A 57,297-nucleotide genomic window follows, 5' to 3' on the forward strand; every position below is an offset into this window, starting at 1 on the left:
TGAATGACGACACGGCGCCTGACCACCTGGACCTTTCACTGGATGAGCTCCTGAACATCCGCGCGCCGGGCACTTACCTGGTGAAGGTTGAGGGCGACAGCATGGAGGGGGCGGGCATCTTCTGTGGTGACCTGCTGATTGTGGACAAGAGGATCGACGCCAAGGCCGGGCAGGTCATCATCGGCGTCGTCAATCAGCAACCGCTGGTCAAGTACCTCGCCTTTGTGAGCTGTTACACGGTGCTGCGCTCGGCAAACAGAAAATACCCTGACCTTTTCATCATGGAAGGGGACGAATTTGATATCTGGGGTGTAGTAACACACAGCGTCCGCGATCACGCGAGGAACTGAACATGGACGCCGAGGAGCGCGATATCGGAAGTGCGGCGCGGCGTGAATCCGCCCTTGAACGCTGGCATGGCCACGCCGAAGCGCTACACCGCGTAGGCCTTGTCGACGAGGAGGAGTTGCTGGAAATTCTCCTTTACGCCGATGCGGCTTACGGGCTGGTGAACGAGGAGCCGATGTGCCAGATCGCGCCTGGTGGTGCTGGAAATGAGAGGAGTGTGTGATGTCGGCAGGACGCCGTGATGGGTGTGAGGAGGTGCGCAGTGGCTTGAGAAGAGTGGTCGAGATCGACTGTGGATAACTTCGATCAGCAACCATTTATGGCGTTTTTTGTACGTGCAATTGTACGTGAGACGTAAAAACGAAGGGCCCGCATTTCTGCGAGCCCCTGTTTTGTCTGGTGCCGGCACCAGGAGTCGAACCCGGGACCTACTGATTACAAGTCAGTGGCCTTGAGTTCACCCACGTAATGGGAACAGCCGGAGCCGCTTTAGATGCGTGCGAATGTTCTTAGCTAGTGGCAGGTTACCCTGACCAAGGCTTGTGGCGGTCACCGTGACCGCTACCATGGCTGCCCATACTGTCTCAGTTAGACTCGCAATATAACTTACCGCATAATTTTTGCAATGAGACTGAAATTTTTTAAGCATATGTACCCCCTTATTGTTTTGGTTAATTTCTGACTCTGATTTTTTTTGCAATGCAACACTGATGGAACGCAAAAAACCAAGAAACAGAAGAGGGACAACCACAGTAATCAAACAACTGAGATTCGAACTCAGATCACTAGCTAAAAACACTAACGGGGAAGATCATTCCACATTTATTTTGACTTGTCAATCTTTATTCTTGACTTGTCAAGCTTTTGGTGGTTCGGGGGGGGGGCGTCACTCGACGCAGGATTGGGGCTGTCGTGCCTGGCTGTGTCAGGTCACACCTATCGGAGACAGCAGTGGAGCGACCAGCTTTCTGTGTCATGCTTAGCTGGGCATCACCCCTCGTAGTGAGATAACGGAGCGGAAACGCCTCCCAGCTCTAGGGCAAATTTAGGGCAAATCGCAGTCCTCTGGAGTCCGTCGCTGTCATTTTGACTAATGCGGTAGACCAGCAAATGCGGGACTTGAGCGGACTTGGTAGCAGACCTATAGGGTTCAAATCCCTATCTCTCCGCCATTATTTGAAAAGCCCCAGAAGTCATGCTTCTGGGGCTTTTTCGTTTCTGGCGTTTGGAAAGGGATACGGAGGGTGACCCTCATACCGCCTCGGGCTTTGCGTCACTGCTGCTACGTAAGCGGTTTGCGTTGCACTCGCCCTCGATAAAACCTTGGCCATTGTTGGTAGTCAATGATTTTGGACGCTGGCGATGACGCTAGAGATGTTTATGCCTGAGTGCGACCTGTGGGCACCGTCTGATTCGTAGGCTGGAGGCGGTCTGAAGGCTGGCATAGGAGTAATAACGAAGGTAAGGTTTCATTTCTGACGTTTTAAAAAGCAGGGAGCTTTTATGTCATTTGATGCATTTATGAAGGTTGATGGTGTCGAGGGTGAGTCGCTGGACGACGGGCACAAAGGCTGGATCGAGTTGCTTTCCTATCATTACGACGCCATGCAGTCCATCAGTCAGTCTGCCAGTTCCAACGGTGGTGCATCTGCTGGGGGCGTGTCGCTTGGTGATTTCCAGATCAGCAAATACATTGATCGAGCTACCCCAAAGCTTTTTGAGCTTTGCTGTAGAGGTTCGCACATAAAAACGGTGACCATCCGGGTTCATCGTGCAGGAACTGAAAAGTTCAAGTACCTGGATATCGTCCTTGAGGAAGTTTTAATTGCCTTGGTGAGTGGGCAGGGGGCTGAACAGTCTGGCTTCCCTGTTGAAGTCGTCACCCTAAATTACGGTCGTATAAAGTTCGAGTACTCACAACAGCGGCGTGCAGACGGTGGTAGTGCGGGCATCGTTTCTGGTGGTTGGGACAGGACTGCTAACAAGCCATTTGCGTAAGGAGCGCGCTATGTCGGACGAGGGATCGTTTCGCGTTGTACTTAATTTCGCCCAGATGGCTGCAGTGCTCACGCATGAATCCCTTACGCCTGCCGAGATCATGTCTAACCGCATATTCGGTAGTCTCAGGCTAGTCGGCGGCATTATCGAATTGGCAGGTTCGGGCGTGTTGTGCGCCCTGCCGGAGCCTACGATGATATCCAAGGTCGGATGTGTGGCGATGGGAGTTCACGCTTCTGACCAGTTAGCTGCCGCTTCGAACCAAATCGTCACAGGTCAGGAAACCAACTCCTACGCATTCAAAGCCGGCGCTACCGCTGCCGAGGCGTTGGGTGCGTCTCGCAGCACTGGGCAGGTCATTGGTTTAGCTACAGAGTTCGCAGTTCCACTGACTACTGCTTCACTTTATAACGCTTTCAGGGTTTCGTCTGTCCGTGCGGGTCGGATATCTGTCACGACAAGCGAAAAGCCACTGCAAGCCTCAAAAAAACTTGGCGGTGGACATACAATATTTAAACACGTTGGGAAAGATATAGAGTATTTAAAAACACGGTTTGCTTCTAGGAAAGTTGTAGTTTCATCTACATTTTATGATCTTGAAACAGCAGAATGGGCAGTCAGTCAAGCGATTAAGAGGAACAGGCTCAGAATTTTAATGCAATCCAAAGCTAGGCTTATTCTCAAAGAGAAACAATATGATATTTTTGCTACTCTAGAAAAGCCTATTGGTTGGGGAGTGAGGAGAGAAGCGCCTAATGTTGCGATTGAGATGTCTAAAGTGACAGTGAGAATTAAATTTATTGAATATAACCATATGCCTTATTTCATAATAACTGCTTTCCCAACGTTATGAGGTTTTAATTGTGGCATACAGATTAATAACTGAGTTCATCTACGAGGTGGGAGAAGGTGTAGGTGAATTTCTTACTGATGATGAGAAGGCACAGTTCGAACGAGTAGAATTAGATGAGATAGTTAGAAAATATATAGATGATCGAAATTTGTTGAACGTATTTTTTTTAAAAAGACAGATAAAAGGTTACATTAACAACCATATGACCCCAGACGGTCTAGAATATGTAGATCCTCCGTTTGGACAGGAGACTTCTTTCGTTGAGGATTATTTCGAAGGTGATTTGTATTTTTTTCTGAAAAATGTTTTGAGCTTGCTTGATAAAGAATCTAAAAGTCGCATGCGTAATAAGCTATTGAGGATTGCCGGAGGCTAGTGGGCTGAATGGGCAGTTAGTCAGGTCTTAAAGGCTAATAGACTAACAATCCAAATGTTGTCCAAAGTTAGATTTTTACTTAAAGAGCAGCGCCTTGTTTTGGTAATGGATTTAAACGAAATAATGGGCAGCGGTGTCCTGCGTTCAGCTCCAGAAAAATTAGTCAGCATGAGCAAAGTGAGGGTTGTTATTCAGTACGAAGAATATAACTTTATGCCTGCTTATATTGTCACTGCTTTTCTCATTCCGTGAGGATAAATGAGACAATATAATAGTCTTATCAAATTTCTGCTTGAGCTTGGTACAGCTATTCAGGATTATCTTCCTGAAGATCAGCGTACCAGCCCTATGTCGCTCACAGAGTTTCTTGAATGTTGGATGGACAAGAAGTCTTGCTACGAAGTCGCTGTATTGCGAAGTGATATTAAATCATATCTTCGTAAACATGCTCAAGGGGATTACTCGGTTGATGATTTATTCTTTTACTACGATATAGGTTTCGTAGAGGAGCGATTTGGCTGTGAGGATCCAGAATGGTTAGCTCAAATTCTGGGTATGCTCGACGTGCATATTGAATTGAGAAGAAAGAAAGCCTTAAAAAAATATTTCGGTTGGTTTGGTTTTAAATAGGAAGAGGCATGAAGATTGAGGCGTCTGCTAAAGGTTCTGACGGTAATGTCACTCTTGAGGACGGTCGACAAAAATTTTTCTTCGTCTGGCAAGTCCTTAAGATGACGCGAGAGAACCCCTTTGAGTTCAGCGCTCTGACCGTCTTGAGTACCCATTCCCCCACTGATTGCTTTGGTGATTGGGCAGGGGTCGGAACGGTCTGGCTTCCCAGTTGAAGTGGTCACCCTGAATGACTGTCGTATCAAGTTCGAGTACTCACAACAGCGGCGTGTAGACGGTGGCAGTGCGGATATCGTTTCTGGTGGTTGGGACAGGACCGCTAACAAGCCATTTGCGTAAGGAGCGCGCCCTATGTAGGACGATGGGTCGTTTTCAGGTAGCTTGAAATCCAAGAACCTCAGTCGAAGGCTCAGGCCCCCTGAATGCAGTGTCACTTCTTCGCAACCTCAAGAGGTATCCATGCGCGGCTATAGGGAACTCATCGACTTTATGAAGCATCTGGCTGACGGGGTGCTCGATTATCTGCCTGAGGATCAGAGGGTAGGACAGCTCACAGTGGATCAGGTGATAGAGGAATGGATGCAAGGGAAGTCGTATTTTGCAGCACGTTCCCTCAGGAATGATCTCAAAAGCTATATAAAGCTTCATAAGTCCGGAGACTATTCCGTAGATGAAATACTGTCGTGGTACGACCTTTCCTTCATTCCAGAGAGATTTGGCTGTGAAGAGTGGGAATTGTTCACGAGCATATTGTGTTCAATCGACGCCCATATTGAGAGAAAACGAAAGGATCTGTTGATCAAGGGCTTTGGTTGGTTAGGTTTTCGCTAGATCAAGTCAGCGCTGGGCTGGGAAGATGCTTCGTCACCTTGCCCGGACTTTACTTTCCCCAACTCCCGCCTGCTCCCGATCTCACGCCCCTCACCTGTGAAGATGACTAAGGTTAGAGTTTTCATCGAGTTCGCTGAGTTTAACTGCATGCCTGCTTACATTGTCACAGCGTTCCCTATACCTTGAGGTAATAATGCCCGGATCCATGCAGTTAATAGATTTTATGCAAGACATGGGAGATGGGATCCTCGATCACCTCCCGGAGGAGCTAAGGGTGGGAGTGCTGACTGTCGAAGAGATAGTTAATCTCTGGATGCAGCGGAAATCATATTTTCAAGCTCTTTCTTTAAGGCGGGACATAATTTCCTACGCAAAACTTTATGAGGCGGGGGACTATTCTGTTGATGAGGTTTTTGATGATTTTGATCTGTGCTTTATCCCGGAGAGGTTTGGTTGTGAAGAGCATGTTTTTCTCATGGGGCTTCTTGGATTGATAGATTTTCATATCGAAAAAAAAAGGAGGGACCTTCTTCTCAAATATTTTGGGTGGATGGGGTACAGGTGATGCACTCCCATCCCAGATTTTCCTCCCAAGGATGAACTCGGCGGTCGTGCCGACCTGAGATTATTCAGTAATTGATGGACTCCTACGACATCGGTCATGGAGCGTTAGCGATTGGGTATCTGGCACTTTACTTTTCCCAACCCCCGCCTACTCTCGATCTCACGCCATCACTGCACAAGATCGCAGCACGCCCCATCCCCAATCCCTTTATCCTTCCAGCCAGTCAGAGAAGCCATGATCACCATCCAAGAGCTCAACGATTTCATCAGCAACCCGGAACTCAACGACTCGATCGCGCAGGTCTGGACGTTGATCGGCAAGCATTTCGAGCAATCGCAAAGCACGTTGCCGGCGGAGCGGGCGATGCCGCGCAAGGAGTTGTCGTTTCACGATCATGTGCGGCTGCTGGGGTATCTGGCGCTTCTGATCGAAGGCATCCCCGGTGATGTGGTCGAGATCGGCGTCTGGAAGGGCAAGTCGCTGGTGCTGATGAATGAGGTCTGCAACCGCGAGCGCCGCATCATCGGGATTGACCCGTTTGAGCTGCCCAATCAGTTTGAAGAGTTCAGTTATTACCAGGAGAACCTGTTCTCGAACGCCTTGGTGCTGAGGGGCTATTCGGAGTTGTGTGCCGAGCGCTTCTACAACCTGTCGCCGAAGGTGGCGCTGTTGCACATTGATGGCGGCCACGCAGGGCGCAATGTGCTGCTGGATTTCCTGCTGTATTCGCCAAGCGTCGTACCAGGCGGGTTTATCGTGTTCGACGACTACGGGGACTTCCAGCATTCACCGGAGGTAGGCCCGGCGGTCGATTTGCTTCGTGCGACGGGCTATTTCAAGGGCTTCCACGTGATCGGGTGCGTCCATGGCTTTGAGGCGAGCTACGTGATTCAGCGAGTGGGATAGCGCCAACTGCCTTCTGCACAAAACGGCGGAGGCCGGATCGGCCTTGCGGGCATACGATCAAGCCCATTCCGCCCAGCGTACCGCCGTCAATCCATACCGCCGACCATGGGCGATCAGCGCGGTCAGCTCTTCCCGGGTCTTTGACAGGTTGTGCAGTACGCCGATGCCAGCGTGGAGGCAGGCGTAATACCAGGCGTCTGCTTCGTCCAGCACGGAGTCGGGTTGGAGGAATACTCGGTGCTCGCCCAGAAAGCGGTAATGGATGCGAAAGATGCGCTGGCCTGACATTGATATCTCCGATTTGATATCAATGTGACTGCAGTGGCTCATCGCCAGTTCCGTGTATAAACGATTTCAGCGTGGCGGCTGAGTGACCGGGACTCCAATACCTCCAAAGAAATGACCGGCTTGTCGCAGATTCGTTTTAGCAGTGACCGCATCGTTTTTTTTGTTCGCGTTAATAGGCTATTTCCTGACCGATACGACGGCTTCAAGCCATCATTTCGCAATCGACCGGCGACAAAATGTCGCAATCGTTTTTAGGCGAGTAAGATAGGCAGCCTGTTTTTCCCCCCTATTTTTTCAGACGGATCCTGCGTTGAGCGTCGTGTACATCGAGCTCCGGGGCATCGTTTCGACGACGTATTGATAGAGCAAACAGAGAAAAGGCGATCACTGCAAATGACCAAGAACTCGCGACCTTTATATATTTCCTATGCCGGCCCTTCTTTGCTGGAGATGCCGCTGCTCAACAAGGGCAGTGCGTTCACACCGCAAGAGCGCATCGATTTCAACCTGGTCGGCCTGCTGCCCCAGAATGTCGAAACCATCGAAGAGCAGGTCACCCGCGTCTACAACCAGTACCAGCAATGCGCGAGCGACCTGGATAAACACATCTATCTGCGTTCGATCCAGGACAACAACGAAACCCTGTTCTTCCGCCTGCTGGATTCGCACCTCGACGAGATGCTGCCGATCATCTACACCCCGACCGTGGGTCAGGCATGTCAGGAATTTTCGAAGATCTACCGCACCCACCGCGGGCTGTTCATCTCCTACCCTGAACGCGACCGCATCGACGATATCCTGCGCAGCGCGACGAAAGATCGCATCAAAATCATCGTGGTGACCGACAGCGAGCGCATCCTCGGCCTGGGCGACCAAGGCATTGGCGGCATGGGCATTCCGATCGGCAAGCTGTCGCTGTACACCGCCTGTGGCGGCATCAGCCCGGCATACACCTTGCCGATCGTGCTCGACGTGGGCACCAACAACAAAGAGCTGCTGGACGACCCGATGTACATGGGCTGGCGCCACGAGCGCGTCACCGGCAAGGAATACGACGACTTCATCGCGCTGTTCATCGAAGCGGTGCAGAGCCGCTGGCCGGACGTGCTGTTGCAGTTCGAGGATTTCGCCCAGACCAACGCCATGCCGTTGCTGGAGAAGTATCGCGATGAGTTGTGCTGCTTCAACGATGACATTCAGGGCACCGCGTCGGTTGCCGTGGGCACGTTGCTGGCGGCATGCAAGGCCAAGCACGAAACCCTGGGTCAGCAGCGCGTGGTGTTCCTGGGCGCGGGTTCGGCGGGCTGCGGGATTGCCGAGCACATCATTGCGGCCATGGTCATCGAAGGCCTCAGCGAAGCCGAAGCGCGCAAACGCGTGATGATGGTCGACCGCTTCGGGCTGCTGACCGACAGCATGGACAACCTGCTGGACTTCCAGAAGAACCTTGCGCAAAAGTCCGCCGATGTAGCGGGCTGGTCGAGCGGCGAGGCTTCGCCCGAGTTGCTGGACGTGGTCGCCAATGGCAAGCCGACTGTACTGATCGGCGTGTCCGGCCAGCGCGGTCTGTTTACCGAGCAAGTCATCCGCGAGATGCACAAACACTGTGCCAAGCCGCTGGTCATGCCGCTGTCCAACCCGACTTCGAAGGTCGAAGTCACGCCGCAGGAAGTACTGACCTGGACCAACGGCGACGCGCTGGTCGCGACCGGCAGTCCGTTTGCCCCGGTCACCGTAGGCGATCGCACGTTCCACATCGCCCAGTGCAACAACTCCTACATCTTCCCGGGCATCGGCCTGGGTGTTGTGGCGTCGAAAGCCACGCGCATTACCGACAAAATGCTGATGGCGGCTTCCAATGCGTTGGCGGAATGCTCGCCGATGGTGACCGGCAAGGGTGACGCTGTCCTGCCGCCGCTGAAAGAGATCCAACAGGTGAGCAAGAAGATTGCGCTGGCAGTGGCCAGGCAGGCTCAGGCTGAAGGCATGGCCCTGGAGACCACCGAAGAAATGCTGGTCGAAGCCATCGAGCGTAACTTCTGGATGCCGAACTACCGCAGCTACCGTCGCAGCGCGGTGTAGTCACCTCCGTCACTGACGGCAAACGCTTCAAACGGACCGCCCCATGGAAACATGCGGCGGTCTTTTATTTTGTGGCGAATAACTTCAGGATGGGCCTTGCATAAAAACAAAAATATCAGCGAGGGACGCATGCAAACGGACGTCAGTCTCCATGACTACATCATCGTCGGCGCAGGGCCGGCAGGCTGCCTGCTGGCCAATCGGCTGTCGCAAAACCCTGCTCATCGGGTCCTGCTACTGGAAGCCGGCGGCCAGGACAACTACGCCTGGATTCATGTGCCGGTGGGCTACCTCTACTGCATCGGCAATCCGCGCACCGACTGGTGCTTCAAGACCGAAGCGGAGCCCGGCCTCGGCGGACGCGCGCTCAACTACCCTCGCGGCAAAGTATTGGGCGGGTGCTCGTCTATCAACGGCATGATCTACATGCGTGGTCAGGCCCGGGATTATGACGGGTGGGCGGAGCAGGGCAACGCGGGCTGGGGCTGGAAGGACGTTCTGCCGATCTTCAAACGCTCGGAAAACCACCATGCCGGCGACTCCGAACTTCATAGTGCGAAAGGTGAATGGCGCGTCGAGCAGCAGCGTCTTTCATGGACATTGCTGGATGCGTTCCGTGAGGCGGCGGCGCAAACCGGCATTCCGTCGATCCCCGACTTCAACGGCGGCGACAATGAAGGGTGCAGCTATTTTCAGGTCAATCAGCGGCGCGGTGTGCGCTGGAACGCGTCCAAGGCATTTCTTCGGCCGGCGTTGAAACGTCCGAACCTGACGGTGATCACAGGCGCGGAAGTGTCGCGCGTGGTGTTCGAAAACAGCCGCGCCAGCGGGGTGATTGCGCGCGTCAACGGGCGGGAGCAGACGCTTCGCGCCCGGCGGGAAATCATCCTCTGCTGCGGCGCCATCGGGTCGCCCATGGTCCTGCAACGCTCTGGCATCGGGCCGCGTCCATTGCTGGAAAAGCTTGGCATTGGCGTTCTGCATGAGCTGCCCGGCGTCGGCGCGAATTTACAGGATCACCTGCAGTTGCGCCTGATCTACAAGGTCAGCAACGGCCAGACACTGAACCAGATGGCCGGCAGCCTGTGGGGCAAGATGAACATGGGCCTGCGCTATGCCTTCAATCGCAGCGGTCCGTTGGCGATGGCGCCGAGTCAGTTGGGCGCGTTTGCGCGCTCGGGGCCGGAGCAGGCAAGCGCCAATCTCGAGTACCACGTGCAGCCCTTATCCCTTGAGCGCTTCGGCGAGCCGCTTCACGGGTTCCCCGCATTCACCGCCTCAGTGTGCGATTTGCGCCCGCAGAGCCGTGGCACGGTGGAGATCCGCTCAGCGCTGGCCGACGCCGCGCCGATCATCAGGCCGAATTATCTGAGTCACGAGATCGACCTCAAGGTGGCTGCGGACGCGATTCGCCTGACCCGTCGCATCGCCGCCGCGCCCGCGCTCGCTCGCTTCGAACCGGTTGAATACCTGCCCGGCGCAAGCCTGCAAACCGAGGAAGAACTGCGCGAGGCGGCCAGCGCCGTCGGCACGACGATCTTTCACCCGGTCGGCACCTGCAAGATGGGGCAGGGCCGCGACGCTGTGGTCGACGAACGTCTGCGCGTGCACGGCATCACCGGCCTGCGCGTAGTGGATGCGTCGATCATGCCGAACATCACCTCCGGCAACACCTGCTCGCCGACCGTGATGATCGCCGAGAAGGCGGCGCAGATGATTATTGAGGATGCAGCGGCGCAGACCCGCTCGGCATAAAGCTTGTTCGGCTACTCAAGGCCCTGAATGGGTTCCTGCGGCGTGTGCTACAGGATCCTTTTTTGAAAAGCAACAATCCCACCCCACCAATCGTTCTCATCCTTTTCACAAAAAATTGATGGCCCGATGCCTAAAGTTCGCAGCATCGGCGGGGCTCCTTCCGCGTTTATATTCTCATTTCCAGCCAAGCAGACTTTTATGCTCAACGTAAAAGCAGTTCGTCCCGAGCTTGTGACATTGCTTGCCAGTGCCTTTCTGTTGATCGGGTTTAACCTGACCCTCTGGCAGCATTTATTCGCAATTACCGATTCTGACGGTAAGGGCCTGCTGTTGCGCGGTGCTTTTGCGCTCATGGTGTTCTGTGTCTTTAATATCTTCTTCACGCTGTTAGCGTTCAAGCGCGTATTAAAGCCGGTGCTGATCTGTCTCTTTTTTATCAGTGCCGGTGTGGCTTATTTCATGAGCCAGTATGGCGTGATGATTGATTCGGGCATGTTCCGAAACTTCGCTGAAACCAATGTCACCGAAGTGCGCGATCTGCTCTCGTTGAAGTTACTCGGTTATTTGTTTTTTCTGGGCGTTGTTCCTTCGTTGATTCTTTTCAAAACACCGATTGCCTATCGGCGCTGGCCTCGCGAGTTGCTCAGCAAGGCGTTGGTGTCCGTGGTGTGCGCGGTCGCCATCGGCGGTGTGGCGCTGTTGAACTACCAGGGGCTGTCTTCGCTGTTTCGCAATCATCACGAGTTGCGCCTGATGGTGGTGCCGAGCAACTACCTGGCGGCGTCCGTGGGTTACTTGAGCGAGCAGGTCAAGTCGGCGCAGCGACCGTTCGTGAGTATTGGTCAAGACGCCAAACTTGCCAGCGACTGGCAGCAGCACAAGCGCAAGTCGCTGACCGTGCTGGTTGTGGGTGAAAGTGCGCGGGCGGAGAATTTCGGCATCCTGGGCTACAACCGCGATACCACTCCTCAGCTGAGCAAGGAGCGTGGGCTGCTTACCTTTACGGATGTGCATTCGTGCGGCACAGAGACCGCGGTGTCGGTGCCGTGCATGTTTTCCAACATGGGCCGCAAGGATTACAACGCCACGACCGCGCGCAATGAAGAAGGTGTGCTCGATGTGCTGAAGCGCGCCGGGCTGGATGTGATCTGGCGCGACAATCAATCCGGCTGTAAAGGCACCTGCGATCGGGTGACGATGCAGGACGTCAGCAACCTCAAGGATCCGGCATTGTGTGCCAACAACGAGTGCCGCGATGAAATCCTGCTTCAGGGCCTGCAGCACTTCATCGACACACTGGACAAAGACACCGTGCTGGTACTTCACCAGATGGGCAGTCATGGTCCTGAGTACTTCAAGCGTTATCCAAAAGAGTTCGAGAAGTTCACCCCGGTGTGCGAAAGCAATGCGCTGAATAATTGCTCACGGGAAAGTATCGTCAACGGTTACGACAATACGTTGCTGTACACCGACCATGTACTGGCGTCGCTGATTGATATCCTGCGCAGCAATCAGGGCAAAGTGGACACGGCCATGGTGTATCTGTCCGACCACGGCGAGTCACTGGGTGAATACAACCTGTTCCTTCACGGCACGCCTTATATGCTGGCGCCCGATCAGCAGAAACATGTTCCGATGCTTGCCTGGTTCTCCGAGAGCTATCAGCAGTCGTTCGCAGTGGATACTCATTGCCTGCAAAAAGAGCGAAACGCCCCTCTCAGTCAGGACAATTTGTTCCATTCGATGCTGGGGCTGCTGCAAGTGCGGACAAGCGTCTATAACCCGGCGCTGGACATGTTCGCGGGCTGTCGGGGGATTTATACGGACGGGGTACTGGCCAATGAGTGAGCCCCTCAGCCAAAAGAGCCCAGTGGAAGAGTACGTGGGCCAGCAGGAACACACCCTTAGCCGACGTCTGAGTCTCTGGCGCGATGCACAGCTGGCGCGCAGAGCGTTGCGCGATGCGGGCGAACCCGGCCTGGTGCTGGACTTGCCGTCGGGCTCCGGGCGTTTCTGGCCGGTGCTGGCCGAACACGCCAATCGGGTGATCCTCGCGGCCGATCCGTCTACTGACAGGCTGGCGCTCGCCGAGGCGCAGTCATCCAACGAAGTGCGCAAGCGCATCCGCACGTTCCAGAGCTCGGCGTTTTCCATCGGCCTGTCCGCCAACGCCGTGGACTGCATCTTCTGCATGCGGTTGTTTCATCACCTGGACGACAGCGACAAACGCGGCGCAATTCTCGACGAGTTTCACCGAGTGACCCGCGACACGGCCATCGTCGGGCTGTGGGTAGATGGCAATGTGAAATCGTGGCGTCGTAAACGTCAGCAAGGCCGACTGGACGTTGAAATGTCCGCGCCCCGCAATCGATTCGTGGTGTGCCGCAGCGACATTGAATCCGAGTTCGCGCGGGCGGGTTTCAGGATCGTCGATCACCACGACTTTCTTCCCGGCTACGCCATGTGGCGGGTCTACGTGCTGCGCAAGGCCGACCAGTGATCGGATGGGCGGTCGTCGCCGCGGCGGCTATTTGCGCGCTTCAAAGATGAAGTTGTTCGAGACTTGCAGGACGGATGCCCGGTAACCGCTTGTAGCGATATATACTGCGCGCCATTCTTCGAGGGAGAGCCGTGTGGCCATCGATATTCACTGGATTCGCGACGACCATAGCCTCGCCGAACACTGCGCACAGTGGCAGACGCTGCCCTACGTCGCGCTCGACACCGAGTTCATGCGGGTCGATACCTTCTATCCTATCGCCGCGCTGTTGCAGATCGGCGATGGTTCACGCGCTTACCTGATCGACCCGTTGCTGATAAGCGACTGGAAACCTCTGGCCGCGCTGCTGGAAAACCCTGACGTCATCAAAGTCGTTCACGCCTGCAGCGAGGACCTTGAGGTCCTGCTGCGCCTGACCGGCAGCCTGCCGGCGCCGCTGTTCGACACGCAACTGGCTGCGGCCTACCTGAACCTCGGGTTCTCCATGGGTTATTCGCGTCTGGTCCAGGAAGTGCTGAACATCGATCTGCCGAAAGGCGAGACGCGTTCGGACTGGCTGCAGCGTCCACTGTCGGAAACCCAGATCAGCTACGCCGCCGAAGACGCCGTGCACCTGGCCGAGGTGTACAACCTGCTGCGTCCGCGTCTGTCCGATGAAAAGTACGCGTGGGTGCTGGAGGACGGTGCCGAACTGGTCGCCAATCTGCGCCGTGAAACTGATCCCTATGACGCCTACCGCGACGCCAAGCTGGCGTGGAAGCTGTCCCGCGCGCAACTCGCCGTGCTGCGTGAACTCTGCGCCTGGCGCGAGCAACAGGCGCGCCTGCGTAATCAGCCACGCAACCGCATCCTGCGCGAACATTCGCTCTGGCCGCTGGCAAAGTCCCAGCCCGATAACCTCGCTGCGCTGGCGAAAATCGATGATATGCACCCCAAGACTGTGCGTCAGGACGGCGAGTTTCTGCTCGACCTGATCAAGAAAGCCGGCAGCGTGTCACCGGATCTGTGGCCGCCTGCCTTGCCGGAGCCGCTGCCGATCGAGGCCTCTAACGTACTCAAGAGCCTGCGCGTCATTGGCCAGCAGCAAGCCGAGCGCCTCGACATGGCGCCGGAATTGATGCTGCGCAAAAAGACCCTCGAAGCCCTGCTCAAGACCGGTTACCCAGACGGTCCCTATAAACTGCCCGATTCGTTGCGTGGCTGGCGCCGCGAATTGATGGGCCAGATGCTGCTCGACAGCCTGGCCAACGCCGGAGAACAGCCTTGAAACGTATTTGCTCCATCTACCGCAGCCCGCGCAGGAACGAAATGTACCTGTATGTCCTCAAGAGCGACGCCCTGGAGCGTGTGCCCGAGGAATTGCTGACCGCGTTCGGCAAGCCGCAGCACGCCTTCAACCTGGTCCTGTCGCCGGAGCGCGCCCTGGCCCGTGAAGACATTCACGCGGTGCTCGCCAATCTGGAAAAGCAGGGTTACCACCTGCAGATGCCACCGGCCGAAGACGATTACATCGAGCACTTGCCCGAAGAACTGCTGCGCCGCAACGATCCGATGTGATCGATTTCTGACCCTGCAATCCACCGCAGGGGTACACCGGACCGTTGCATGCGTCAGACCTGACCGGCTCAACCGAGCGCGGTCCGGCACGCTGCGCGGTCGCATGCCCCGTTTATTCGAGTTTTGAATCCATGCGCGTTCTGATCGCCGAACACGATTACCCCGTTTACACCGAACTGCTCCGCCAGACTGCTCCCGAGATCGAAGTGCTGAGCAGCGGTAACTCCGCCGAACTGTCGAAAATGGCCGCCGAGGCGCCGATCTGGCTCGGTCAACCCGACCTGCTGGCGAACCTGCTGCGACAGGGCCACAAACCGAAATGGATGCAATCGACCTGGGCCGGCATCACGCCGTTACTGGCTGACGGGCTGTACCGCGATTATCAACTGACCCGCGCGGTCGGGATTTTTGGTCAGGTGATGGCCGAGTTCGTGCTGACCTACATGCTGGTACACGAGCGTGAAGTGCTGGCGCGGTTGGTCAGTCAGGTCGAGCGCAAGTGGGATAATCGCGTGGGCCGTAGTCTGTCCGGGCGCAAGGCGTTGATCGTCGGCACGGGCGACATCGGCCGGCACGTGGCGCAGTTCCTCGTGCCGTTTGGCGTCGAGCTGTATGGCATTGCGTCAAGCGCGCGGACCGAAGCGCCGTTCGTTGAAGTGGCTGCGCTGGAGGACTTGCCGCGTCTGGTGGCCGAGGTCGATTTCGTCATCAACCTGCTGCCCAACACGCCTCAGACCCACGACCTGTACAACGCCAAACTGTTTGCCTGCTTCAAGCCCTCGGCGTTGTTCATCAACGTCGGCCGGGGCACGGCGGTGGTGGATGCGGACTTGGTCGAGGCGCTGAAAGAAGGGCATCTGGCGGGTGCGGTCATTGACGTCTGCCGGCAGGAGCCATTGCCCCAGCGTCACCCGTTCTGGACGGCGTGGGGCCTGTTGCTCACCGGTCACAGCTCGGCGCCGACGTCGCCGCCGGCGATGACCCAGCTATTCGTGGACAACCTCAAGGCCTATTCGGCCGGAGAGGCGTTGCGCGGAGAAGTGGACTTCGCCAAGGGGTATTGAGTTTCCCGGCTAAAGCCAGTCCTACTGACATGATGCGTACTTAGTGGGACCGGCTTCAGCCGGGAAGAGGCCGGTGTGTACGCCATCTATTTTGTGGCGTGGCTTCTGACGCCTTCCCGGCTAAAGCCGGTCCTACAATTAGGGGCCTCGCCGGTCCCACTAAAACCCAGCATCCCGTTCTTACAAACTGAAATCCCCCTCGGCCGCCAATTCAGCCAGTGGCCGACGCGGGCTCGGCGTTTCCCGAGCCTGAAGGTATTCAGCCAAGGTCGATTTATCCCCCAGCTTGCCGATCGCCACCGCCGCATGCACCGCGTAATCCTCCGGAATCTTCAGTGTGTTGCGCGTCAGTTCCTGATCGAACCCGGCCATGCCGTGGGTGTGCCAGCCGCTGATGCTCGCCTGCAGCGCCAGATATCCCCACGCCGAGCCCGTGTCGAAGGTGTGCCACAGCGCCGGCGTTTCTTCGGTGGCGCCGGGGGCGGTGAAGGTGGTTTTGGAAATAATGATCACCAGCGCCGAGGCATGCTGCGCCCAGCCGCGATTGAATTCATTCAGCAGGCCGAGAAAGCGCTCCCAGTTGGGTGTGTCACGGCGCGCGTAGAGAAAACGCCAGGGCTGTGAGTTGTACGCAGAAGGCGCCCAGCGGGCCGCTTCAAAAAAGCTCAGCAGGGTTTCCCGCGGGATACTCTCGCCGCTGAAGGCGCGGGGCGACCAGCGCTCGATGAATTGCGGGTCGATGGCGTACTCGGCAACACGGGGATTGGCGCTCATGGATTCGATCCTGAAAGAGAGGTAAACCGTCCGCCTGCAGCGGGCGGCGTGATCATTCAGATGGGCCGTTGACGGCAGGCATCGTCGCAAAGGGCTTGGGTGGGGCGCGGGCATTGGTTGCGCTGCCCGCGAGGGCCTAAAGCTACTGCGCCGCTTCGCTGCTGACAAGCCTGCTGCGTTACCCCATCAAAGCAGGTCCGGCCTGATGCACCCGTCGTACCGACAGTCGCCCGTGCTTGGCCCAGATGACGTGTACCTCTAGACTGGCGGCCTTTCATTGCCCCACAGCTTCGCGAGAACCATGGCCGCCATCGTAGAACCCTTCTGGATACGCAAAACCCTTGAGCAGCTTGATGCAGTCGAGTGGGAGTCGCTGTGTGACGGCTGCGGTTTGTGCTGCCTGCAAAAGCTTGAGGACGAGGACGACGGCAGCGTTTATTACACGCGCATCGCCTGCAAGCTGCTGGACCTGAACACCTGCGCCTGCACCGATTACCCGAATCGCCGGGCCCAGGTCCCGGACTGCATTCAGCTGACACCCGGACAGGCTGACGAATTCAAGTGGCTGCCGCCCACCTGCGGCTATCGGCTGGTCAGCGAAGGCAAGGACCTGCCGCTCTGGCACCATCTGGTTTGTGGGGATCGGGAACAGGTGCACAAGCAGCGTATTTCTCAGTCCGGACGCATGCTCAGCGAAGGCAGCGTGCCTGAGGACGACTGGGAGGATCACCTGATTTTTCGTGCGGGCTAAAGCAAAAAAGCTCGCGAGGCTTTGGGTTCAGCCGTCACGAGCTTGCTTGCGATGCTGCGTCGATCAGACGCCTTTCGGACCTTTCAACGCGTCGACGCCGGTGTCGACAGCGTCTTCTACAGCGACTTCAGCCTTGGTCTTCAGCTTGCTCAGCTCTGCGCCGGCTTCTTCGATGCGCGAACGGGCTACGTCCATTTCGCTGCGGCTTTTATCAATCAGCGCCTTGGCCGAGCAGTGGCCAGTGATGCCACGGGCCAGAACGGCGCCGCCGATTGCCAGCTGCACCAGACCAAAGATCCCGCCGCGGCGCAGGCCCTTGCCCATCATCAGGACACCACCTGCCAGCGAGCCGATACGCTCCCAGCCCTGTACGTTCTGCTCCGGGTAGTCGTGCAAAGGTCGTTCGATGCGTTCAATGATCGGGGTGTCGCTCATGATGCGTTCTCCGTGAAGGGTGGGGTCCTTAAAACTGACTGTCACCAACGCAAACTGTTCAATGCGTTTTATCAGCGCGCGGACGTCAGGTGCGATCGGTTTCCCGTCCGAACTGCGGGCCAGAGCGGGTGTTGATGCCTTTGGCCATGCGGTCGTAAAGCACGACGTTGACCGTCGCGGCAAGGTTCATGCAGCCCGTCGTGGGGATGTACACCACGTCTTCGCACCAGTCGCGGATCTCTTTATCGAGCGAGCCGTCTTCTGGCCCGAAGATATAGATCGCCCGATCAGGGTGGGTGTACTCCGGCAGCGCCCGTGCGCCCTCGACCAGTTCCACGGCCACCGGCACGCAGCCCAGCGGGATGATCTTGCGCAGGTCATCAATGCCGATCAGCGGAATGTCCTGGTGGATCTTCTTGGTGTCAGTGACGAAATCACGGGCACGCTCATAGCGCTTGCCGGTGTAAAACACCGACGCCACGCTATAGCAGCCTGCTGCGCGCATCACCGAACCGACGTTTTCCGGGGATTTGGGATTGAACAAGCCGATGCAGGCATAGCGTTTGTTGGCCACGGGGGAGGGTGCTCATCAAAGAAAGCGCGGGAGTATACGGCACACCGAAATTTGTAGGAGCCGGCTTGCTGGCGAACGCGGGGTGTCAGTCGATACTTTGCTCGCTGAATCAACCGGCTCGCCAGCAAGCCGGCTACTACCATCCGCTGTGCATTCGCGAGTCGGCACGCGAAACGCGCAAGGGACGGCTCTACTCGTCCTTCTTCATCAACCCCGCCAGTGCAGCGAACGGGTTGTGAGTGGCCTTGGCGGTTTTCGGGCTGCTGGTCGAGCTTTCCGAGAAATATTGCTGATCGGTGTAACGCGAGTGTTCGTTGTCGTGGCAGTACAGGCACAGCAGTTCCCAGTTGGAGCCGTCCTGGGGATTGTTGTCGTGGTTGTGGTCGCGGTGGTGCACGGTCAACTCGCTGAGGCGTTTGCCGGCAAATTCCCGGGCGCAGCGGCCGCAGACGTGCGGGTACATGCGCAGGGCTTTGTCGCGGTAACCCATTTCGCGGTCACGCTGGTTGTCGGCGAGGATGCGGTCCAGTTTGGAGGTATTGGTTGGCGTGTTGGCCGAACTCATGGCGTCACCTGTTTCGTGTTCTGTTGGCGATGGAGAGCAATGCAGGCAAGTCTAGCGCTTTGCCCGTCGATCAGCCCTTGAGTTTTTCAGCGATCCAGATGGTGTGCCGTGTGCCTTTGTTGCCGTGGGCGTAGACCTTGACCTCTTCAGCTTTGAAACCGGCCTTGCGCAGCTTGTCGCTGAAGGCCGCGTCGGCGCTGGCGGACCACACGGCCAACACACCTTTTGGGCGCAGCGCGCTGGCGCAGGCCGCAAGACCACCGGCCGAGTACAACCAGCTGTTGGACTTTTGCGTCAGGCCTTCCGGGCCGTTGTCGACGTCGAGCATGATCGCGTCAAAGCCCTGGGGTTCGGCCTTGAGTACTTGAGCGACGTCTTGCACCACCACTTTGGCGCGCGGGTCCTGCAGCGGATTGCCCGATTTCTCACCCAGCGCGCCGCGGTTCCACTCGACGACGCCGGGCACCAGCTCGGCGACAACCACTTCGCCGTTCTTGCCGAGGTGTTTGAGTGCCGACGCCAGGGTGAAGCCCATGCCCAGCCCGCCGATCAGCACCCGCGGGTTAACGCGGGACGCAACCTTCTTACAGGGAATTTCGGCCAGGGCGTCTTCGGAGCCGTGCATGCGCGTGTTCATCAACTGGCCGCCGTCACCGCCCTGAATCTTGATGACAAAATCTTCGCCGTACTCGAACAGGCACAAGGCGCCGCCGTTATCGGGGATCGGAGTGGTGTCGAGCAGAACAAAACGTTTCATGGATAACTCGTCAAAAGGGCCGGGCCGCATGCAGCGCAATTTGTCAGAGCGCGATGCGTTGCGCAGGAGTAGCCTGAGCGGTAAGCGAAAGATTGGCAGGGGAGGCCAACGATGAAGTGCTCCATTCTACTGACGATTGTCATCACTGTGCTCGGCGTGTCGCAAGCGTCTGCCGAGAGCCTGCAACCTGCTCTGAATACACCCGAGCCTATCGCGGCTTCCGAGGGTTCGCCCGGCACCGCAACACCTACGCCGTATCCGCAGGTCGCACCTCCTGCCACTCCCCATTCAGGCGGGCAGGGCAACCCGCCGCTGCTGCCGAAGATTCCCCAGCCAGGTCCGCCGAAGGACGATGAGCCACTGCCGGGCTTGCAGCCGTCGGCCAAGTCCAGTCCCTGAAGGCCGTTCTGCTTAATCCTGCTGCGCCACCACCTGCCCGTCCATCATGCGCAGCCGCTTCGACATCGCCACCGCAATCGCGCGGATGATCTTTGCCGCCACTTTCGGCGCCTCGTTGAGCATCTTGTCCAGGGAGTCCTTGCCCAGGTTCAACAAATCGCACGAGGACGCGGCAACGCACGTGGCCGAGCGGCGTTCGCCATCCAGCACCGCCATTTCACCAAACGCTCTGCCGCTGCGCAGGATGGCGGTCTCCACCGGATGGCCGTCGCTGTTGAGCTTCTGCACCGACACGGTCCCCGAATGAATGATGCACATGAACGTGCCTGCGTCTCCCTCGTTGAAGATCGCGTCACCTTTGTCAATGTTGCTGATGCTGAAGTATCCGGCAGCCGCGGCAAATTCAGCCGGCGTCAGGGCGATGAACAGACCGCAGTCCATCAGCATGTCGCGGATTTCTTTATTCAGTGACGAAGAGTTGAGCAATGTAGACATGGCGAGTTCTTGTTAAGTGTTCAGGGAGATTGCGTGACGCACTGGCTGGCGCTAGAGCAGCCCCGAACTTTACAGCGTCCGGGGCTTGCCATGTGACACACCGCCCGCGCAGATTTCGTCAGGCCATTTTCAGCACTTTCAGAATAAATCCGTATTCGAGTGCTACGTCACGTAATCCCTGATAACGCCCGCTCATGCCACCGTGGCCTGCACCCAGCTCGGTCTTGAGCAACAGCAGGTTGTCATCGGTTTTGCGATCACGCAGTTTCGCCACCCACTTGGCCGCTTCCCAGTACTGCACGCGACTGTCGTTATAGCCCGCGATCACCAACATGGCCGGATAATCCTGGGCCGTGACATTTTCATAAGGCGCATAGGCCTTGATCCGCGCGTGAACATCCGGCTCTTGCGGGTTGCCCCATTCGTCGTACTCGGTGACGGTCAGCGGCAGATCAGGGTCCAGCATGGTGTTCAGCACATCGACGAACGGCACTTCAGCAATGGCCGCCTTGAACAGCTCCGGACGCTGATTGACCACCGCGCCAATCAACAGGCCGCCAGCACTGCCGCCGCTGATCACCAATTGTTCGGCAGTGGTGATGTTCTCCGCGATCAAGTGTTCGGCGCAGGCGATGAAGTCGCTGAAGGTGTTCTGCTTGTGCTCCTGCTTGCCATTGCGGTACCAGGCTTCGCCCAGCTCACCGCCGCCGCGCACATGGGCGATGGCGAAAGCGATGCCGCGATCAAGCAGACTCAGCCGCGCATGGGAAAACCACGGGTCCAGGCTTTCGCCGTACGCGCCATAGCCGTACAGATACAGCGGAACGGTCTGACCGGCCAGCTCGCGCTTGACCACCAGGCTGATCGGCACTCGCGTACCGTCGGCGGCTGTCGCCCACAACCGCTGGCTGACGTAGGCATCGGCATCGAACACACCCAGCACGGGCGTTTCCTTGAGTACGATTTTTTCCCCGGTGGCCAGTGACAATTGCCACACCTGCGGCGGACGGTTCAGCGACTGATAGCGCAGGCGAATCTTGTCGCTCTCGAATTCAAGGGTGTCCTGCACATACAGGTTGTACGCGGCATCCGGCAGTTGCACGCGATACGCCGGCAGACCTTGAGGATGCACTTCGACGATCGGCAAGCCGCCTTCGCGCAGGCTCAAGGTCAGGCCTTTGGCGTTGAGGCTGAAGCCGTCGAGCATGACCGTCTCGCTGTGGGCAATCAGGTTCTGCCAGTCGCCCCGTTCCGGGATGCCCTCGGCTTTTTCAGGCGCGTGGTACAGCGCAAAGTTGATCCCGTCCTGATTGCTGCGGATCACCCAGCTCCATTCACCGTCGATCAGCCCGTGGTCCACCGAATACTCGTGGCCTTCGCTGCGCGGTGCCATGCACACGAATGCCTGCTCGGGCGTACCGGCGTCCAGCACCCAGGCCTCGCTGGTGGTTTTGCTGTCCAGCCCCACGATCAACTGCCGCTCCGAGCTGCTGCGGTAGCAGTGCAGGAAGAAGCGCCCGTCCGGCTCGCTGAACACCAGCTCGGCGGATGCTTCGCCCAGCTTATGGCGGTACAGCTTGTGCGGACGATGGGTGTCGTCCAGTTCACCGAAGAACAGCGTCTGGCTGTCGTTGGCCCAGGTCATGCTGCCGTCGCAGTCTTCGAACGGCAGTCGACTGACCGCGCCGCTGCTCAGCTCTTTGACGTACAGCTGATAAACCTCCTCGCCGCTGGTGTCGAGGCTGTAGGCCAGGCGCTGATGGTCTGGGCTGATGCTGAACGCGCCAAGCGAGAAGAAGCCACCGCCGGCCAGTTCGTTCGGGTCGAGCAACAGCTCCTCGGCGCTTTCGTCGAGGGTCTGGGAATCATCGGCCGGACGCGGGCAGCGGTAGTGACGGGCGTATTCGTCGCCCTCGGTGGTGCGGGTGTAATAAAGATACGGTCCCCAGGGGGAGGGCAGTGACAGGTCGGTTTCGAGGATGCGGCCCTTGATCTCCTGAAACAGGGTTTCGCGCAACGGCTGCAGATCGGCGAGCTGCTGTTCCTGCCAGGCGTTCTCGGCCTTGAGGTAATCAAGCACTTCATCGGTGTCGCGGTTCTGCAGCCAGGCGTACGGGTCGGCGCCGTCAGCCTTGCGGGCGACGGGGGCGCTGGAAGTGTGCGGGGCGGAAGGCATGCTGGGCTCTCTCACGTGGGCTCATCTGAAAGGGATCGGTCGCGCTGAGCGATGCTGGACATACGGCAGACCGATAACTGAAGCCGGGGAAGCCGGGCTGGTGAAAAGTCGTTATCATAAGCGCCTCTTTACCTGCCTTACCACGGACGTCATGACCGACAACGACTATCTGATTGCCTGGGGCCTTTACGCGTTCGCTGCGTTAGGCTGTCTGTTGGTGTGGTTCAAGCTGACCGGCTGGATGTGGCGCTACCTGCGCGAACCCTTGCGCGTGATCGGCGCCGTGCTGTTGTTCTGCCCGACCATTGTTGATCCGGCCAAGGACCAATACGCCCCGGCGCTGGCGATCAGCGTGCTGGATCTGGCGCTGAAAGTCGGCAACAACGTCTGGCGGGCCGTGCTAGACCTCGCTACCTACGGCGCCATCGCCCTGGGCCTCTACCTCATCTTCGCCTTGATCCGCTTGCCGTTTCTGCGCAAGAAAAAAGCCCGTCTGGCCCACGCCGAAGCCGTCGCTGCACAGGCCGCCGCCGAGCAAAAGGACCATGACGAGCCTTACGCAGAGCCATCGGCGGGGCGCTTCGCCAGCCAGTCGCCCGTTTCTACGCCAGCGTCTGCACCGAGCGGCCGCTTTCGCGTCGAACCCAAACTGTGATCGTGACCGGCATCTTCCCAGACGCGTGCTTCAACGCACCGAGACCTGCGCATGTGTGAACTTCTGGGCATGAGTGCCAACGTACCGACGGACATCGTGTTCAGCTTTACCGGGCTGATGCAGCGCGGTGGTCGTACCGGTCCGCACCGAGACGGTTGGGGCATCGGTTTCTATGAAGGCCGTGGCCTGCGCCTGTTTCAAGACCCTGCCGCGAGCAGCGAGTCAGAAGTCGCGCAACTGGTCCAGCGTTACCCCATCAAGAGCGAAGTGGTCATCGGCCACATTCGTCAGGCCAACGTCGGCAAGGTCTGCCTGTCCAACACCCATCCTTTCATTCGTGAATTGTGGGGGCGCAACTGGTGTTTCGCCCACAACGGGCAGCTTGCGGATTTCCATCCCGGCGCGACCTTCTATCGACCAGTGGGCGACACCGACAGCGAAGCGGCGTTCTGCGATCTGCTCAACCGGGTCCGTGAAGCGTTCCCTGAGCCGGTCGAGATCGAGCAACTGCTGCCGACCCTGGTGGAGGCTTGCGACGAATACCGCAGCAAAGGCGTGTTCAATGCGCTGCTCAGTGATGGCGACTGGTTGTTTTGCTACTGTTCGACCAAGCTGGTGCACATCACCCGCCGCGCCCCGTTTGGGCCGGCGCGACTCAAAGACGTCGACGTCATCGTCGATTTCCAGGCGGAAACCACGCCCAACGATGTGGTGACGGTGATTGCCACCGAGCCGCTGACCGAAAACGAGACCTGGAATCGCTACGAGCCGGGTCACTGGAGTCTTTGGCGCCGCGGTGAATGCGTTGCCGAAGGCTCGGCCTGAAAGAGAGGGATCTATGCTGCGCAGCTATATACGACTGGTGTTGTTCACGGCAGGCCTGTTAGTAGGCGTGCAGATTCCAGGCTTCATCAGCGATTACACCAAGCGCGTCGAAGCGCACATGCTAGAAGCGCAACAAAGCCTGCGCGGCTATAACGAGACCGCCCAGCGGTTCTTCAATGGCGACGTGCAGGCGTTGATCCAGCATTACACCAGCAGCGATGACCCGGTGTTCCGCGCCGACGCCAATAACATCAGTAACCTGCTCACCCGCAATCAGACCCTTGACCGCGAATGGCTGGCACTGCAAGGCCCATGGTACTCCCGCGCCTGGCGTGTGCTGACCGCCGCCGACACCGACATCCGCAACGAAACCTGGAATGGCTACACCTGGCAGGTGCTGTTGTCGCCGGAAGTCATCGGCTGGGGCCTGCTGTGCGCGCTGCTGTTCTCGCTGGTCATCGAAAGTGTTGTGGTGTTCATTGATTGGGTGTTTGTGGGTCGGCACCACGTGCGGCCGGTGGGTCGCGACTGGCGCTAAGGCGGATTGCCCGGCTTAGCTTGCCTGGATGGTGACGCTGCCGACGCCTTCCCGGCTAAAGCCGGTCCTACTGAGCGCAATATTCCGTAGGTCCGGCTTCAGCCGGGAAGGGGTCATCTCACTCAGCAAAGATCCCCCGCACCGTTCACTTTTTCTTATCCTCCCCCCGCGCTTTAATTAGTTGGACGCTTCGGCCATTTCCGCCGAAGAATGCCCCCAACGCATAGCCCCGTGTCCCGCGCTGCCAACCTGACAACCCCGCGCGTACACTCGAGCTTCTCCCCGTTTCGTTCGCACAGGAGTCACGCCTTTGAGCCGCCTGTTATTGAATTGTGATATCGGCGAAAGCTACGGCGCCTGGACCATGGGTCTGGACGCCGAGGTCATGCCCTACATCGATTGCGCCAACATCGCCTGCGGTTTCCACGCCGGTGATCCGAGCGTCATGCGCAAGACCGTCGCGCTGGCCCTGGCCAACAACGTCACCATTGGCGCGCACCCGGCTTATCAGGATCTGGTCGGTTTCGGCCGCCGCTCGATGGCCTGTTCACCGCAAGAAATCCAAGACCTGCTGCATTACCAGATCGGCGCGCTCGACGGCGTTTGCCGCGCCCAGGGCAGCCACGTCAGCTACGTTAAACCCCACGGCGCGATGTACAACGACATGATGGCCAACCCGACGCAGCTGCGCGCCGTCATCGAAGCCATCGCCCGTTACAACCCGCAACTGCCGCTGATGCTGCTGGCCATGCGCGACAACGCGGCAGCGCAGGCCATTGCCGATGAGTTCGGCGTCACGCTGTGGTTCGAGGCCTTTGCCGATCGCGCCTACGACAGCGTGGGGCGTCTGGTCTCTCGCAACCTGCCGGGCGCGGTGCATCACGATGCCGAAGTCATCATTGCCCAAGCCATGACCTTGTCCCGAGGCGAAGCCTTGATCGCCAGCGATGGCAGCGAGCTGCGACTGCACCCCCACACCTTGTGCGTGCATGGCGACAACGCCAGCTCCATCGACGCCGTCCAGCGGATTCGTCAGGCGTTGAACAGTGCTGATGCCGGACCGTCCGCCCTGTGAACCTGCGCATCGAAGTCGTCGCCATCGATTGCCTGATGGTCCGCCTGTTCGACGTCATCGACGAGGCCAACATGCCGTGGATGCTCGCCGCGACGTTGCGGCTGCGCGAGGGTTTCGCCGCGCAGTTGATTGATCTGGTGCCGTCCTACACCACACTGATGGTGCATTACGATCTCTTGGCGCTGAGTCCGACACAGGCTCGGGCAATCATTACCGATGCGCTGACCGACCTTGCACCCGATGCCGCCCAAAGCGGTCGGCAGCATGTGTTGCCGGTCTGGTACGACCTCAGCGTCGGGCCCGAGTTAAGCCTGCTATCCAAGCGCAGCGGGTTGTCGGTCGAGGAGGTGATTCGCCGCCACAGCCAGCGCGAGTATCAAGTCTTCGCGCTGGGCTTCGCGCCGGGGTTCGCGTTCATGGGGCTGGTGGAAGAAGTCCTCGCCGCGCCGCGCATCAAGACACCCCGCAAGCGCGTGGCGGCGGGAAGCGTCGGCATCGCTGAACGGCAAACGGCGGCCTACCCACTGGAGTCGCCCGGCGGCTGGAACATACTCGGGCGCACGCCGGCCAAACTCTTTGATCGCGGAATCGACGGCTACAGCCTGATGCAGCCCGGCGATACGGTGCGTTTTGCCGCCGTTGATCACGCCGAGTTCATGGGTCTGGGCGGCGACGACACGCCGCTGGAGGGCCTGGCATGAGCGCGTTGACCGTAAAAAGCAGCACGCCGCTGTGCCTGTTGCAGGACGCAGGCCGTTTTGGCGTAAGACACCTCGGCGTTACCCAAGGCGGGGCGCTGGATTGGGTGTCGATGTCGTGGGCCAACAAGCTGCTGAATAACGCGCTGGACGCCGCTGTTGTCGAAGTGACCCTGGGGGGCCTGACGCTGCTGGCCGAGTCCGACTGCTGCCTGGCCCTGGCCGGCGCGGATCTGGGCGCGATGCTCGACGATCGCCCGATGGCGCCTTGGCGCAGCTTCTTCGTGCGCAAAGGCCAGCAGCTACGTTTTACCCGGCCTATCACCGGTGCTCGGGCCTATCTCGCTGCGCCCGGCGGATTTGCGGCGCTCGATGTGCTCGGCAGCTGCGCCACCGTCACGCGCGAAGGGCTTGGCGGGCTCGCAGGAAGCGGCAAAGCGCTGGCTGAGGGCGATCAGCTGTCTTATTCAGGTGCGTCATTTGAGCTTCACGCGCTTCCCGATCACCTCATCCCCGACTTTTCCGATCAGCGTTCGGTGGACGTGGTGCTGGGCGCGCAGATCGGGCAGTTCAGCGGCTTGAGCCTGTTCGATGCGTTCAACAGCGAGTGGACCCTCGACAGCCGCGCCGACCGCATGGGCATGCGCCTGCTGGGGCCGGAGCTGGTTTACCAGGGCAAACCGATGATCTCCGAAGGCATCCCGCTCGGCGCGATTCAGGTCCCGCCCGACGGCCAGCCGATCGTGCTGCTCAACGACCGGCAGACCATCGGTGGCTATCCGAGACTGGGCGCGCTGACGCCAATGTCACTGGCACGCCTGGCGCAGAAACTGCCGGGGAGTGTGGTGCGGATGAAAGCCGTGGTACAGGACGTGGCGCATCGGGAGCAGGTGGAATATACGAGGCGGTTTTGAAGTTAATCCTGTGTGGTCTGTTTCGTACAGGCTCATCGGAATCGTCATTCAGTATTGTCAGGTCAGTCATTTTTTATGCTGGCCGTTACATACCTCATACCCCCGCTATGAGGAGCGACAATGAACCTTGATCTAATCGTCGACCAGAACCATTCCTACCGACAAGCAGTAGCGATCGCGTACGAGAAGGCTAGCAGAAAAGGTAACGTTGATGCGGCTACGGCACAGGAGTGCGAGATGGTCCTAAGTGAGCCTGAACCTGATTATGTCTATCACGAGGCCATGCTGGATCATGATCTCCAGTCTTACGAGGATGGGTCTGTAACCTTCCGCACATTGAGTCCGCGCGACTTCTACGAGCGGGTAAAGTTGAATGCACGGATAAGCGCTGCGGAAAGTCTCGCGGATCAAATGGATAATATATGGCAGGACGTGAAAGCTACAGTGGTCGGCGTTGAAACAGAGTTGTTGAACCAATTGAAATTCTCAGTAGATGAGAAAGGTACGATTAAGCCGTTAATGGCCTCAGGTTCACTGGGTGTGAACGATGAGAAGAAACTTTTTGATCTGTTGAATAATCATTCGGGATTCAAGAATTCCGCAAAAGGGTATGTGTGGGTCCTCGCGGGAGTCGTGGGTCAGACGATAGAAGGATTATCAGCTAGATACGCACGGCATTTCGCCAGTTCCAAGTGAGGAAGCGGCTAACCGCGTTGGTCTTGCGGTTAGCCTTTTGTTCATTAGCTGACGATATTTATACCGCAGATTTGAGTAATTGAAACCGGACTGATGCCAGTTTCAGGGTTACTCCTGACGGAGACGTGCCAGTGCCCCGAGTTGTAGTTGACCCTCCATTTGTAGCGATCGGCTCCTACAAATGGAGGGGTCGCATGACGGCCGATGCAGGGTGGCATGTCTATGTACTCCACAATCCTATCCGCAGTTGAAACGCGCTGCGATATCAAGGTGCTTGAGGGGTCCAGATCGTCTTTGTTGATTACAAAGTCGACTGTCGCCCCGTCTAAGTAGTGATCAGTGGAGTCCCGAATGCTCGTTGACCACATGATTCTACTTCTGAAAGTTTTTGTCCAAAAATAGGTTCCAGTGTCACGGGCTTCGGTCTCGATTCTTATGTTATGCGCATAGGGAGCCGATCCGAAGTCGACGTTAAAATAGTTATCCGTCTGTAGGGGGACGTTCTTGGGATGTGAAATTCGGATAAGAACCTTTTGACCCTCGCTCAGAGACGGTGTGATGAACGCGTCGTAAGTTGGCATCGACTGCCATTCCCCGGTGAGGTTGTACTCAATGTTCCAGTAAGGCCTTTGAGGTCCTCGCTGGACGTCGTTAATCATTACCTTTTGTCCGCGCAGTGCGGTGAAGCTGTAGTATTTTACGTCGCTTTTATTAGCCAATTTGCCGATGAGATTATTTATCTTGTCGGGCAATTCAGTGATTTCAGTATCAATGACGTCAGCAGATTTGGTGCTGGATTCTTGAGGTGTATTGATGTTGTTGGTAGGCGCTTCTTTGTTGTTTTCCGGGTCGCACGCCGCAATCGCCAGAGTGGTTGTGCCATATAACCCTGCGAGCAGTACTAAGGTGGATGTCGCCAATATTGCTCTTTTATAAGTGTGACTGTTCATCATATGTCCTTTTTGTAATATGAATTTTGCGCAGCCGCGAGGGCCGGAGCTTCGCTCCGTTATCCGACTGGTAATTTTTTTTTCGAGCAGTCTTTGAACTGTCGGAATGACGTAATCAGCGGTCAAGCCTGCCGGTCAACAACGAAGTTGTAAGCAAAAGTAAGGACCATGGGATTGATTGTGTTTGCGGGAAGTATGGTCGGACCTGGAGTGCGGGCGCTTACAACGCGCCGGAAGTGCCTAGCTTCATGAGGGCCGACTTACTCCGTAGAGGTAACCCCGACGATGAATCGTCTGCCCTCGACTGCTACGCTTCAGAACTGATGGATCAGGTCAGCCCTAGCATCACTTCGCCAGATACCGGATCCCTTCCTCCAGCCCGCGCAAGGTCAGCGGGTACATCTGGTCTTCGATCAAGTCGCGCACGATGTTGGTGGAGGTGGTGTAGGCCCAGGCGTCTTTGGGGTAAGGATTGATCCAGATGATCTTCTTGAACTTGGCCATGAAACGCTGCATCCAGACGTAGCCCGCTTCTTCGTTCCAGTGTTCGACACTGCCGCCCGGTTGGGTGATTTCGTAGGGGGCCATGGAGGCGTCGCCGATGAAGATCACTTTGTAATCCGCGCCGTATTTATGCAGCAGGTCCTGGGTGGCGGTGCGCTCGGACGTGCGTCGCTGGTTGTTCTTCCACACTGACTCGTAAACGAAGTTATGGAAGTAGAAATACTCCATGTGCTTGAACTCGGTCTTGCAGGCCGAAAAGAGTTCTTCGCAGATCTTCACGTGGGCATCCATCGAGCCGCCGATGTCGAACAGCAGCAACAGCTTGATGGTGTTGCGGCGTTCGGGGCGCATCTGGATGTTCAGCAGGCCGGCGTCGCGAGCCGTGTGGTCGATCGTACCGTCGATGTCCAGCTCGTCCGCCGCACCCTGACGCGCGAACTTGCGCAGCCGCCGCAGCGCCACTTTGATGTTGCGCGTGCCCAGTTCAACCCCATCGTCGAGGTTCTTGTATTCGCGCTGATCCCAGACCTTTGCGGCCTTGCCCTGACGCTGGCCGGCGTCGCCCACCCGAATCCCCTCTGGGTTGTAACCGCCTGAGCCGAACGGGCTGGTGCCGCCGGTGCCGATCCATTTGTTGCCGCCGGCGTGACGCTCCTTTTGCTCTTCCAGACGCTTCTTGAATTCTTCGATCAATTTGTCCAGGCCACCCAGGGACTGGATCTGCGCCCGTTCCTCGGCCGTCAGCGAACGCTCGAACTCCTTGCGCAGCCAGTCCTCGGGGATCAGCGCCTGCAGGTGATCGTCAAGCTTTTCCAGGCCATTGAAGTAGGCGCCGAACGCCCGGTCGAACTTGTCGAAATGGCGCTCGTCCTTCACCAGAATCGTGCGCGACAGGTAATAGAACTCGTCCATGTCAGCGAACGTGACGCGCTGCTTGAGCGCGTTAATGAGGTCGAGCAGTTCACGCAACGAAACCGGCACTTTGGCGGCGCGCATTTCATTGAACAGGTTGAGCAACATAGTCGGCGTCCCGCCCTTGATCTAAATAAGCTTGACCAAAAAGGCTCAGCGATTGCCGCGACGGCTCATGAACGCCAGGCGCTCTAGCAGATGCACGTCCTGCTCGTTCTTGACCAGCGCACCGGCCAGCGGCGGAATGGCCTTGGTGGGGTCGCGCTCGCGCAGCACGGCTTCGCCGATGTTGTCGGCCATCAGCAGTTTGAGCCAGTCCACCAGTTCGGAGGTCGAGGGTTTTTTCTTCAGGCCCGGGACTTTACGCACGTCGAAGAACACGTCCAGCGCTTCGCTGACCAGGTCCTTCTTGATGTTCGGGTAATGCACGTCGACGATCTTTTGCAGGGTGCTGCGATCGGGAAAGGCGATGTAGTGGAAGAAGCAGCGGCGCAGGAAGGCGTCCGGCAGTTCTTTTTCATTGTTGGACGTAATGATGATGATCGGGCGCTTTTTGGCCTTGATCGTCTCGTCGATCTCGTAAACGTAGAACTCCATTTTGTCGAGTTCTTGCAGCAGGTCGTTGGGGAATTCGATGTCCGCCTTGTCAATCTCGTCGATCAACAGGATGACCCGTTCTTCGGATTCAAAGGCTTCCCAGAGCTTGCCCTTCTTCAGGTAGTTACGCACGTCGTGGACTTTGTCGACGCCCAGTTGCGAGTCACGCAGGCGGCTGACCGCGTCGTACTCATAGAGGCCCTGATGCGCCTTGGTGGTGGACTTGATGTGCCAGGTGATCAACCGCGCGCCGAAGGACTCGGCCAGTTGCTCGGCGAGCATGGTCTTGCCGGTGCCGGGCTCGCCCTTGACCAGCAGCGGGCGCTCCAGGGTGATGGCGGCATTGACCGCAAGCTTCAGATCGTCGGTGGCGACGTAGGCGGGGGTGCCTTCGAATTTCATCGGGAAAATCCTCGAACAAGGCGAACAGACCCGTGGCCTGAACCGCGCAAGATAGGGCGCAAAGAATGCAGCGACTATACCGCGCACCCCGCGCGACTGTGAACGCAGACGCTTTATTCAGTATCTGAATGGGGCGTCACGGTCTGACCGGGCAGAAAATTGTAACTGCCGTTGAGGTATCGCCAAAATAGCGATACCTTATTTTCCATGTCGACCAAACACAGATTCAGGGACAAATACAGGATTCAACTGCGGGAAAAGGATCACCTGCCGCCCCACGTACACCTGACCGGTGGCGGGCTGGATGTGTTGATCTGTCTGCAGTTGGTTGAACCCATGCTCGGCCACGCCCCGGCCGCCGTACTCAGGGAGGCGCTTGAATGGGTAAGGGCCCACCAAACAGAATTGCTGGAGGAATGGAAACGATGGCATCCATGAAACGTCCACGCCTCAAGACTGTAGAGGCGCTGGCTCATCAAAAATTGGCGCTGACATTCATCAACGACATGAAGTACGTCCTCGACATGAACAGCGACATTGCTGCATTTCCGGGGCTGCAACCGCTCAAGGATCCGGACATTTTCAAGCAGGCGCAGATTGGCGACGACGGCTGGACCGTCGAGTGGGACGAGGCCGACATCCAGATTGGCGCCGATACCCTTTACCTGGACGCCAAGGCCCAGGCCGCCACTGATGAGAACACGCGGATATTCATCGGCTGGCGCGCGCGCACCGGCTTGCCGCTGGCCATGGCGGCCGAAGCGCTGGGCGTCAGCACGCGCAGCATCACCCGCTACACCAACGGCAGCGAGGCGGCACCGCGCACGTTGGCGCTGGCGTGTCTGGGATGGGATGCGTTGCAGAATCAGTCAGGCAATGGCGTGTTGCTGGCCGAGAAGCGTGCGGGCTATGGAGTTGATAAAGGGAGCGGCGTCAACAACACGAACGGCGTCGACAAGGGGGCAGGCGAAGATGGCGAGTGAGCTGACTCACGAGAGAGGCGTGTCAGCGATCAAGGTCATCGCTGACTAAACGCTTCGCGAGCGAGCTCACTCCTACAGGGATGCGCCAGTCAAAACGCTGCGTTTATTTCGCCTCACTCTTGCCGCTGTCATAGCGCGTGTTGAACGCCTTCACGAAGGCATTGCGCAGGATCTGCAAGAACGCTTCGAACGCATTGACGTCCTGTTTGTGAACACTGCCGCTGAGTTCGACGCGGGTGGCGAACTGATTCTTCCCCTGGTTCTTCAGCACCGTTTCGCTGCCGCCGACCACCGCTTCCCAGATCGAGCGGAAGAAGCCTTTGTTTTGGTTCTCGACGTCCTGCTGCCAGTCAAATACATCGACATTACGCAGTAGGGGCTTGATGTAGCCACTGAGCTGGCCATTGGTGGCCTGGGCTTCGATGACCACATCGCCGTCGCCTGCGTTGAAGTCGAACTTGCCGTACGCCGACGCGAAGTCGTTCAGGCGCTTGAGCTGGATACCGGTCGCGCGCAGCTTGAAGTCGAAGTCCTCCAGGCTGAACGGGTCGAAGGTCGCGGTGCTTTCCAGTGGCGCGTGGCCCAGCAGCATGGCCTTGCCCTCGAAGCGGGCATCGCGCTTGCCCGCTTTGTCTTCGACGTTAGTCAGGTTAAAGATGCTGGCGTTGATGTTGTCGGCATCGATTTTCACCTTCGGGGTGGAGTTGAAATTACTGAAGGTGATCTTGCCGTCCTGAATACGCAGTTCGTTGAGGGTGATCGGCAGCAGTTTGTTCAACTGGGCGCGCCAGTCAGTGCCCGCACCGGTCTGGGACTGGCGCTTGTCCGGGCCACCGTCGACGAAGTTGAGTTCGGGGCTGGCGAACGCGACCTCGGCGACCACGGCATGGTCGTACCAGAGCGAGTGCCAGCTGACGGCGAGGTCGATGACCGGCGCATTCAGCAGCGGCACCGGCACCTTGCCGTCGACCTTGACGATTTTCAGGCCGTTGATCCGGTATGCCCCGCGCCACAGCGCCAGGTCCACGTCGGTGACCTGACCGCGGTAGTCGCCCATGTCGGCGAGTTTGTCATTGAGATAATTGCGCACCACGTAGGGCAGTGCGATGTGGACTGCGATCAGCAGCACCACCAAGCCAACAATTGTCCATAACGGCCAGCTGTAACGACGTTTCATGTCTCCACCCTCCAGTAACGTAGTTTTGTTGACTGCTGGCGATGTGATCGGTTCGCTTCGACTGGACGTCGCACAGGCTCAAGGCATAGGCTTTGAGCTTTTCCAAACCTGCACAAGGACCCGGTCATGAGCCGTATTTACGCAGATAACGCCCATTCCATCGGCAATACGCCACTGGTGCAGATCAACCGGATCGCGCCGCGTGGGGTCACCATCCTGGCCAAAATCGAGGGGCGTAATCCGGGGTATTCCGTCAAGTGCCGGATTGGCGCGAACATGATCTGGGATGCCGAAAGCAGCGGCAAACTCAAGCCCGGCATGACCATCGTCGAGCCCACCTCCGGTAACACCGGCATCGGCCTGGCGTTTGTCGCCGCAGCCCGTGGCTACAAGCTGACCCTGACCATGCCGGCCTCAATGAGTATAGAGCGCCGCAAGGTACTCAAGGCCCTCGGCGCAGACTTGGTACTCACCGAGCCGGCGCTGGGCATGAAAGGCTCCATCGCCAAGGCCGAGGAGCTGCTCGCCAGTGACCCCGCCACGTACTTCATGCCGGCGCAATTCGAGAACCCGGCCAATCCGGCGATTCACGAGAAGACCACCGGCCCGGAAATCTGGAACGACACCGACGGCGCCATTGACGTGCTGGTCGCGGGCGTCGGCACCGGCGGCACGATCACTGGCGTCTCGCGCTACATTAAAAACGCCATGGGCAAGCCGATTATCTCGGTGGCCGTCGAACCGTTGGGCTCGCCGATCATCACCCAGGCGATGGCCGGCGAAGAGATCAAACCCAGCCCCCACAAGATTCAGGGCATTGGCGCGGGTTTCATCCCGAAGAACCTCGACCTTTCGATTGTCGACCGCGTCGAGCTGGTGAGCGATGAAGAAGCCAAGGCCATGGCTCTGCGGCTGATGCAGGAGGAGGGGATTCTCTGCGGTATCTCCTGTGGGGCGGCCATGCACGCAGCGGTGCGCCTGGCCGAGAAGCCGGAAATGCAGGGCAAGACGATCGTGGTGGTGCTGCCGGATTCGGGCGAGCGCTACCTGTCGAGCATGCTCTTCAGCGACCTGTTTACTGAACGCGAGCTGACCCAATAGTCGTGTCCGCATCCGCTTCGGCTTTTTACCCGGCGGACTAAGGCTTATGATGGCCGCCATTCGAAACCCGCCGGATGATTGTCCCAGGTCATCCGGCGGCGGTTTCAGCAGCGTAAGCTTCGGGCCGCGCGGTTCGGCCCTGTTCCAAGGAGAGTTTCATGACCCTTTCTTTTGCTGTCAAAGCGGCGATTCTGCTGCTGTTTGTCGGCAGCACGCTGTACGTGCATCTGCGCGGCAAGGCGCGTTTGCCGGTATTGCGCCAGTTCGTGAATCACTCCGCACTGTTTGCCCCGTATAACGCCTTGATGTACCTGTTCTCCAGCGTGCCGTCCAAGCCGTACCTGGACCGCAGCAAGTTTCCCGAGCTCGATGTACTGCGTGACAACTGGGAAACCATCCGTGACGAAGCCATGCACCTGTTCGACGAAGGCTATATCCGTGCCGCCGCCAAGGACAACGACGCGGGTTTCGGTTCGTTCTTCAAGAAGGGTTGGAAGCGTTTCTACCTGAAGTGGTACGACAAACCGCTGCCGTCCGCCGAGGCGTTGTGCCCGAAGACGGTGGAACTGGTCAGCCGCATTCCCAACGTCAAAGGCGCGATGTTCGCCTTGTTGCCCGGCGGCAGCCATTTGAACCCGCACCGCGATCCGTTTGCCGGCTCGCTGCGTTATCACTTGGGCCTGTCGACGCCGAACTCCGACGATTGCCGCATCTTCGTTGACGGTCAGGTCTATGCCTGGCGCGACGGTGATGACGTGATGTTCGACGAAACCTACGTGCACTGGGTCAAGAACGAAACCGACGTCACCCGCGTCATTCTGTTCTGCGACATCGAGCGACCGCTGAGCAATCGCTTCATGACCGCGGTCAACCGCCGCGTCAGCGCGTTTCTGGGGCGAGCTACTGCGCCGCAGAACACCGATGACGAGCGCGTCGGCGGGATCAATCAGGCGTATGCCTTCAGCAAGCGGTTCAGCAACAGCTTCAGCGGCAAGGTCAAGCAGTTCAAACGCGCCAACCCCAAGGCCTACCGCATCTTGCGTCCGGTGCTGGCGGTGATCGTGCTGACGCTGCTGGGCTACTGGCTGTTCGGGTAAAAAAACGGTTTTATCGAGCGCCGTTGCACCTTGTGCAGCGGCGCTTTTTTGTTTCTGGCGGACGGCCATTCACGGCTAATAGCACGCCCATTCAATCCCGCGAACCACCCTGCGCCGACCATTGATCGCTCCTGGTTATCGTCATCACGCCTTTTTGCCAGGACCACTTTGAAGAAGGCAGATCCATGGCAAGGCGAATATCCCTGTTGTCCCTCGCGTTACTCTCGTGCTCCAGCAACCTGATGGCGGGCACTGCCGATGAGGAACATGGTTTTCTCGCCGATACCTCGCTGAATGTGCTGGCGCGCAACTTCTTTCTGGATAACGACTACCGCACAGGGCACTCCGGGCAGAGTTACCGCCAGGAGTGGGCGCAGGGGTTTATCGCCAATCTGCAATCAGGGTTCACCCAAGGCACTGTCGGGTTCGGCGTCGATGCGCATGCGTTCTACGGCCTGAAACTCGACAGCGGAAAGGGACGGGCGGGCACCGGTCTGTTGCCGCTGAGCGATGACGGGCGAGCTGCCGACGATTATTCCGATGCGGGCGGCGCGCTCAAACTGAGGATTTCAAAGACCACGCTGAAGTTTGGCGAACAGGAAGTGGAAACCCCAGTGCTCGATACCGGCGACAAGCGCCTGCAACCGGAGTACGCCACGGGCTTTTATCTCGACAGCCGCGACATCGATGGACTCAAGCTGGTGGCCGGGCACTTTACCGCCTTCAAGAACCAAAACGCTTCGACAGCCAGCGGCGATTTCGATGGCTACGGTGCCACCACCCGCGGTTCGTCGCTGAGTCTGGTGGGCGTCGAGACCGCTGGAGATTCCGCATTCGGCGGCTCTGTGTACGCCTCACAGCTCACTGACACCTGGCGGCAGTACTACACTAATCTGCATCACTTGAGCGTGCTGTCGAACAACAGTTCGTTTTTGCTGGACGGCAATCTCTACCGCACCCTGGATCAGGGCGACGCAAAGGCAGGCGCACTGAATAACACCGCTTACAGCCTGCTGGCGAAGTACAGCGTTGGCCCGCAGGGATTCTCCCTCGGTTGGCAGAAGATTGACGGAGACACGCCTTTCGACTTTGTGGGGGGCGACTCGATCTATTTGGCCAACTCGATCAAATACGCCGACTTCAACGGCGCGCATGAGCAGTCGTGGCAGGCGCGCTACGACCTTTCGTTCGCCCACCTTGGCATTCCCGGTCTCACGTTCATGACCCGCTATGTGCGCGGCAGCGACATCGATGGCACCCATGCGCCACGGGGCGCGGTGTATCAGCCGTTAGATGACGTCACCGGACGTTATCAGCCGATTCAGGGCAAGGACGGACGTCACTGGGAGCGCGACATTGGCCTGAAATATGTCGTTCAGTCGGGACCGGCCAAAAACCTGTCGTTCGACGTGTCCCATGTTTCGCACCGGGGTAACGACGCTCAGGGAGGCGACGACATCGACCGGTTGTATATCGTGTTGCAGTATCCGCTGAATCTGCTGGACTGAGTCGTCCAGTCAATTGGCCGTCCAAAACGCTGTTGCGCTAGACCTCGTCGGCTGTTTATAGTCGGCCTCTGTGTTGCAACATGCTGCAACGCTGAGTCATTCCTCCTGAGAAGACGAGCACGATGCCTGCATCCAACCCATATTTCGCGTTCTGTGCCACAGCCTGTGCTGTCGCTGAACCGCGCGGTTGCATGCAAATCGCCTTCATCACGTGTTACCCGCCACCTCCACCTGTGAACAGCCCTGTCGTGTGCGTCGTTGCACCGCCAGGTGTCGTTGTGCTCGGCTGACCGACCGTTTTATTGCTGTTGGTCGAAGCCTGCAAACGTCCGCAAAACATCCGTGAATCCGGTTCGTGCCGGGTCCGATTTTGTCTGAATCACAGGTGACTCATGTTCGCTAATAAAGCCTTGGCCTCGATGGCCACGACGACGCTTTTCGTCCTGCTCTGGAGCAGCGGCGCGATTGTTTCCAAGTGGGGCCTGACCCACGCCTCGCCGTTTGCGTTTCTGCTGTTCCGTTTTCTGCTGGCGCTTGCAGCGCTGGCGATCCTGATCCCTGCGTTGGGTTACAAGCTTCCCGCCACGAGGGCGTCGATGGGCTTCGCGTTGATGACGGGGGCGGTGCTGCTGGGCGCGTATCAGATCTGCTACCTGCTGGCGCTGGACATGAAAGTTGCGCCCGGCGTCATGGCCACGATCATGGGCGTGCAACCGATTCTGACGGCCGTGCTGGTCGAACGCAGTCGCTCGGGGTCACGCATGTTCGGCCTGAGTCTGGGGCTGGCGGGTCTGGTGCTGGTGGTCTGGCAAGGCATCGGCGACGGTGGATCGCTTGCCGGCATGGCGTTCGGGGTGCTCGGTATGTTGAGCATGACCGGCGGCTCGATCATGCAGAAGCGCATCACCGACAACCCCCTCGGCACGTTGCCGGTGCAATACCTGGCGGGAACGGTGGTGTGTGCGGTGTTCGTACCCTTTCAGCCTTTTCATTTCGAGCACAGCGTCGGTTTCTACGTGCCGGTGCTGTACATGGGGCTGGTGGTGTCGGTGCTGGCGACGTTCCTGCTCTATCGCCTGATCGCCCAAGGCAATCTGGTCAATGTCACCAGCCTGTTTTACCTGGTGCCCGGCGTCACCGCGATCATGGACTACCTGATCTACGGCAACCGCCTCGCGCTGATGAGTTTGCTGGGGATGGTGCTGATCGTGGTGGGGTTGGTGTTTGTGTTCAGGAAGGTTGAGTAGAACCTGCTGAGCGTCCGGCGAATTCGCCGGACGCTGCGGATGAACCTGTAGGAGCGTGCCTTGCCCCGCGATCTGGCGCGAAGCGGCAGTAAACCGGTGCATGGGGTGTACCAGGCAAAACCGAGGCGTCTGGTTTGACGACTGCTGCGCAGTCGATCGCGGGCAAGCGCGCTCCTACACGGATCGTCGTCTGGCGCAGCATCCATGCGCGGATCTTTGTTTGGCGCGGAATGTGCGCACAGTCAGGCACGGTTCGTGGTATGGGGCGAATGCCTGGGACGCTGAAAACTGTAGGAGCGCGCTTGCCCGCGATCTGGCGCGAAGCGGCAGCAAACCGGTGCACGGGGTGTACCAGGCAAAACCGAGGCGTCTGGTTTGACGACTGCTGCGCAGCCGATCGCGGGACAAGCCACGCTCCTACACGGATCGTCGTCTGGCTTAGCATTCATGCGCGGATCTTTGTTTGGCGCGGACTGTGCGCACAGTCAGGCACGGTTCGTGGTCTGGCGCGAATGCCTGGGACGCTGAAAACTGTAGGAGCGCGCTTGCCCGCGATCTGGCGCGAAGCGGCAGTAAACCGGTGCATGGGGTGTACCAGGCAAAACCGAGGCGTCGGGTTTCACGACTGCTGCGCAGCCGATCGCGGGACAAGCCACGCTCCTATACGGTTCCGCGCATCACTGTGGACTCAGCCTCAACCCAACCGCACATGCCGACTCAACAACGCCCGCAGCGCGGCGGGCTTCACCGGTTTGGCCAGGTATTCGAGGCCGGCGGCATGCACTTGGGCGATCAGTTCCGGGCGGCCGTCGGCGCTGATGACCACACCGGGCACCGGCTCACCCAGCTGCGTGCGCAGCCAGGCCATCAGCTCGGTGCCGATTTCGCCGTGGTCCAGATGGTAATCCACCAACGCCAGGTGCGGGCGAACGCCGTCGTTGAGCAGGGCCTGGCATTCCTCGCGATTGCGCGCTGTCCAGACCTGGCAACCCCAGCGGCTCAGCAGGCTGTGCATGCCCATCAGAATGCTGTCTTCGTTATCGACGCACAGAATCTGCGTGCCGTTCAGCGCGGCGCGCACAGGTTCGGTCGGCGCAGCAGCCGGCGTCGGCAACGCAGGCGCCAGGGGTACCGTAACGCTGAACACGCTGCCCTGGCCCGGCCATGAGCGCACTTCCAGCGGATGACCGAGTACGCGACACAGGCCATCGGCAATCGCCAGCCCCAACCCCAAGCCCTTCTCGGCGCGGGTCTGATGGCTGTCCAGCCGCTTGAATTCCTCGAAAATCACCTGCCGCTTGTCCTCGGGAATACCCGGCCCCCGGTCCCAGACTTCCAGGCTCAACTGCCCGTTACGGCGCCGTACCCCCAGCAGAATAGGCCCCTTGGCGTAGCGAAACGCATTGGTCAGGAAGTTCTGCAGCACCCGCCGCAGTAGCTTGGCATCGCTGGCGACGCGGAAATGGCTACCGCGCACACGGAAGTCCAGACCCTGCTCCTGGGCCAGTGCCTTGAATTCGGCGCCGAGGGTTTCGAACAGATTATTCAGCGCGAACGGCGTGATGGTCGGCGTGAACTTGCCGTTCTCCAGACGCGAAATATCCAGCAGGTCGCTGATCAGGTCTTCGGCCGAACGCAGCGAGCTGTCCAGATGATGGATCAGCTGTTTCGCTTCCGCCGGCACATTGTCATCGTTGTGCAGCAGGGCCGCTGAGAACAAACGCGCGGCGTTCATGGGTTGCATCAGGTCATGGCTGACGGCGGCGAGAAACCGCGTTTTCGACTGGTTGGCAGCTTCCGCATGGGCCTTGGCTTCGCTCAGTGCCGTGTTCAGCTGCGACAGCTCCCGGGTGCGTTCAGCCACGCGCTGTTCGAGGCTCTCATTGGCGCCCTTGAGCGCATGTTCTGCCTCGCGGAACGCCGTGATGTCAGTGAAACTCATGACGAAGCCGCCGCCCGGCATCGGGTTGCCGATCAGCTCGATCACCTGACCGTTGGGAAACAACCGCTCGGACGTGTGCGCGCGGCCTTGGCGCATCCAGTGCAACCGCCGGGCCACGTGCACCTCCGCTTCACCAGGCCCGAGCAAACCGCGCTCGGCGTTGTAGCGGATGATGTCGGCGATGGGCCGCCCCACGCTGATCAGGCCTTCCGGGTAATTGAACAGCTCCAGATAGCGGGCGTTCCAGGCCACCAGCCGCAGGGACTGATCCACCACGCTGATGCCCTGGGTGATGTTTTCGATGGCGCCTTGCAGCAGGGCTCGGTTGAACTGCAGCACCTCGGAGGCTTCGTCGGCGATGCGCACCACATCTTCGAGCTGCATGTCGCGGCCTTCAATCGCTGCCTTGACCACCGCTCGCGTAGACGACGTGCCCAGTACCCCCGCCAGCAACCGTTCGGTGTGGGCGATCCACTCGCCGTTGGCGTTCTGATTGGGATTGAAGCCTTTGCCCTGCCGGTAGGCGAAACGGATGAAGCTCTGCTGCGCCCGCTCTTCACCGACGAAGCGCGCCGAGAGCTTGAGCAAGTCCTCGATCTGCACCGCCAGCAGCGAGCGATTGTTGGGCCGCGCCTGCAACTCCTGACCGATGAAACGGCCCGCCTGCCAGTGTTCCGACACGCGCGTTCGCGACAGCAACGAGACCCACACAAACAACGCCAGGTTGCCGACCATCGACAGAACCACGCCCTGGGTCAGCGGGCTGATGGGCAGATTGAACGGGTTGCTGTGCAGCCATGCCAGCAGCGGGAAACTGCTCAGCGACCACCCCATGCTGTGGGCAGTGATCGGCAGCACCAGCGTGTAAAACCAGATGAACACCCCGGCGGCGAGCCCGGCGAACACCCCGCGTCGATTGGCCGGCTTCCAGTACAGCGCGCCGATCATCGCCGGCATCAACTGAGTGATGGCGGCGAAGGCAATCTGGCCGATGGTCGCCAGGCTCGCGGTCGAGCCCAGCAACCGATAGCTGACGTAGGCGAGCAACAGAATGACGACGATGCTGACCCGGCGCACCGAGAGCATCCAGTGGCGGAACACTTCAAACGGGCGCTCGGCGGTTTTGCGCCGCAGCAGCCATGGCAGCAGCATGTCGTTGGAGACCATGGTCGACAGCGCAACGCTGGCGACGATGACCATCCCCGTCGCGGCCGAGGCACCGCCGATGAACGCCAGCATCGCCAGCGCCGGGTGCGCGTGGGCCAAGGGCACGCTGATTACGAACGAGTCGGGCAACACGGAAGCGGGCAGCAGCATTTGCCCGGCCAGCGCAATCGGCACCACGAACACGGCGGCGAGCAGCAGGTAGGCGGGGAACACCCACTTGGCCAGGCGCAGGTCCTGAGGCTCGATGTTCTCCACCACGGTGACGTGAAACTGCCGGGGCAGGCAGATGATCGCCATCATGGCGACGCCGGTCTGCACCACCATCGACGGCCAGTTGACCGTCTCCTTCCAGTACTCCTCCAGGCGTGGTGCGAGCATGGCCTGGTTGAACAGGTCATCCACGCCGTCGTACAGCCCAAAGGTCACGAACGCACCGACGGCCATGAAGGCGAACAGCTTGACCAGCGACTCGAAGGCGATCGCCAGGACCATGCCGCGGTGGTGTTCGGTGGCATCGAGGTTGCGGGTGCCGAAGACGATGGTGAACAGCGCCAGCACCAGCGACACGATTAGCGCGGTGTCCTGGGCGCGCGTTCCGGTGGCGTCGGCGCCGGCACCGATCAGAATGTTCACCCCCAGCACGATGCCTTTGAGTTGCAGCGCGATGTAGGGCAGCACGCCGATCAGGCAGATCAGCGCGACGACGACGGCAAGGGTCTGCGACTTGCCGTAGCGGGCGGCAATGAAGTCGGCGATGGAAGTAATGCTTTCCTGTTTGCTGATCAGCACCATTTTCTGCAGCACCCAGGGCGCCAGCAGCATCAGCAGAATCGGCCCCAGGTAGATCGGCAGGAACGACCACAGTTGTTCGGCGGCTTGACCGACCGAGCCGAAAAACGTCCAGCTGGTGCAGTAAACCGCCAGCGACAGGCTGTACACCCAGGCGCGCAGGCGCGGCGGCAGCGGTTTGCTGCGACGGTCCCCGTAAAAGGCGATGGCGAACATGATGGCCATATAGGCCAGGGCGACGGCAGCGATCAGCCCGCTGGACAGCGACATGGGAACTCCAGAGACAAACGGCTAGCGGTTTCGGTGGCGATCCTTCGCCGGCCGGACAGTCTCGCACGCCGCGTGGGGTTCGTCTGTTACGACCAAGGTCGGAGCGGCGCGGTGTCGCAGGGTCGCGCCGAATAACATGATCGGTGCATATCGGGGAAATCTATGACCCATAGCGAAAATACCCGCTTAGTCGATATCAGCTGCTGCCCTACTATGGGCACCACCTCACACGAGGACAGGAGCCCGCCGTGACCCACGCCATGTTCATCCCGCGAAGACCCTTCAGCCAACTGAGCCATCCCCGGGAAGTCATCCGTCAATTCACCCCCAACTGGTTCGCCGCGACCATGGGCACCGGCATTCTGTCGGCGGTGCTGGTGCAGCTTCCGGTGAACATCCCCGGCCTGTTCCAGCTGGCCGAAGCGGTGTGGATGCTCAACATCGTCCTTTTCCTGACATTCAGTGCGCTCTACGTCGCCCGTTGGGTGATGTTTTTCGACGAGGCGCGGCGGGTGTTCGGGCATTCCACGGTGTCGATGTTTTTCGGCACGATTCCCATGGGCATGGCGACGCTCATTAACGGGTTGCTCACCTTCGGCCTGCCGCGGTGGGGCAATACCGTGCTGCCGATTGCCGAACTATTGTGGTGGCTGGACGTGGCGATGTCCCTGGCATGCGGTGTGGTCATCCCGTTTTTGATGTTCACCCGCCAGGAGCACCGCATCGACCAGATGACCGCCGTCTGGCTTCTGCCCCTTGTGGCCTGTGAAGTGGCGGCGGTCAGCGGCGGGCTGCTGGCGCCGCATCTGGCCGACAGTCACAGCCAGTTCAGCGTGCTCATCACCAGTTATGTGCTGTGGGCGATGTCGGTGCCGGTGGCGTTCAGCATTCTGACCATCCTGTTGCTGCGCATGGCCCTGCACAAATTGCCCCATGAAAGCATGGCCGCGTCGAGCTGGCTGGCCCTCGGGCCGATCAGCACCGGCGCCTTTGGCCTGATCGTGCTGGGTGCCGATTCGCCGCTGATCTTCAACGCTAACGGCCTGCCCGGCGTCGGCGAAATCGCGTCGGGCCTTGGCCTGATCGGCGGCGTGATTTTGTGGGGTGTCGGCGTGTGGTGGTGCCTGATGGCGCTGCTGATCACCGTGCGTTACTTGCGCAACGGCATCCCGTTCAACCTGGGCTGGTGGGGTTTTACCTTTCCGCTGGGCGTGTTCGCGCTGACCACCCTGAAGCTGGGCGCGGTGCTTCATCTCGGGTTCTTTGCGGTCCTGGGCAGCGTGCTGGTCGTGGCGCTGACGGCCCTGTGGCTGGTGATCATGAAGCGCACCGTGAGCGGCGCCTACAACGGCAAGCTGTTCGTTTCGCCGTGCATCGCTGGCTTAAGCTAGATACCGTTCCCATGCTCTAACGGGCTATCCGTTGGAGCGCATGCTCGACTTTGCCGCCGGTGTCGTCTTCAATGTGGCCCGGAACTGCCGTTCGGCGTTCCCATAAGAAAGCCGACACCGGCGCCACTCAGGACCAGGGAAGATGAGTCAGTCGCAGTTCAGTTTGTTGGGTAAGCGGCGCTTTCTGCCGTTTTTCGTGACCCAGTCCCTCGGTGCATTCAACGACAATGTCTTCAAGCAGTCGCTGATCCTCGCCATTCTTTACAAGCTGAGCATCGACGGCGACCGCTCCATCTACGTCAACCTCTGCGCCTTGCTGTTCATTCTGCCGTTCTTTCTGTTCTCGGCGCTGGCCGGGCAGTTCGGCGAGAAATACCCCAAGGACAAACTGATCCGCATGATCAAGGTCCTGGAGATCGTGATCATGGTCGTGGGAGCAACGGGCTTTCTCTTCAATCACCTGTCGCTGATGCTGGCCGCACTGTTCGCCATGGGTACCCACTCGGCGCTGTTCGGGCCGGTGAAGTACTCGATCCTGCCCCAGCACCTGCACGAAAACGAACTGGTGGGCGGCAACGGTCTGGTGGAAATGGGCACTTTTCTGGCGATCCTTGCCGGTACCATTGGCGCCGGGGTGATGATGTCGGCGACCCATTACGCGCCCCTCGTCGCGGCGGCGATGGTCTCGGTGGCGTGTCTGGGTTATCTCGCCAGCCGGGGCATTCCGCCGGCAGCGGCCGCATCGCCGGACATGCGCCTGAACTGGAACATCTTCAGCGAATCCTGGGCCACCCTGAAACTCGGCCTGGGGCAGACCAAAGCGGTGTCCCGCTCCATCGTCGGCAACTCGTGGTTCTGGTTCGTCGGGGCGATTTATCTGACGCAGATCCCGGCCTACGCCAAGGAATTTCTGTACGGCGATGAAACCGTCGTCACCCTGATTTTGACCGTGTTCTCCATCGGCATTGCCGCAGGTTCGATGCTCTGCGAACGACTGTCCGGGCGCAAAGTGGAGATCGGCCTGGTGCCGTTCGGCTCGATGGGCCTGACCGTGTTCGGCTTGCTGCTCTGGTGGCATTCCGGAGGCTTCCCGCAGAACGTACAGGCCAACAACTGGCTGGCGATTCTGGGTTACGGTCAGGCGTGGTGGGTGTTGCTGGACATCCTCGGCATCGGCGTCTTCGGCGGGTTTTACATCGTGCCGCTGTACGCGCTGATCCAGTCGCGAACCCCGGAGAAGGAACGTTCGCGGGTCATTGCGTCCAACAACATCCTCAACGCGCTGTTCATGGTGGTGTCGGCGATCGTTTCGATCATCCTGCTGAGCGTGGCGAAACTGTCGATTCCGCAGCTGTTCCTCGTGGTGTCGCTGATGAACATCGCGGTCAACGCTTACATCTTTAAAATCGTGCCCGAGTTCACCATGCGCTTCATGATCTGGCTCCTCAGCCATTCCATGTATCGCGTGGAGCATCGCGACCTCGACCTGATCCCGGATGAGGGCGCGGCGTTACTGGTCTGCAACCATGTGTCGTTCGTCGATGCGCTGTTGATTGCCGGTTCCGTGCGCCGGCCGATCCGCTTCGTCATGTATTACAAGATCTTCAACCTGCCGGTGCTGAATTTCGTGTTCCGCACGGCGGGCGCGATCCCGATTGCCGGCATCAAGGAGGACAAGGCGGTGTTCGACACAGCGTTCGAACGTATCGCCCATTACCTGAACGAAGGCGAGCTGGTGTGCATCTTCCCGGAAGGCAAGCTGACCACCGACGGCGAGATCGACACCTTTAAAAACGGCATGACGCGGGTCTTGCAGGAGACCGACGTGCCGGTGATTCCGCTGGCGCTGCAGGGGTTGTGGGGCAGCTTCTTCAGCCGCGATCCGAACAAGGGCGTGTTCCGCAGGTTGTGGTCACGAGTGACGTTGGTGGCCGGGCCGGCATTGACGGGGGAAGAATCGCAACCGGCGCTGGTGCGTGAGCGGGTGGCGGAATTGCGGGGGGCGGTGCGTTAGCACGCGCACCCACCTTCGCGTGATGCGCAGGCTGACGCGTTAATGTGCTCACAATTCGCTGGCTGGCCTTGAACTGTAGGGGCCGGCTTGCTGGCGAAAGTGGTGTGTCAGACAGCGTTAATGGCTTTGACCGATCAGGTTCGCCAGCAAGGTGGAGCGCCACCCCGGCGGCTCCTACGGGTCCTGCGTTTGCCATCGGGCCGGTGTACAACCGGCACCGGTGTTCGACGCAGAACCGGGAACCGGTCTGGTCAACCGGCAATCGGCTTCTCTTCCTCGACCACCGCATCCGGCGTCATCTTCCGGAAGTACGTCGAAAGCAACGCACCCGAAATGTTGTGCCAGACGCTGAACAGCGCGCTGGGCACCGCCGCCAGAGGCGAGAAGTGCGCAGCGGCCAGTGCGGCGCCGAGGCCGGAGTTCTGCATGCCGACTTCCAGGGACAGCGACTTGCGCTGGGCCAGCGGCAGCTTGAACAGCTTGCCGGTGAAGTAACCCAGCAGAAAGCCGAAGCTGTTGTGCAGGATCACCACGGCCATGATCAACAGGCCCGATTCGGCGATCTTCGCCTGACTCGCGGCCACTACCGCACAGACGATCATCACGATACTCACCACCGACACCAGCGGCAGCACATCGACGGCAAAACTCACCTTGGCGCCCAGCAGGCGTTGAGCAATGACGCCCAAAACGATCGGCAGCATCACGAGTTGCAGGATCGACCAGAACATCTCCATGAAGGACACCGGCAGCCACGCCGAGGCCAGCAGCCAGATCAGCGCCGGGGTCAGCAGCGGGGCGAGGAGGGTGGTGACGGCGGCGATGGCCACCGACAGCGCGAGGTCACCTTTCGCCAGCCAGGTCATGACGTTGGACGATGTGCCGCTCGGGCAGCAGCCGACCAGAATCACGCCCACGGCGATTTCCGGCGGCAGCTGAAACAGCTGGCAAAGCAGCCAGGCCACGCCGGGCATGATCACGAAATGCGCGATCACACCCAGAGCCACGCGCCAGGGATGGCGCACGACTTCAGAAAAATCATCGAGCTTGAGGGTCAGGCCCATGCCGAACATCACCAGCCCCAGCAACGGCACGATGAAAGGCTTGAGGCCGATGAACCAGGACGGGAACAGAAACGCCAGTACGGCGAACAGCAGCACCCAGTACGCGAAGGTATTACCGACAAAACGACTCAACGCAGCCAGGGCACGCATGGCCTGCTCCTTTCTTATTGGTATGAAGTGGACGCGGAAACTGTAGGAGCCGGCTTGCTGGCGAACGCGGTGTATCAGCAACATTTAAGTGATCTGACGTGATGCGTTCACCAGCAAGCCGGCTCCTACAGAGAAAGGTGAAATCAGATCCCCTGAGGAATCTCTTCGCCGCCCAGTGCTTCCATCAGCTGCGGCAGGAATTCACCAAACGTCAGCATCATCAGGGTGAAGCTGGCGTCCTGCTGACCCAGCGCATCGTCGCCGCCGTTCTGCTCGGCTTCATCCTGCAGCAGGTCTTCGAACTTCAGGCGTTTGATGCCGAGCTTGTCGTCCAGCACGAACGACAGCTTGTCCTGCCATGCCAGTGACAGCTGAGTGACAACTTTGCCGGTGCTCAGGTGCAGCTGGATTTCGTCGCTGGTCAGGTCCTGACGTTTGCACTTCACAATGCCGCCGTCTTCGTGGGTGTCGCGCAGTTCGCACTCGTCCAGCACGAAGAAGTGCTCGGCGGTCTGGCTGGTCTTGACCCATTCGGTCATCACCGCGGTTGGCGCGGTCTTCACCGTCACCGGGCGCACCGGCAACGAGCCGACCACTTCACGCAGGGTCGACAGCAGGTCTTCGGCACGTTTGGGGCTGGAAGCGTTGACCAGAATCACGCCTTGCTTGGGGGCGATGGCAGCGAAGGTAGCCGAGCGACGAATAAAGGCGCGGGGCAGGAAGGCCTGGATGATTTCATCCTTGAGCTGATCGCGTTCCTTCTTGTAGACCTTGCGCATTTGCTCGGTCTCGATCTCTTCGACTTTCTCTTTCAATGCATCGTTGACCACGCTGCCGGGCAGGATGCGTTCTTCCTTGCGCGCCGAGATCAGCATGAAATCACCGCTGACGTGCACCAGTGGCGCGTCTTCGCCCTTGCCGAACGGGGCGATGAAACCGTAAGTGGTCAACTCCTGGCTGGCACAGGCACGTGCAGGCTTGGTCGCCAACGCGGTTTCCAGCGCCTCGGCGTCAAATGGCAGGTCCTGGGTCAGGCGATAGACAAGCAGGTTTTTGAACCACATGGGGTACATCTCTCCTTTATACAAAGGGGGGCATTATTCGCTCCCGCGCCCCTGCGGCCAACCCTGATGTAAGCCTTTGGAAGGATTATAAAAATATTTCAAAAAGTGCTTGCCAGCTTTTTGATCGCTCCGTAGAATGCGCGCCACACCGAAGCGAAGGGTGATTAGCTCAGCTGGGAGAGCGTCTGCCTTACAAGCAGAATGTCGGCGGTTCGATCCCGTCATCACCCACCATTCGTTTCAAGTGTTACGCGCAGCGGTAGTTCAGTCGGTTAGAATACCGGCCTGTCACGCCGGGGGTCGCGGGTTCGAGTCCCGTCCGCTGCGCCATATTGAGTTACGAGGCCCTTGAACTCCTCGTAACGACAAAGAGAGCGACCTTAGGGTCGCTTTTTTTTGTGCCTGGGATTTGGTGGTTGCGACTGATCAGAGGTGACCAGTGTCCCCACTGGCCTCTTCCCGGCTAAAGCCGGTCCCACTAAAAGCAGCGCGTGCATCCAGCAGGAATGGCGGTACCACGACTGTAGGACCGGCTTCAGCCGGGAAGCCGTTGATCTGCTTTAAAAGCGCTTTTGATCTTCCTACCCAAAAAGCCCAAACACCGCAGAACGCGACTTGGGTGCAGGCTGAACGCAGGTCTCGCGCAGTGGGCCGAGCGGCATGGATGCCGCGAGAGCCGCCCCCCGCCATGGATGGCGGATGGCGGCGGGCCCACGGAGCGAGACCGGAGTGAAGGAACCCTGACGAAGGAAGGGCCCAACCAGGAGCAAGCACCCTTGGTTACTTGGGGTGCTTTTCCAAGTAACTCGCCGAAGGCGAAACCCGAGGCCGTTAGGCCGACGCCCTTGATCTGCTTTCAATCTCGATGGGCAGCGCAGGACTGTCACCCCACATCAATCTCCACCACATCCCCCACCAGCCGCACCGGCCATGTCCGCAGCCGCAGCGCCGCGTCCTCCAGACAGGTGCCATCCTCAAGCCGGTAATGCTGCTTATATAAGGGCGAAGCGATCACAAGGTCCCCGCCCAAACTGCCAACCAATCCCCGCCCAATCACATTCACCCCCGTCACCGGATCGCGATTGTCCACCGCAAACAACTGCGGCGCGCCACCAATGGACGCCACATAAAACAGCGCCACCTGCGCATTGCCCACCAGCGCCACCACCCCGGAATTCAGCACCAGATCCTCACGGGCACAGACAGCGCGCCACACCTGAGTCTTCGGCATCTCCATCACTGCCGCATTCGCCTGGCTCATCGTGCAACCTCCACAGCGGCAATCAGATTCAACTCTTCCGCGCGAGCCGGACGACGCTGGCTGCGCTCCTTGACGAAATGAATGTCCGGGTCAGCGCCCTTGTCGTTGACGAACGTGCGGAAGCGCTTGAGTTTCTCCGGGCTCTTCAGCGCGTTCGCCCACTCGCATTCGTAACGGTCGACCACCAGCTGCATCTGCGCCTCCAGTTCAGCAGCGAGCCCCAGGCTGTCATCGATCACCACGGCTTTCAGAAAATCCAGCCCGCCTTCAAGGGACTCGCGCCAGACCGACGTCCGCTGCAACTTGTCAGCGGTGCGGATGTAAAACATCAGCACGCGGTCGATGTAGCGAATCAGCGTCTCGTCGTCCAGATCGGTGGCGAACAGCTCGGCGTGGCGCGGGCGCATGCCGCCGTTGCCGCACACGTACAGATTCCAGCCGTTCTCCGTGGCGATCACGCCGATGTCCTTGCTCTGGGCTTCGGCGCACTCGCGGGTACAGCCGGACACCGCAAACTTCAACTTGTGCGGAGAGCGCAGGCCCTTGTAGCGGTCCTCTATGTTGAGCGCCATCTGCACGCTGTCCTGAACGCCGTAACGGCACCAGGTGCTGCCGACGCAGGACTTCACCGTTCGCGTCGATTTACCGTAGGCATGACCGGTCTCGAACCCGGCGGCAATCAGCTCGGCCCAGATGTCCGGCAGCTCGTGCAACTGCGCGCCAAACAGGTCGATGCGCTGGCCGCCGGTGATCTTGGTGTACAGGTCGTATTTCTTCGCGACCGCGCCGATGGCGATCAAGCCGTCCGCAGTGATTTCACCCGCCGGAATGCGCGGCACCACGGAATACGTGCCGTTCTTCTGCATGTTGGCCATGAACGTGTCGTTGGTGTCCTGCAGCGGCACCAGGGTCGGGTCCATGATCGGCCGGTTCCAGCACGAGGCGAGGATCGAGCCGACGGTGGGCTTGCAGATGTCGCAACCCAGATGGCCTTTGCCGTGGCGGGCCAGCATCTCGTCGAAGCTTTCAATGTTTTCCACGCGGGCGAAGGCGTACAACTCCTGACGCGTAAAGGGGAAGTGCTCGCACAGGCTTTTATCAACGGTGACGCCGCGGGCGATCAGCTCGTGCTCGAAGACGCTTTTGAGCAGCGCCGCACAACCGCCGCAACCGGTAGCTGCTTTGGTGCAGGCCTTGAGCCCGGCGAGGTCCGTGCAACCGCTGTCGATGGCCGAGCAGATCGAGGCCTTGCTGACGTTGTGGCACGAGCAAATGGTTGCCGTGGCGGGCAGGACATCGGCGCCAAGGGTTGGCGCGCCGTCGCTGTGGGGCAGGATCAGGCTCGACGGATCGGCGGGCAGTTTGATGCCGTTCTGCACGTACTGCAGCAAGGTGTCGTAATAACTGTTGTCGCCCACCAGCACCGCGCCGAGCACCTTTTTGCCATCGGCGGACACCACCAGGCGGCGATAGCTGCCGGTGGCCTCGTCGATAAACCGGTAGCTGCGCGCGCCCGTCAACGCGCCATGGGCATCGCCGATGGAGCCGACGTCGACGCCGAGCAATTTGAGTTTGGTCGACATGTCGGCGCCGAAGAACGGCTCGGCGTTCAGGTCGCACAACTGCGCCGCGACGTTGCGCGCCATTTGATAACCCGGCGCGACGAGGCCGAAAACGCTGCCGTTCCAGGCGGCGCACTCACCGATGGCGAAAATATCGGCGTCGCTTGTGCGGCAATGTTCGTCGATGGCGATGCCGCCGCGCGGGCCCAGGGTGAGTTCACATTGGCGGGCGAGGGCGTCTTGGGGGCGAATGCCGGCGGAGAACACGATCAGGTCAGTTTCGAGAAATTCATCGCCGGCGAAATTCATTCGGTAGCGGTATTCCTCACCCGCGCTGATGGATTGCGTCGCGCGGGACAGATGCACGCCCACACCGAGTGCTTCGATGCGCGCCTTCAGCGCGGCGCCGCCGTGGTCATCCAGCTGCACCGGCATCAAGCGTGGCGCGAACTCGACCACGTGGGCTTCCAGGCCCAGCGACTTCAGCGCGTTGGCCGCTTCCAATCCCAGCAATCCGCCGCCGACCACCACGCCGCGTTTCGCCTGGCGGGCGGCGGCGCGGATGGTGTCGAGGTCGTCCAGGGTGCGGTAGACCAGTCGCGAGTTGCCTTCAGCGCCTTCGATGGGCGGCACGAAAGGGTAGGAGCCTGTGGCCAACACCAGCTTGTCGTATCCAAAGCTGCCCTTGGCGGTGATCACTTCGCGCCGCGCCCGGTCGATTTCCAGCACTGGCACACCCAAGTGCAGCGCAAGCCCGGTCTGCTCATATAAAGAAGCAGCGCTCATCGCCAGTGACTCGGCATCGCGACCGCCAAAGTATTCGGACAGATGCACGCGGTCGTAGGCGCGCTGGCCTTCCTCGCCGAACACATGAATGCGATAGCGCTCAAGGGCGCCGGCGGCGATCAATTGCTCGACGCAGTGGTGACCCACCATGCCGTTGCCGATGACGATCAGGGTTTGGACGTCGTTGAGTGGGGCGACTGTGGTGTTCATATCGAGTCCCGGCCAAGGCCAATCAGGTTTTTTGAAAGCAAAAAAAAGGCGCCCGGAACCTCTCGGTTCCAGGCGCCTTTGCCTGTTCTTAATGGGCTGCCGCGCGACCACAGTGTCGACGCCAACCTGCTGAGCCCGATGCCGTGGACGGCTGGCGATCCGCGTTGACCGGCCAGGGCTGCCAACCGCGTATTCAGGCTGGACTTGATAAGGGACGTAGCAATGGCTGTGCCAGCCGGTTATGGGTGAGTCAGTCACGCCCGCGTACGGCGCGTTCTGCTCTTGATTATTCCCGCAGGGCGTAGGAGCGCGCTTGCCCGCGATCTGCAGGGAACCGGCAACCAAACCGGACACCTGGTTGTGTCAGACAGACCGGATTCGCCGTATCGCTGCCGCTGCGCGCCAGATCGCGGGCAAGCGCGCTCCTACACTCTATAGGGCATATGCACGATTGGAGTCGGTCTGAACCGGCACACAAACAGTGCGATTTCGCTCGGACCGCCCCATCGTGAAGCCAAAGCCGCCTGCGTGAATTCATCGCGTATCGGCGCCAGATGCCGTCTCCGCGTCACCCCGCCCGCGCTGGCCTGCCGTTTGCAATATCGTGCCCACAGGCAATCAACGCCGATTGCCATATTCACGACAAAGGCGCCGTGTGCTCTCCGTTTTTCAACGGATGAGAACAGGGCGTCTTTTTTTTGCTTTCAGGAAACGGAATATGGCGAGCAGCAGCGTAAAGAGCGTGTGTCCTTATTGCGGCGTGGGTTGCGGCATCGTCATGCAGGTCGAGGACCACCGGGTCATCAAGGTCGTCGGCGACAAGACGCACCCGAGCAATTTCGGCCGTCTGTGCACCAAAGGCACCACCTGCGGCCAGGCAATTGCTGAGTCGGGGCGGATGGAGTCCGCGTACATCCGCCATCAGCGCAGCCACGAGCCGGTGCGCGCGGAAATGGATGCCGCGATCAGCGAAACCGCCCGGCGCTTGCGTGGGATTCTGGATCGCGACGGCCCGGGCGCACTGGCCTTTTACGTCTCGGGCCAGATGTCCCTGGAGGCGCAATACCTGGCCAACAAGCTCGCCAAGGGCTTCGTGCGCACGGCCAATATCGAGTCCAACTCGCGGCTGTGCATGGCCAGCGCGGGCAGCGGCTATAAGCTCTCGCTAGGCGCGGACGGCCCACCGGGCTCTTACGATGATTTCGACAAGGCCGATCTGTTTTTCGTGATCGGCGCCAACATGGCCGACTGTCACCCGATCCTGTTCCTGCGCATGATGGACCGGGTCAAGGCCGGGGCGAAGTTGATCGTCGTCGACCCCCGGCGCAGCGCCACCGCCGACAAGGCCGGGCTGTTCCTGCAAATCAAGCCGGGCACCGACCTCGCGCTGCTCAATGGCCTGTTGCATCTGCTGATGGAGAACGGTGACACCGACGCCGATTTCATCGCCTCGTTCACCCAGGGCTGGGACGCCATGCCCGACTTCCTCGCCGGGTACACGCCCGCTTTCGTCGCGCAGATCACCGGCCTGGCCGAAGCCGACATTCGCCAGGCCGCGCGGATGATCGGCGCGGCGCAGGAGTGGATGAGCTGCTGGACCATGGGCCTGAACCAGAGCACCCACGGCACCTGGAACACCAATGCGCTGTGCAACTTGCACCTGGCGACCGGAGCGATTTGTCGGCCCGGCAGCGGTCCGTTTTCCCTGACCGGCCAGCCGAATGCCATGGGCGGCAGGGAAATGGGCTACATGGGACCAGGACTTCCCGGACAGCGCTCGGTACTGGTGGATGCCGATCGCCGCTTCATCGAAGAGCTCTGGCATATTCCGCAGGGCAGCCTCCCGCACACGCCCGGCGGCGGCACCATCGACCTGTTCGAACAGATGCGCGACGGCGTGATCAAGGCCTGCTGGATCATCTGCACCAACCCGGTGGCCAGCGTCGCCAACCGCACCACGGTCATCGACGCCCTGAAGACCGCCGAGCTGGTCATCACTCAGGACGCCTTCCTTGACACCGAAACCAATCGCTACGCCGATATCCTGTTACCGGGCGCGCTCTGGGCCGAAGCGGAAGGGGTGATGATCAACTCCGAGCGCAACCTGAACCTGACACAGAAAGCCGTCGATGCGCCGGGTCAGGCGTTGCCGGACTGGCAGATCATCGCCAGGGTCGCCTGTGAAATGGGCTTTTCCGACGGTTTCAGTTACGCCTCGGCAGCGGAGGTGTTCGAAGAAATCAAACAGGCGTGGAACCCCGCGACAGGCTATGACATTCGCGGCGCCAGCTATGGGCGGCTGCGGGATCAGTCGTTGCAGTGGCCGTGCGCGCCAGATGACGAGCGCACACGCAACCCGATTCGTTACCTCAGCGACGGCGGCGCGGGCCCGGTTGAAGAAGGACTGACGACACGCCCGGCGATCCTTTTTCCCACCGCAAACGGCAAAGCGCTATTTTTCCCACGTCCGCACATGATGCCGGCTGAATTGCCCAACGATGAATTTCCCATGGTGCTCAACACCGGCCGCCTGCAGCACCAGTGGCACACGCTGACCAAGACCGGGAAAGTGCCGACACTGAATGCGCTCAATGCGCGGCCGTTCGTCGAGCTACACCCCGACGATGCCTCTGCGCTGGGCATCCGTGAAGGCGATGGCGTGGAAATCCGTTCCGCACGGGGGCTGGCGGTGTTACCTGCGGTGATCAGCGACCGCGTGCTGCTTGGCAACTGCTTCGCGCCCTTTCACTGGAACGACGTGTACGGCGAACAGCTGGCGATCAACGCGGTGACCAACGACGCCGTCGACCCGATTTCTCTCCAGCCTGAATTCAAGTGCTGTGCGGTCGCCCTGCGCAAGGTCGAGCTGATTGGGCACCGCTTCCTTGATTTGCCCCAAACCGAGACCGAGACGCACACAGCACCCGAAAAGGTTCCGCTGTTGACGCTGCTCTGGGCATCCCAAACCGGAAATGCCGAAGCATTGGCCCGGCAGTTTGGCGACCACTTGATGGCTGCCGGCGTGGCGGTTCAAGTGGCGGCCATGGACAATTTTCCCTCCCAGCGTCTGGACCAGCTGCAGAACGTCGCGCTGATCAGCAGCACCTTCGGCGACGGCGAATCGCCCGACAACGGGCAGCGATTCTGGCAGTCACTGGCTGCCCGGCAAGAGCGTCTGGAGTCGCTGCGCTACGCCGTTCTGGCGCTGGGTGATTCCAGTTACGACCGCTTTTGCCAACATGGCAAGAACCTCGACCAGCGCCTGCATCAACTGGGCGCTTCCCCACTGCTCCCCAGAATCGATTGCGACAGCGAATACCAGGCCCACGCAGACAGCTGGTTCGCAGGGTTGCAGCAGGCGCTGTCGCTGAGTCTTCCTACTCCTGCAGTTGGCGACAACGCATCGGCTCCGGGGAATCAGCCTTCACGTAACCAGCCCCATTACGCGCGCTTGTCGCTCAACCGGCGATTGAATGCGGACGGTGCCGCCAAGGATACGCGGCAGCTGGCGCTGACCCTTGAGGGATCGGGCATGACCTACGAAGCCGGCGACGCTTTAGGGGTGTGGCCGCGCAATTGCCCTGAGCTGGTGAACGAGTTGCTTGAGCTCACCGGGCTGAACGCCGAGCAACCGGTGCGTGGCGTGAAGGCGTCTGACGTGCCGCTGCGTCAGGCGCTGACCGAACAGTTCGAAATCGCGCGACCTGGAGCAGACACCTTGGCGTTCATCGCCGAGCGCAACGGCAGCCACGACCTGAAAACCCTGCTGACCGAACCCTTCAAAAGCGAGCTGAAGGATTGGCTGTGGGGCCGGCAGTTGGCGGACGTGCTGCGCGAGTTTCCGATTGCCTGCTCTGCCAATGAGTGGCTTGACCATCTCAAGCCGCTGCAACCGCGGCTTTATTCCATCGCGTCGAGCGCCAAGGCGCATCCCGATGAAGTCCACCTGACGGTTTCTGCCGTGCGCTACGGCCCGCGCAAGGGCGTGTCGTCGACCTTCCTGGCGGATCGTGCGGGGGAGTGCAAGGTGCCGATTTTCCTGCAGCCCACGCGGCATTTTCGCCCACCGGTCGATGGTGATGTGCCGATGATCATGATCGGCCCGGGCACCGGCGTGGCGCCGTTTCGGGCGTTTCTCCAAGAGCGGCGCGCCCGGGGCGATCGGGGCCGTAACTGGCTGTTCTTCGGCGAGCAGCATCAGGCCACCGACTTTTATTACCGCGACGAGCTTCAAGGCATGCAGCAGGACGGTCTGCTGACCCGGCTCAGCCTGGCGTTCTCCCGGGATCAGGCGGAGAAGATCTACGTTCAACAACGCATACAGGAGCAGGGCGCCGAACTGTGGCGTTGGCTGGAGGAGGGCGCACACCTTTACATCTGCGGCGATGCCTCGCGGATGGCCCGGGATGTCGATCAGGCACTGCGCCGCGTGATCAGCGAACAGAGCGGCGTCAGCCTGGAAAAGGCGGCGGAGCAGTTGCGCTGTCTGACCGAGCAAAAGCGCTATGTCCGGGACGTGTACTAGCGCCGTTCGCTCACCCCGTGGCCGGGCGCTGAACCTCAACTGAACGAATTTCTCGATCAAACAAGAAAACCTTTGGATACCTGAACTTATCTGCCTTTTCTCCCTCTCATGCCGGTAGCCATTGATCGCGGCAGCCTGATAAGCTCGCGGCTTTACTCGTTTGCCCTATTGGCGCATGAACAAGGAAACAGAATGAAACAGCATCGGTTGGCAGCGGCGATTGCCCTGGTCGGTCTGGTACTCGCGGGCTGTGACAAGCAAGCCAGCACCGTTGAGCTGAAAACCCCGGCCCAGAAAGCCTCTTACGGCATCGGCCTGAACATGGGCAAAAGCCTGGCTCAGGAAGGCATGGACGATCTCGATTCCAAAGCGGTAGCGCTGGGTATCGAAGACGCCGTTGGCAAGAAAGAGCAGAAGCTTAAAGACGAAGAGTTGGTTGCAGCGTTTGGCGACCTGCAAAAACGCGCTGAAGAGCGCATGGCCAAGATGAGCGAAGAGTCGGCAGCCGCCGGCAAGAAGTTCCTCGAAGAAAACGGCAAGCGCA

Annotated in this window: 53 protein-coding genes, 2 tRNA genes and 2 pseudogenes (3 of these 57 running past the window's edge); 40 read left to right on the forward strand and 17 right to left on the reverse strand. The window is 59.4% G+C overall.

The genetic code is table 11. The annotated features are described in order from the left end of the window. Positions 1-7 carry the final stretch of a hypothetical protein gene (locus tag EC919_RS08570; protein WP_133773017.1) on the forward strand. It extends 290 nt beyond the left edge of the window, so 7 of the gene's 297 nt are visible here — the last part of the coding sequence; the start codon falls outside the window, past its left edge; the stop codon is at positions 5-7. After that, positions 1-350, forward strand: the 3' portion of a protein-coding gene (locus tag EC919_RS08575) for a LexA family protein (protein WP_243842225.1). 1 nt of this gene lie to the left of the window's left edge; the window shows 350 of its 351 coding nt (coding positions 2-351); only part of the start codon is in view: it crosses the left edge, with 2 bases visible at positions 1-2; it ends in the stop codon at positions 348-350. Before EC919_RS08570 ends, EC919_RS08575 begins: the two co-directional genes overlap by 8 nt. Positions 351-352: 2 nt before the next feature. Beyond that, on the forward strand, positions 353-571 hold the full coding sequence (locus tag EC919_RS08580; protein WP_133773019.1) for a hypothetical protein: 219 nt from the start codon (positions 353-355) through the stop codon (positions 569-571). A 1,280-nt stretch (positions 572-1,851) separates the two neighbouring features. Beyond that, complete coding sequence (locus EC919_RS08585; RefSeq protein WP_133773020.1) at positions 1,852-2,346, forward strand: Hcp family type VI secretion system effector; 495 nt, start codon at positions 1,852-1,854, stop codon at positions 2,344-2,346. 10 nt (positions 2,347-2,356) lie between these two features. Continuing rightward, positions 2,357-3,199: an RNase A-like domain-containing protein gene (locus tag EC919_RS08590; protein WP_133773022.1), complete on the forward strand. Its 843-nt coding sequence runs from the start codon at positions 2,357-2,359 to the stop codon at positions 3,197-3,199. Between the two features lie 10 nt (positions 3,200-3,209). Continuing rightward, the gene (locus EC919_RS08595) at positions 3,210-3,575 is read left to right on the forward strand and encodes a hypothetical protein (protein WP_133773024.1); all 366 of its coding nucleotides are present in this window, start codon (positions 3,210-3,212) and stop codon (positions 3,573-3,575) included. Between the two features lie 15 nt (positions 3,576-3,590). Further along, a pseudogene (locus tag EC919_RS08600) lies at positions 3,591-3,827 on the forward strand (RNase A-like domain-containing protein); the annotation flags it as partial. A gap of 6 nt (positions 3,828-3,833) precedes the next feature. After that, positions 3,834-4,205 (forward strand): hypothetical protein, encoded by a 372-nt coding sequence (locus EC919_RS08605; protein WP_133773027.1) that lies wholly within the window; start codon positions 3,834-3,836, stop codon positions 4,203-4,205. A 162-nt stretch (positions 4,206-4,367) separates the two neighbouring features. Beyond that, positions 4,368-4,544, forward strand: a pseudogene (locus tag EC919_RS27390) (Hcp family type VI secretion system effector); the annotation flags it as partial. A 120-nt stretch (positions 4,545-4,664) separates the two neighbouring features. Next, positions 4,665-5,036 carry a hypothetical protein gene (locus EC919_RS08615; RefSeq protein WP_133773029.1) on the forward strand — a complete coding sequence of 124 codons (372 nt, stop codon included), beginning with the start codon at positions 4,665-4,667 and terminating at the stop codon, positions 5,034-5,036. 193 nt (positions 5,037-5,229) lie between these two features. Next, complete coding sequence (locus EC919_RS08620) at positions 5,230-5,601, forward strand: hypothetical protein (protein ID WP_133773031.1); 372 nt, start codon at positions 5,230-5,232, stop codon at positions 5,599-5,601. A gap of 234 nt (positions 5,602-5,835) precedes the next feature. Then, positions 5,836-6,507 (forward strand): class I SAM-dependent methyltransferase, encoded by a 672-nt coding sequence (locus EC919_RS08625; RefSeq protein WP_133773033.1) that lies wholly within the window; start codon positions 5,836-5,838, stop codon positions 6,505-6,507. 57 nt (positions 6,508-6,564) lie between these two features. On the opposite strand, the gene EC919_RS08630 is transcribed toward EC919_RS08625, so the two are convergent. Further along, positions 6,565-6,795, reverse strand: coding sequence for a DUF6555 family protein (locus EC919_RS08630; RefSeq protein ID WP_133773035.1), 231 nt, complete (start codon positions 6,793-6,795; stop codon positions 6,565-6,567). Between the two features lie 393 nt (positions 6,796-7,188). Here EC919_RS08630 and EC919_RS08635 point away from each other — a divergent pair, with 393 nt between their 5' ends. The 7 genes from EC919_RS08635 (at position 7,189) to EC919_RS08665 (ending at position 15,753) form a co-directional block, all read left to right on the forward strand. Continuing rightward, positions 7,189-8,877, forward strand: a complete 1,689-nt coding sequence (locus EC919_RS08635) for an NAD-dependent malic enzyme (RefSeq protein WP_133773037.1) — start codon at positions 7,189-7,191, stop codon at positions 8,875-8,877. 129 nt (positions 8,878-9,006) lie between these two features. Next, on the forward strand, positions 9,007-10,632 hold the full coding sequence (locus EC919_RS08640; RefSeq protein ID WP_133773462.1) for a GMC family oxidoreductase: 1,626 nt from the start codon (positions 9,007-9,009) through the stop codon (positions 10,630-10,632). 198 nt (positions 10,633-10,830) lie between these two features. Beyond that, positions 10,831-12,480 carry a phosphoethanolamine transferase gene (locus EC919_RS08645; RefSeq protein WP_133773039.1) on the forward strand — a complete coding sequence of 550 codons (1,650 nt, stop codon included), beginning with the start codon at positions 10,831-10,833 and terminating at the stop codon, positions 12,478-12,480. Further along, complete coding sequence (locus EC919_RS08650; RefSeq protein WP_133773041.1) at positions 12,473-13,132, forward strand: class I SAM-dependent methyltransferase; 660 nt, start codon at positions 12,473-12,475, stop codon at positions 13,130-13,132. The genes EC919_RS08645 and EC919_RS08650 overlap by 8 nt, the downstream gene beginning before the upstream one ends. Positions 13,133-13,265: 133 nt before the next feature. Further along, positions 13,266-14,399: a ribonuclease D gene (gene rnd / locus EC919_RS08655; RefSeq protein ID WP_133773043.1), complete on the forward strand. Its 1,134-nt coding sequence runs from the start codon at positions 13,266-13,268 to the stop codon at positions 14,397-14,399. Beyond that, on the forward strand, positions 14,396-14,689 hold the full coding sequence (locus EC919_RS08660; RefSeq protein ID WP_074890664.1) for a YcgL domain-containing protein: 294 nt from the start codon (positions 14,396-14,398) through the stop codon (positions 14,687-14,689). The genes rnd and EC919_RS08660 overlap by 4 nt, the downstream gene beginning before the upstream one ends. Before the next feature lie 131 nt (positions 14,690-14,820). Continuing rightward, on the forward strand, positions 14,821-15,753 hold the full coding sequence (locus tag EC919_RS08665) for a D-2-hydroxyacid dehydrogenase (protein WP_133773045.1): 933 nt from the start codon (positions 14,821-14,823) through the stop codon (positions 15,751-15,753). Between the two features lie 180 nt (positions 15,754-15,933). On the opposite strand, the gene EC919_RS08670 is transcribed toward EC919_RS08665, so the two are convergent. Beyond that, positions 15,934-16,527 carry a nitroreductase family protein gene (locus EC919_RS08670; RefSeq protein WP_133773047.1) on the reverse strand — a complete coding sequence of 198 codons (594 nt, stop codon included), beginning with the start codon at positions 16,525-16,527 and terminating at the stop codon, positions 15,934-15,936. 301 nt (positions 16,528-16,828) lie between these two features. On the opposite strand from EC919_RS08670, the gene EC919_RS08675 reads away from it, so the two are divergent. Beyond that, the gene (locus tag EC919_RS08675; protein ID WP_133773049.1) at positions 16,829-17,278 is read left to right on the forward strand and encodes a YcgN family cysteine cluster protein; all 450 of its coding nucleotides are present in this window, start codon (positions 16,829-16,831) and stop codon (positions 17,276-17,278) included. A 63-nt stretch (positions 17,279-17,341) separates the two neighbouring features. Here the strand turns inward: EC919_RS08675 and EC919_RS08680 are convergent, their stop codons facing one another. The 4 genes from EC919_RS08680 to EC919_RS08695 form a co-directional block, all read right to left on the reverse strand. Further along, the gene (locus EC919_RS08680) at positions 17,342-17,713 is read right to left on the reverse strand and encodes a YgaP family membrane protein (protein ID WP_108122086.1); all 372 of its coding nucleotides are present in this window, start codon (positions 17,711-17,713) and stop codon (positions 17,342-17,344) included. Positions 17,714-17,798: 85 nt separating this feature from the next. Then, positions 17,799-18,287, reverse strand: a complete 489-nt coding sequence (locus EC919_RS08685; RefSeq protein WP_133773050.1) for an RNA methyltransferase — start codon at positions 18,285-18,287, stop codon at positions 17,799-17,801. Between the two features lie 190 nt (positions 18,288-18,477). Then, complete coding sequence (locus EC919_RS08690; RefSeq protein WP_133773052.1) at positions 18,478-18,852, reverse strand: YajD family HNH nuclease; 375 nt, start codon at positions 18,850-18,852, stop codon at positions 18,478-18,480. A gap of 70 nt (positions 18,853-18,922) precedes the next feature. Further along, positions 18,923-19,609 carry a spermidine synthase gene (locus EC919_RS08695; protein ID WP_133773054.1) on the reverse strand — a complete coding sequence of 229 codons (687 nt, stop codon included), beginning with the start codon at positions 19,607-19,609 and terminating at the stop codon, positions 18,923-18,925. A 111-nt stretch (positions 19,610-19,720) separates the two neighbouring features. Between EC919_RS08695 and EC919_RS08700 the strand changes: the two genes are divergently transcribed. After that, a complete protein-coding gene (locus EC919_RS08700) occupies positions 19,721-20,008 on the forward strand; it encodes a hypothetical protein (RefSeq protein WP_133773056.1) in 288 nt (95 codons plus the stop codon). Positions 20,009-20,020: 12 nt separating this feature from the next. On the opposite strand, the gene EC919_RS08705 is transcribed toward EC919_RS08700, so the two are convergent. Both EC919_RS08705 and EC919_RS08710 read right to left on the reverse strand, forming a co-directional pair. After that, on the reverse strand, positions 20,021-20,503 hold the full coding sequence (locus tag EC919_RS08705) for a Crp/Fnr family transcriptional regulator (RefSeq protein ID WP_432213801.1): 483 nt from the start codon (positions 20,501-20,503) through the stop codon (positions 20,021-20,023). Positions 20,504-20,621: 118 nt separating this feature from the next. Then, positions 20,622-22,679, reverse strand: coding sequence for a S9 family peptidase (locus EC919_RS08710; protein WP_133773058.1), 2,058 nt, complete (start codon positions 22,677-22,679; stop codon positions 20,622-20,624). Positions 22,680-22,830: 151 nt separating this feature from the next. On the opposite strand from EC919_RS08710, the gene EC919_RS08715 reads away from it, so the two are divergent. The 7 genes from EC919_RS08715 to EC919_RS08745 all read left to right on the forward strand — a co-directional run bounded on the left by EC919_RS08715 (position 22,831) and on the right by EC919_RS08745 (position 28,080). Then, positions 22,831-23,334, forward strand: coding sequence for an MFS transporter (locus tag EC919_RS08715; RefSeq protein WP_243842226.1), 504 nt, complete (start codon positions 22,831-22,833; stop codon positions 23,332-23,334). Positions 23,335-23,385: 51 nt separating this feature from the next. After that, positions 23,386-24,159, forward strand: a complete 774-nt coding sequence (locus tag EC919_RS08720) for a class II glutamine amidotransferase (RefSeq protein ID WP_133773060.1) — start codon at positions 23,386-23,388, stop codon at positions 24,157-24,159. 13 nt (positions 24,160-24,172) lie between these two features. Beyond that, positions 24,173-24,697 carry a DUF2937 family protein gene (locus tag EC919_RS08725; RefSeq protein WP_133773061.1) on the forward strand — a complete coding sequence of 175 codons (525 nt, stop codon included), beginning with the start codon at positions 24,173-24,175 and terminating at the stop codon, positions 24,695-24,697. 310 nt (positions 24,698-25,007) lie between these two features. Further along, entirely contained in the window at positions 25,008-25,772 is a 765-nt protein-coding gene (locus tag EC919_RS08730) for a 5-oxoprolinase subunit PxpA (protein ID WP_133773063.1), read from the forward strand. Beyond that, positions 25,769-26,473, forward strand: coding sequence for a 5-oxoprolinase subunit B family protein (locus tag EC919_RS08735; protein WP_133773065.1), 705 nt, complete (start codon positions 25,769-25,771; stop codon positions 26,471-26,473). Before EC919_RS08730 ends, EC919_RS08735 begins: the two co-directional genes overlap by 4 nt. Then, positions 26,470-27,384, forward strand: coding sequence for a biotin-dependent carboxyltransferase family protein (locus EC919_RS08740; RefSeq protein WP_133773067.1), 915 nt, complete (start codon positions 26,470-26,472; stop codon positions 27,382-27,384). Before EC919_RS08735 ends, EC919_RS08740 begins: the two co-directional genes overlap by 4 nt. A 120-nt stretch (positions 27,385-27,504) precedes the next feature. Beyond that, positions 27,505-28,080: a hypothetical protein gene (locus tag EC919_RS08745; RefSeq protein WP_133773069.1), complete on the forward strand. Its 576-nt coding sequence runs from the start codon at positions 27,505-27,507 to the stop codon at positions 28,078-28,080. 44 nt (positions 28,081-28,124) lie between these two features. Here EC919_RS08745 and EC919_RS08750 read toward each other — a convergent pair whose 3' ends face one another. From EC919_RS08750 to EC919_RS08760, 3 genes are all read right to left on the reverse strand, one after another. Further along, positions 28,125-29,030, reverse strand: a complete 906-nt coding sequence (locus EC919_RS08750) for a hypothetical protein (protein WP_133773071.1) — start codon at positions 29,028-29,030, stop codon at positions 28,125-28,127. A 345-nt stretch (positions 29,031-29,375) separates the two neighbouring features. Then, entirely contained in the window at positions 29,376-30,554 is a 1,179-nt protein-coding gene (locus EC919_RS08755; RefSeq protein ID WP_133773072.1) for a vWA domain-containing protein, read from the reverse strand. 45 nt (positions 30,555-30,599) lie between these two features. Continuing rightward, positions 30,600-31,445, reverse strand: a complete 846-nt coding sequence (locus tag EC919_RS08760) for an AAA family ATPase (protein WP_133773074.1) — start codon at positions 31,443-31,445, stop codon at positions 30,600-30,602. Positions 31,446-31,652: 207 nt separating this feature from the next. Here EC919_RS08760 and EC919_RS08765 point away from each other — a divergent pair, with 207 nt between their 5' ends. Both EC919_RS08765 and EC919_RS08770 read left to right on the forward strand, forming a co-directional pair. Then, positions 31,653-31,883 (forward strand): DUF4160 domain-containing protein, encoded by a 231-nt coding sequence (locus tag EC919_RS08765; RefSeq protein ID WP_065986801.1) that lies wholly within the window; start codon positions 31,653-31,655, stop codon positions 31,881-31,883. Further along, complete coding sequence (locus EC919_RS08770) at positions 31,880-32,428, forward strand: DUF2442 domain-containing protein (RefSeq protein ID WP_166650512.1); 549 nt, start codon at positions 31,880-31,882, stop codon at positions 32,426-32,428. The genes EC919_RS08765 and EC919_RS08770 overlap by 4 nt, the downstream gene beginning before the upstream one ends. A 103-nt stretch (positions 32,429-32,531) precedes the next feature. Here EC919_RS08770 and EC919_RS08775 read toward each other — a convergent pair whose 3' ends face one another. Beyond that, complete coding sequence (locus EC919_RS08775) at positions 32,532-33,605, reverse strand: DUF748 domain-containing protein (RefSeq protein ID WP_133773078.1); 1,074 nt, start codon at positions 33,603-33,605, stop codon at positions 32,532-32,534. A 126-nt stretch (positions 33,606-33,731) separates the two neighbouring features. Between EC919_RS08775 and cysK the strand changes: the two genes are divergently transcribed. The 4 genes from cysK (at position 33,732) to EC919_RS08795 (ending at position 38,558) form a co-directional block, all read left to right on the forward strand. Next, positions 33,732-34,706 (forward strand): cysteine synthase A, encoded by a 975-nt coding sequence (cysK, locus tag EC919_RS08780; protein ID WP_133773080.1) that lies wholly within the window; start codon positions 33,732-33,734, stop codon positions 34,704-34,706. Between the two features lie 158 nt (positions 34,707-34,864). After that, complete coding sequence (locus tag EC919_RS08785; RefSeq protein WP_133773082.1) at positions 34,865-35,803, forward strand: aspartyl/asparaginyl beta-hydroxylase domain-containing protein; 939 nt, start codon at positions 34,865-34,867, stop codon at positions 35,801-35,803. Between the two features lie 185 nt (positions 35,804-35,988). Continuing rightward, complete coding sequence (locus EC919_RS08790) at positions 35,989-37,311, forward strand: OprD family porin (protein WP_133773084.1); 1,323 nt, start codon at positions 35,989-35,991, stop codon at positions 37,309-37,311. Between the two features lie 392 nt (positions 37,312-37,703). Further along, positions 37,704-38,558 carry a DMT family transporter gene (locus EC919_RS08795; protein ID WP_133773086.1) on the forward strand — a complete coding sequence of 285 codons (855 nt, stop codon included), beginning with the start codon at positions 37,704-37,706 and terminating at the stop codon, positions 38,556-38,558. 694 nt (positions 38,559-39,252) lie between these two features. Here EC919_RS08795 and EC919_RS08800 read toward each other — a convergent pair. After that, complete coding sequence (locus EC919_RS08800) at positions 39,253-42,726, reverse strand: hybrid sensor histidine kinase/response regulator (RefSeq protein ID WP_133773088.1); 3,474 nt, start codon at positions 42,724-42,726, stop codon at positions 39,253-39,255. Positions 42,727-42,986: 260 nt separating this feature from the next. Here EC919_RS08800 and EC919_RS08805 point away from each other — a divergent pair, with 260 nt between their 5' ends. Together EC919_RS08805 and EC919_RS08810 are read left to right on the forward strand one after the other, a co-directional pair. Then, on the forward strand, positions 42,987-44,117 hold the full coding sequence (locus tag EC919_RS08805) for a TDT family transporter (RefSeq protein WP_133773467.1): 1,131 nt from the start codon (positions 42,987-42,989) through the stop codon (positions 44,115-44,117). 142 nt (positions 44,118-44,259) lie between these two features. Next, on the forward strand, positions 44,260-46,131 hold the full coding sequence (locus EC919_RS08810; protein WP_133773091.1) for an MFS transporter: 1,872 nt from the start codon (positions 44,260-44,262) through the stop codon (positions 46,129-46,131). Between the two features lie 251 nt (positions 46,132-46,382). On the opposite strand, the gene EC919_RS08815 is transcribed toward EC919_RS08810, so the two are convergent. Together EC919_RS08815 and rdgC are read right to left on the reverse strand one after the other, a co-directional pair. Beyond that, positions 46,383-47,345: a bile acid:sodium symporter family protein gene (locus EC919_RS08815; RefSeq protein WP_133773093.1), complete on the reverse strand. Its 963-nt coding sequence runs from the start codon at positions 47,343-47,345 to the stop codon at positions 46,383-46,385. A 143-nt stretch (positions 47,346-47,488) separates the two neighbouring features. Continuing rightward, the gene (gene rdgC / locus EC919_RS08820; protein WP_108122056.1) at positions 47,489-48,409 is read right to left on the reverse strand and encodes a recombination-associated protein RdgC; all 921 of its coding nucleotides are present in this window, start codon (positions 48,407-48,409) and stop codon (positions 47,489-47,491) included. A 158-nt stretch (positions 48,410-48,567) separates the two neighbouring features. On the opposite strand from rdgC, the gene EC919_RS08825 reads away from it, so the two are divergent. Continuing rightward, positions 48,568-48,643 (forward strand) — tRNA-Val (locus EC919_RS08825). A gap of 19 nt (positions 48,644-48,662) precedes the next feature. Further along, positions 48,663-48,739: transfer RNA gene (locus EC919_RS08830), tRNA-Asp, on the forward strand. Between the two features lie 553 nt (positions 48,740-49,292). Here the strand turns inward: EC919_RS08830 and nirD are convergent. Both nirD and nirB read right to left on the reverse strand, forming a co-directional pair. Continuing rightward, complete coding sequence (gene nirD / locus EC919_RS08840; protein WP_133773097.1) at positions 49,293-49,670, reverse strand: nitrite reductase small subunit NirD; 378 nt, start codon at positions 49,668-49,670, stop codon at positions 49,293-49,295. Beyond that, positions 49,667-52,228, reverse strand: coding sequence for a nitrite reductase large subunit NirB (nirB, locus tag EC919_RS08845; protein ID WP_133773099.1), 2,562 nt, complete (start codon positions 52,226-52,228; stop codon positions 49,667-49,669). Before nirB ends, nirD begins: the two co-directional genes overlap by 4 nt. Positions 52,229-52,946: 718 nt before the next feature. Here nirB and EC919_RS08850 point away from each other — a divergent pair. Next, complete coding sequence (locus EC919_RS08850; protein ID WP_133773101.1) at positions 52,947-56,753, forward strand: bifunctional nitrate reductase/sulfite reductase flavoprotein subunit alpha; 3,807 nt, start codon at positions 52,947-52,949, stop codon at positions 56,751-56,753. A 192-nt stretch (positions 56,754-56,945) separates the two neighbouring features. Then, positions 56,946-57,297, forward strand: the start of a protein-coding gene (locus EC919_RS08855; protein WP_037013885.1) for an FKBP-type peptidyl-prolyl cis-trans isomerase. Its footprint extends 437 nt past the window's final position; only the first 352 of its 789 coding nucleotides appear in the window; the start codon lies at positions 56,946-56,948; its stop codon lies beyond the right edge, outside the window.

Source organism: Pseudomonas graminis (assembly GCF_004364335.1).
GTDB lineage: Bacteria > Pseudomonadota > Gammaproteobacteria > Pseudomonadales > Pseudomonadaceae > Aquipseudomonas > Aquipseudomonas graminis_D.

Bases quoted from the DNA above. Each gene is read 5' to 3' on its own strand.
- EC919_RS08580 (WP_133773019.1), top strand. From the start codon at position 353: ATGGACGCCGAGGAGCGCGATATCGGAAGTGCGGCGCGGCGTGAATCC.
- EC919_RS08585 (WP_133773020.1), top strand. From the start codon at position 1,852: ATGTCATTTGATGCATTTATGAAGGTTGATGGTGTCGAGGGTGAGTCG.
- EC919_RS08590 (WP_133773022.1), top strand. From the start codon at position 2,357: ATGTCGGACGAGGGATCGTTTCGCGTTGTACTTAATTTCGCCCAGATG.
- EC919_RS08605 (WP_133773027.1), top strand. From the start codon at position 3,834: ATGAGACAATATAATAGTCTTATCAAATTTCTGCTTGAGCTTGGTACA.
- EC919_RS08615 (WP_133773029.1), top strand. From the start codon at position 4,665: ATGCGCGGCTATAGGGAACTCATCGACTTTATGAAGCATCTGGCTGAC.
- EC919_RS08620 (WP_133773031.1), top strand. From the start codon at position 5,230: ATGCCCGGATCCATGCAGTTAATAGATTTTATGCAAGACATGGGAGAT.
- EC919_RS08625 (WP_133773033.1), top strand. From the start codon at position 5,836: ATGATCACCATCCAAGAGCTCAACGATTTCATCAGCAACCCGGAACTC.
- EC919_RS08630 (WP_133773035.1), bottom strand. From the start codon at position 6,795: ATGTCAGGCCAGCGCATCTTTCGCATCCATTACCGCTTTCTGGGCGAG.
- EC919_RS08635 (WP_133773037.1), top strand. From the start codon at position 7,189: ATGACCAAGAACTCGCGACCTTTATATATTTCCTATGCCGGCCCTTCT.
- EC919_RS08640 (WP_133773462.1), top strand. From the start codon at position 9,007: ATGCAAACGGACGTCAGTCTCCATGACTACATCATCGTCGGCGCAGGG.
- EC919_RS08645 (WP_133773039.1), top strand. From the start codon at position 10,831: ATGCTCAACGTAAAAGCAGTTCGTCCCGAGCTTGTGACATTGCTTGCC.
- EC919_RS08650 (WP_133773041.1), top strand. From the start codon at position 12,473: ATGAGTGAGCCCCTCAGCCAAAAGAGCCCAGTGGAAGAGTACGTGGGC.
- EC919_RS08665 (WP_133773045.1), top strand. From the start codon at position 14,821: ATGCGCGTTCTGATCGCCGAACACGATTACCCCGTTTACACCGAACTG.
- EC919_RS08670 (WP_133773047.1), bottom strand. From the start codon at position 16,527: ATGAGCGCCAATCCCCGTGTTGCCGAGTACGCCATCGACCCGCAATTC.
- EC919_RS08675 (WP_133773049.1), top strand. From the start codon at position 16,829: ATGGCCGCCATCGTAGAACCCTTCTGGATACGCAAAACCCTTGAGCAG.
- EC919_RS08680 (WP_108122086.1), bottom strand. From the start codon at position 17,713: ATGAGCGACACCCCGATCATTGAACGCATCGAACGACCTTTGCACGAC.
- EC919_RS08690 (WP_133773052.1), bottom strand. From the start codon at position 18,852: ATGAGTTCGGCCAACACGCCAACCAATACCTCCAAACTGGACCGCATC.
- EC919_RS08695 (WP_133773054.1), bottom strand. From the start codon at position 19,609: ATGAAACGTTTTGTTCTGCTCGACACCACTCCGATCCCCGATAACGGC.
- EC919_RS08700 (WP_133773056.1), top strand. From the start codon at position 19,721: ATGAAGTGCTCCATTCTACTGACGATTGTCATCACTGTGCTCGGCGTG.
- EC919_RS08705 (WP_432213801.1), bottom strand. From the start codon at position 20,503: ATGTCTACATTGCTCAACTCTTCGTCACTGAATAAAGAAATCCGCGAC.
- EC919_RS08710 (WP_133773058.1), bottom strand. From the start codon at position 22,679: ATGCCTTCCGCCCCGCACACTTCCAGCGCCCCCGTCGCCCGCAAGGCT.
- EC919_RS08715 (WP_243842226.1), top strand. From the start codon at position 22,831: ATGACCGACAACGACTATCTGATTGCCTGGGGCCTTTACGCGTTCGCT.
- EC919_RS08720 (WP_133773060.1), top strand. From the start codon at position 23,386: ATGTGTGAACTTCTGGGCATGAGTGCCAACGTACCGACGGACATCGTG.
- EC919_RS08725 (WP_133773061.1), top strand. From the start codon at position 24,173: ATGCTGCGCAGCTATATACGACTGGTGTTGTTCACGGCAGGCCTGTTA.
- EC919_RS08740 (WP_133773067.1), top strand. From the start codon at position 26,470: ATGAGCGCGTTGACCGTAAAAAGCAGCACGCCGCTGTGCCTGTTGCAG.
- EC919_RS08745 (WP_133773069.1), top strand. From the start codon at position 27,505: ATGAACCTTGATCTAATCGTCGACCAGAACCATTCCTACCGACAAGCA.
- EC919_RS08750 (WP_133773071.1), bottom strand. From the start codon at position 29,030: ATGAACAGTCACACTTATAAAAGAGCAATATTGGCGACATCCACCTTA.
- EC919_RS08755 (WP_133773072.1), bottom strand. From the start codon at position 30,554: ATGTTGCTCAACCTGTTCAATGAAATGCGCGCCGCCAAAGTGCCGGTT.
- EC919_RS08760 (WP_133773074.1), bottom strand. From the start codon at position 31,445: ATGAAATTCGAAGGCACCCCCGCCTACGTCGCCACCGACGATCTGAAG.
- EC919_RS08765 (WP_065986801.1), top strand. From the start codon at position 31,653: ATGTCGACCAAACACAGATTCAGGGACAAATACAGGATTCAACTGCGG.
- EC919_RS08770 (WP_166650512.1), top strand. From the start codon at position 31,880: ATGAAACGTCCACGCCTCAAGACTGTAGAGGCGCTGGCTCATCAAAAA.
- EC919_RS08775 (WP_133773078.1), bottom strand. From the start codon at position 33,605: ATGAAACGTCGTTACAGCTGGCCGTTATGGACAATTGTTGGCTTGGTG.
- cysK (WP_133773080.1), top strand. From the start codon at position 33,732: ATGAGCCGTATTTACGCAGATAACGCCCATTCCATCGGCAATACGCCA.
- EC919_RS08785 (WP_133773082.1), top strand. From the start codon at position 34,865: ATGACCCTTTCTTTTGCTGTCAAAGCGGCGATTCTGCTGCTGTTTGTC.
- EC919_RS08790 (WP_133773084.1), top strand. From the start codon at position 35,989: ATGGCAAGGCGAATATCCCTGTTGTCCCTCGCGTTACTCTCGTGCTCC.
- EC919_RS08795 (WP_133773086.1), top strand. From the start codon at position 37,704: ATGTTCGCTAATAAAGCCTTGGCCTCGATGGCCACGACGACGCTTTTC.
- EC919_RS08800 (WP_133773088.1), bottom strand. From the start codon at position 42,726: ATGTCGCTGTCCAGCGGGCTGATCGCTGCCGTCGCCCTGGCCTATATG.
- EC919_RS08805 (WP_133773467.1), top strand. From the start codon at position 42,987: ATGTTCATCCCGCGAAGACCCTTCAGCCAACTGAGCCATCCCCGGGAA.
- EC919_RS08810 (WP_133773091.1), top strand. From the start codon at position 44,260: ATGAGTCAGTCGCAGTTCAGTTTGTTGGGTAAGCGGCGCTTTCTGCCG.
- EC919_RS08815 (WP_133773093.1), bottom strand. From the start codon at position 47,345: ATGCGTGCCCTGGCTGCGTTGAGTCGTTTTGTCGGTAATACCTTCGCG.
- rdgC (WP_108122056.1), bottom strand. From the start codon at position 48,409: ATGTGGTTCAAAAACCTGCTTGTCTATCGCCTGACCCAGGACCTGCCA.
- nirD (WP_133773097.1), bottom strand. From the start codon at position 49,670: ATGAGCCAGGCGAATGCGGCAGTGATGGAGATGCCGAAGACTCAGGTG.
- nirB (WP_133773099.1), bottom strand. From the start codon at position 52,228: ATGAACACCACAGTCGCCCCACTCAACGACGTCCAAACCCTGATCGTC.
- EC919_RS08850 (WP_133773101.1), top strand. From the start codon at position 52,947: ATGGCGAGCAGCAGCGTAAAGAGCGTGTGTCCTTATTGCGGCGTGGGT.